The following is a 55,266-nucleotide window of genomic DNA, read 5'->3' on the forward strand; positions in this document are numbered from 1 at the left end:
GTTCCACAAGGACTTCGGCTTCGACGATGCGATCCGCGTGCTGCCGTACCTTGCGAAGCTGGGGGTGAGCCATGTGTACTGCTCGCCGATCCAGCGCGCGCGGCCGGGCAGCATGCATGGCTACGACGTGGTGGCGCATGCCGAGGTGAACCCCGAGCTTGGCGGCGAGGAGGGCTTTGCGCGCTTCGTCGCGGCGCTGAAGGCCAACGGCCTCGGCCAGTTGCTGGACATGGTGCCCAACCACATGGGCGTGTTCGGCGCCGACAACGCGTGGTGGATGGACGTGCTGGAGAACGGCCCGGCCTCGCTTTTTGCGCAGCACTTCGACATCGACTGGCATCCGCTCAATGTCGAGCTGACCGGCAAGGTGCTGCTGCCGGTGCTGGGCGTGCACTACGGCGAGGCGCTGGACAACGGCGAGCTGGTGCTGCGCTTCGAGGAGGCCGCGGGCAGCTTCGCTGTCACCTATTACGACCATCGGTTTCCGCTTGCGCCGGAGAGCTATCCGGTGGTGCTGGAGCGGGCGCTCTCGCGGCTGGGCGATGCGGCGGCTGCGGCGCGGCTCGCCAGCCTTTCGACGGCGTTCGGGCACCTGCCGCCGCGGGACACGAGCGATCCGAAGGCGCAGGCCGAACGCGTGCGCGACAAGGAACTGCTCAAGGCCCGGCTCGCGCGCCTCGCGGAGCGCCATCCGGCGGTTGCCGAGGCGCTCGTCGCTTCCGTGGCGGAGCTGAACCTCGCGTCGCCCGAAGCGCGCGATGCGCTGCACCGGCTCATCGAACTGCAGGCCTTCCGGCTCGCGCATTGGCGCGTGGCGGCGGACGAGATCAACTACCGGCGCTTCTTCGACATCAACGACCTCGCGGCGGTGCGGATGGAGCGCGACGAGGTGTTCGAGGCCACCCAGTCGTTCGCGCTGGACCTCGCGGCGTCGGGCATGGTGGACGGCTTGCGCATCGACCACCCCGACGGGCTCTACGACCCGGCGGACTACTTCCGCAAGCTCCAGGAAGGCTACGCCCGGCGCGCCGGACTGGTGCTGCCGACGCACGATGCAGAGGGCCGGCCCGCGCGGCCGCTGTACGTGGTCGCCGAAAAGATCGCGGGCGCGCACGAGGAAGTGCCCGAGAGCTGGCATGTGCACGGCACCACCGGTTACCGCTTCGCCAACGTGGCGAACGGCGTGCTGGTCGACACCGCCGCCGAGGCCGCTGTGCTGCATGCATGGCAGCGCTTCACTGGCGAGACGGAGGACTTCGCTTCGATGTCGCGCGCCGGCCGGCGCGAGGTGATGCGCAATGCGCTGTCGTCGGAACTGAACGTGCTTTCGACCGAGCTGCTGCGCATCGCGCGGGCCGACCGCAGCACGCGCGACTACACGCTCAATGCGCTGAGGCGCGCGCTGGCCGAGGTCGGCGCGTGCATGCCGGTGTACAGGACCTACATCGTCGAGCACCCGTCGGCGCAGGACGAGCGCTTCATCGACGAGGCCGTGAACGAGGCCGCGCGTCAGAGCGGCGATGCCGACCGCAGCATCTTCGACTTCGTGCGCAGCGCGCTGCGCGGCGAAGCCGTCGCCTCGGCGCCGGCCGCGCTCGGCGAGCGGGTGCGGCGCTTCGCGGTGCGCTTCCAGCAGTTCAGCGCGCCGGTGGCGGCGAAGGGCGTGGAAGACACGGCGTTCTACCGCTACTTTCCGCTCAGTTCGCTCAACGAGGTGGGCGGCGAGCCCGACCAGTTCGGCATCGACGTGGCGACCTTCCATGCGCTCAGCGCCGACCGAGCGAAGCGCTGGCCGCACACCATGCTCGCGACCTCGACGCACGACAACAAGCGCTCCGAAGACGTGCGCAACCGCATCGACGTGCTCTCGGAGATGCCCGACGAATGGATGCAGGCACTGAGCCGCTGGCACGGCCTGTGCCGCAGCGCGCGCAAGAAGCTGGAAAGCGGCGAGGCGCCGTCGCGCGCCGACGAATACCTGCTGTACCAGACGCTGCTGGGCGCCTTGCCGCTGGGCGGGCTCGACGCGGCCACCGCAACGGGCTTCGCCGACCGCATCTGGCAGTACATGCAGAAGGCCGCGCGCGAAGCCAAGCTGCGCACGCGCTGGTCGCACCCCGATGCCGACTACGAAGCTGCGCTCGAGGGCTTCGTGCGCGAGCTGCTGGCCGATGCGAAGGAGGGCGGTTGCCTCGCGGACATCCAGCGGCTTGCGGACCGGCTCGCCTGGTTCGGCGCATGGAACAGCCTCACGCTCACGCTGCTGAAATACGGCTCGCCCGGCGTGCCCGATCTCTACCAGGGCAGCGAGCTCATCGAACTGAGCCTGGTCGATCCCGACAACCGGCGGCCGGTGGACTACGCGCTGCGGCAGCAGCAGCTCGATGGGCTGCATGCGATGGCCGACCAGGACGGGCTCGCCGCGCGCGTCGGCGGCCTGGCCGCTGCGCCGCACGATGGGCGCGCGAAGCTCTGGTTCATCTGGCGATTGCTGTCGCTCAGGGGGCGACATCCGCTGCTGTTCCGCGAGGGCGGCTACGAGCCGCTGGTGGTCGAAGGGCCGATGGCACGGCATGTCGTGGCGTTCGCGCGCCGGCACGAGGGGCAGACGCTGGTGATTCTTGCGGGGCGATTGTTCGTCGGGCTATCGGCGGACGCCGCGGCAGCGCCGACGCTGCCGCCGGCCGCGGCTTGGAACGGCACGACGGTGCGGCTGCCCGAAGGGCTCGGCACGGCGGCGCTTGGCAACCTGCTGACCGGTGAATCCATTCCGGTCGATGCAGGTGCGCGCACGGTGCGGCTGGCCGATGCCTTCCGCCACATGCCGTGGGCGGCGCTGGTGATCGAACAAACCCGGTCCTGATCAGCCCAGCACGCGCGGCACCAATTGCACGGTGAGCGCGCCCAGCACGCCTTGCGCGGTGACGCAGTGCCACATCAGCGCCGTATTGTCGAGCGTCGCACGGGCGGCGGGCTGCAGCCTGCCGGTCCATGAGCGCACGAGCACATAGCCGCCCATGAGCAGCAGCACCGCGACATGGAAGGCCTGGTAGCCGAGCAGCATGCCGACACTCGCGCTCCAGGCCTGGTCGCGCGGATCGAGGCCGGCGCGCCAGTGGCCTGTGAGGTCGAAGCCGAGCGCGCAGGCGGCAGAGAGCATCGCAAGGCCCGCGAGCCATCGCACGGTGCGTTGCGCGTCCGGCTGGAGCGGCCTTCGGACGGCGACCGCCATGCCGGCCGAGCCCAGCAGCAGCAACACGCCGGACACCAGCGGCCATTGCAGCGGCGGCAATGCAGCACCCGGCGGCGGGCACACCTCGGCGGCCATCGACAGGTGCACGTGCGTGAACAGGAACGACACGAAGATCGTCATGTCCACCGCGATGAGCACGATCACCGCCCACCACGAATGCGAAGCCCTGCCCGCGGCGTTCACCGGCAGGCGCACGCCGTGGCCCACGTCGGCGGTGGCGGTCGGCGGCGGCTGGTCGGACGCCCACAGCCACCAGAGGATGGCGACGATCGCGAGCAGCCCGAACGCAAATGCGAGCACCGCCTGCGAGACGGTCAGCAGCAGGAAGAATCCGGCCGTGCCCACCGCCGCGACGAACGGCGGCCAGCCATCGGTCGGCAGCCGCAGCAGGTGCAGCGGCCGCGCATCGCGCATGCTGGTGACCAGCGTTTCGCGCCCGCCGAAGACGGTGCCGGGCAGCCAGTGCCGGCCGGCCTCGACCTCTTCGGGCAGCGCCGGCTGGCGCCACAGCGGATAGAGCGAATCGACCTCTGGAATGCTGCGCACGCCGTAGTCGCGCGGCGGCAGCCATTCGAGCGTGCCCGCGCCCCAGGGATTGCCGTGGTCCTTTTCGGGACGTCGCAGCGTGCGCGCCGCGTCGATGAAGAACAGCAGCACGCCCGCCGCGAGCACGAAGGCGCCCACGGTCGACGCCATGTTGAGCCCGTTCCAGCCCAGGTCGCCCGGGTAGGTGTAGACGCGGCGCGGCATGCCCATGAGGCCCGCGATGTGCATCGGGAAGAACGCGAGGTTGAAGCCGCCGAACATCAGCCCGAACACCCAGCGGCCCCAGCGCTCCGAGAGGCGATGTCCGTTGAACACCGGCGCCCAGTAGTAGAAGCCCGCGAACACCGGAAACACCATGCCGCCGATCAGCACGTAGTGCAGGTGGGCGACGATGAAGTAGCTGTCGTGCGCCTGCCAGTCGAAGGGCAGCACCGCCACCATCACGCCGGTGAGCCCGCCCAACACGAAGATGAAGTGAAAGCCCAGCAAGAAGAGGGTGGGCGCATCGAGCGTGACGCGGCCGCGCCAGAAAGTGGCGATCCAGGCGAACACCTGCAGCCCGCTCGGAATGGCAACCATGAAGCTCGCGGCCGACACCACCAGCATCGAGAGGTTGCCAAGACCAGTGGTGAACATGTGGTGCGCCCACAGCAGGAAGCTCACCACGCCCACGCCGATGAGCGCCATCACCACCGCGCGGTGACCCACCAGCGGCGTGCGCGCGAGCGTGGCCACCATCACCGAGACCATGCCGGCCGCGGGCAGGAAGATGATGTAGACCTCCGGATGCCCGAAGAACCAGAACAGGTGCTGCCACAGTACCGGGTCGCCACCGCGCGCCGCGATGAAGAAGGGCCAGTCGAAGGCGCGTTCGAGTTCCAGCAGCATGGTGGCCGCGATGACCGCGGGGAACGCGAACACGATCATCAGCGCGCTCACCAGCATCGCCCATGCGAACACCGGCATGCGCATGAGCGTCATGCCCGGCGCGCGCGTGAAGAGGATGCCGATGATCAGCTCGATGGCGCCCGCGATGGCCGATATCTCGATGAAGCCGATGCCCAGCAGCCACCAGTCGGCGCCCCGGCCGGGCGAGAACTCCTTGCTGGTGAGCGGCGGGTACATGAACCAGCCGCCGTCGGGCGATTCGCCGAAGAAGATCGTGCAGAAGAACGCCAGGCCGCCGATCGCGTAGGCCCAGAACGCATAGGCCGAGAGCCGCGGAAACGGCAAGTCGCGTGCGCCGAGCATGCCCGGCAGCAGGTAGACCGCGATGGCCTCCACGATCGGCACTGCGAAGAGAAACATCATCACGGTGCCGTGCATCGTGAAGAGCTGGTTGTAGGTCTGCGCGCCCACGAGGTCGTTGCCCGGCACCGCGAGCTGCGTGCGCATCACCAGCGCGAGGATGCCGGCCAGCACGAAGAAGAGCATCGCGGTCACGATGTAGAAAACGCCGATGTGCGTGTTGTTGACCGCCGAGAGCAGGCGCCACCCGCGCGGCGCGCGCCACGCGCGTTCGAGCGCCTCGCGTTCGCCTTCGGGACGTTCGTGGCGTTGTTCGGCGGGCTGCGTCATTTCAGTTGCCCGAGGAAAGCCGCGATGGATTGCAGCGTGGCCGCGTCGATGCGCTCACCCGATGAAGGCATGCGCGCGCCGGGCTTGAGCTGCTGTGTGTGAGCGACCCACGCGGCGAGGTTCTCGGCATCGTTGGGCACCGTGCCTGCGCCGAGATACAGCCGGCTGCCGACATGCGTGAGGTCGGGGCCGAGGCGGCTTTCCTCGCTCACGCCGCGCACCGTGTGGCAGGCATTGCAGCGGTTCGCGAGGAAGGCCTCGCGGCCGCGTTCGATGTCGGAAGAGGAAGAGGAAGAAGAGGAGGAGGGCGGCGCGGCCTGTTTCGCCTGTGCCGCGAGCCACGCATCGAACTCGGCGGGCGTTTGCGCCACCACATGCAGCGCCATGCGCGCATGCTGCTCGCCGCAGTATTCGGCGCACTGCCCGCGGTAAGTGCCGGGGCGGTCGGCCTGCAGCAGCAGCTGCTGCACGCGGCCGGGCAGCATGTCCATCTTGCCGCCGAGCGCCGGCACCCAGAAGCTGTGGATCACGTCGGCGCTGCCGAGGCCGAAGTACACCGGCCGGCCGACGGGAATGCGGATCTCGTTGGCGGTCGCGATCTCCGCGCCGGTCACCGGGTCGCGGTAGCGCACCTCCCACCACCACATGTGCGCGGTGATGCCGACGATGAGCGCGTCCTTCGGCGGCACGGCCCGCCAGGTCGGCCGGTGCCATTCGCTGTACGCGAAGAGCGCGACCAGCACGACGGTCGGAAACACCACGCCGCCGCCGATGACCCAGAGCCGCGCATGCAGCGTGCCGTCGTGCCGACGCGCCGCGAACACCAGCAGCGCCATGACGCCGAGAAAGATCACCGCCGCGCCGCCCACCAGCAGGCCGGTGACGCCGAGCAGCGTGTCGGCCACCGGCCCCGCGGCCTGCAATGCCGATTGCGATGGCGACGGTGCGGTGCTCATTCGAGCGCGAGCAGGTAGGCCGCCATGTCGCGCGCATCCTGCGGCGACACGCCCATGGCGGGCATTGCGGTGCCGGGCACCAGGGCGGCCGGCGCGACGATCCATTGCGCAAGCGTGTCGGGCCGGTTCGGCAGGTGGCCCGCGATGTAGCTGCGTCGACCGTAGGCGCTGAGCGGCGGGCCGACCGCGCCCTGCGCGATGGGAACGCCGAGAATCGCATGGCAACTGCCGCACTGGTACTGCGCGAGCAGGCGCTGGCCCGCCACGCGCTGCGCGGAGGGCGCGCCGCCGTAGGGCAGGTCGCGTTCGCCGAGTTCGCAGCCGCTGGCCAGGGCTGCGAGCAACAGGGCGGCGAGGGCGGCGGAAGTGGCGAAGGGCGCGGCCATCCGCGGATTCTGCGAGCGCGAACGGGGCTTCCGCCGACACGGCAAGCCCTGGTGCGCGTCGGACAATGCCGCCAAATGGGGACGCCCAAGACCATCCTCCTCACCCTCGCGACGCTCGGCCTGGCCGCGGCGGCCGGTGCGGCATGGATGGTGTGGGGCGGCGTCTACAACGTGGCCGCCACCGAGCAGCACACGCAGCCTGTCTACTCGCTGCTCGAGACGGCGATGCGGCAGTCGGTGCGCCTGCGGGCGCGCGGCATCGAGCCGCCGGATCTTGCCGACGCACAACGGGTAGCGCGCGGCGCGGGCTGCTTTCGCGACAAGTGCGTGCAGTGCCACGGTGCGCCGGGCGTGGCGCAGGGCGACATCGGCAAGAGCATGCAGCCGCTGCCGGGCCCGCTGGTCGATGCGCGGCAGCGCTGGAATGCGCGCGAGCTCTACTGGGTGACGAAGCACGGCATCAAGATGAGCGGCATGCCGGCATGGGAGTACCGGCTGTCCGATGAAGACCTGTGGGCCGTGGTCGCATTTCTGCAGCGGCTGCCCGACATGACGCCGCAGCAGTACGCAGAGGCGAGCGCGCCGATGCTGCCCACCGGCCAGGGCGCGCCGGCCGCGCCTTCATGCGGACCCGGCGTGCGCGCGGGCTCCGCGGAAAAGGGCGACGAGGTGCGGCGCGGCCAACGCGCGCTCTACCAGTACGCCTGCAATGCGTGCCACACCATTCCCGGCATCACGGGCTCGTTTCCGAACGTCGGCCCGCCGCTGGATGGCATCGCGAAGCGCTCGCTAATCGGCGGCAAGCTCGCCAACACGCCCGACAACATGGTGCGATGGCTGCGCCACACGCGCGAGGTCGATCCGCTCACCGCGATGCCCGAGATGGGCGTGACCGAGCAGGACGCGCGGGACATCGCGGCCTACCTGGCCAGGCTGGACTGACGGCAGGCGGCGGCGCTCGGCATCACCTTCCCGTTGCGCCAACACGCTGACGCGCTGTCTGCCTACAGCCGTGCGCGGGCGGAAGAGCGACTGTCCAGCGCATGACGCTGGCCGTGTTCATCGTGGAAGACGAACCGACGATCCAGGACAGCCTGAAGGTCGTGCTGGAGGGCTATCTGCGGGCGGAGATCGTAGGCACCGCGCCCTCTGAGGCGGAGGCTGTGGCGTGGCTGAAAGCGAACCGCGATGGCTGGCACCTGCTGGTGGTGGATCTGCTTCTGAAGCAGGGCAGCGGCCTCGGCGTGCTCGCGGCGCTGGCCGCCCTCGGGTCCAAATGCGGGCTGGTGGTGGCGCTGACGAATGCAGCATCTGCGGACAACCGCGCGCAATGCCTCACCCTGGGCGCCGACGCAGTCTTCGACAAGGCCGCGGAGATCAACGAGTTTTTGGCGTTCTGCGCGGACGGGCTCGGCGAGAAAACCTGAGCCTCTCTTCAGGGCTTGCCGAGCAGGCGCGCGAGCAGCCCTTCGAGCTGCTGCGCATCGACCGGCTTGGTCAGGTGCGCGTAGAAGCCTGCCGCAAGGCTCGCGTCCCGGTCCGAGCCCTGGCCGTAGCCGGTGACGGCAACCAGCGTGGGCGGATGAGGGACCTCGCGGCGCACCCGCAGAGCGACTTCGACGCCGCTGAATCCCGGCAGGCCGATGTCCAGCAGCACGAGGTCCGGCTGCTCGACCTTGATCGCCTCCAGCCCCGAAGGGCCGTCGGCGGCCGTGCGGGTCACGTAGCCCAGGCTCTCGACAAGGAGGCACATCGTCTCGGCCGCATCCTGGTTGTCGTCGACCACGAGGACCATCTTCCGGCTCTCGGTGCCGTCGATTTTTTTCTTCTCCAGCGGCGCGGTCGCGCGGGGCAGGCGAACGACGAATTCCGCACCGTCTCCCGGCGTGCCTTTGCTGAACGCGCTGACATCGCCGCCGTGCAGCGTCACCAGTTGCTGCACCAGCGTGAGGCCGAGCCCGAGCCCACCCTGCGGCCGGGAAATTTCCTGCTCGCCCTGCGCGAACAGCATGAAGACGCGCGGCAACGCGGCGGGCGGGATGCCGGGACCGTTGTCGCTCACGCTGACCTCCGCATTGGCACCCACCTCGCGCAGCCGCACCTCGATGCGGCCGCCGTCGGGCGTGAACTTGATGGCGTTGTTCAGCAGGTTGCAGACGACCTGGATCATGCGGGCGCGATCGCCGGTGATCCACGGGTCGGCGGAGGGCGAGTGAAAGACCAGGGCGTGCTGCTTCGCGTCGGCGGAGGGCCTGAGCATCTCGATCGACTCGTCGATCACGTCGCAAAGCCGCACGGGCTTCGATTCGAGATGGATCTTGCCGCTCGTGATGCGGCCGACGTCCAGCAGGTCGTCGACCAGCCGCGTGATCTGCTTGAGCTGGCGGCCGATGATGCTGCTCATGCGCGCCAGCGTTGCCGTGTCGGCGGCCGGACCCAGGCGATCCATGATCGCCACCGCGTTGGAGATCGGCGTGAGCGGATTGCGCAGCTCGTGGCCGAGCATCGCCAGGAAGGTCGTGATGCGGCGGCCTTCGTCCTCCAGGGTCGAGATGCGCCGGCGCTCCGTGAGGTCGCGCGTGACCTTGGCAAAACCACGGTGGCGGCCGGTCTCGTCGAACAGGGCGGTGATGATCACGCTGGCCCAGAACCGGCTGCCGTCCCTGCGCACGCGCCAGCCCTCGTCCTCGAAGCGGCCGATCTCGCGCGCGGTCTTCAGCTCTTCGTCTGGGAAGCCGGTGGCGGCCACTTCGGGCGGATAGAACACCGAGAAGTGCTTGCCGATGATCTCTTGCGCCTCGTAGCCCTTGGTGGCCTTCGCGCCGGTGTTCCAGCTCACGATGTAGCCGCTGGGGTCGAGCATGAAGATCGCGTAGTCCTTCACGCCATCGACGATCAGCCGGAAGCGCTCCTCGCTGGCACGAAGCAGCTCGTCCTGCTTCTGGCGAGCCGACAGGTCGCGGGTGATCTTGGAAAAGCCGCGCAGCTTGCCGTCCGGGCTCGTGAGGCGGGTGAGCACAAGACTCGACCAGAAACGCGTGCCGTCCTTGCGCAGGCGCCAGCCTTCTTCCTCGTACTGGCCCGTTCGGGTCGCGACTTCGAGTTCGTGCTGCGGCCAGTTTTTCTCCAGCAGCTCGGGCGGATAGAAGATGGAGAAGTGGCGCCCGATGACCTCGTGGGGTTCGTAGCCCTGGAGCTGCCTCGCGCCCGCGTTCCAGCTGAGCACGATGCCGGTGGGGTCGAGAAAGAAGATCGCGTAGTCGGTGATGGCATCGACCATCAGCCGGTAGTCGGCATCGGTGATCAACCCGAGGTTCAGGGGAATGTTGAGATCGGGAGCGGTTTCGTCATCCCTCTTGCCTCGCGCGCCATCGGCCATTTTTTCTCGGGGGGTCTCGTTGGAAAGCCAAAGCGGCACGAAGCCACCGTCGAACGAGACGTTATTGCGTTTTGTCGTGATCAGGTGTCGGACAAGGCCGCAGCACGCCACCGAGCAACTTTTCCCACCGATTCCCGTGGTTGGCAATCGGGTTTTGTAATCTAGTGTTTTTTTGTGCAACCGATGTTATATTTTTACCGAGGGATTATTAAAACTTAGGCATTCAATTTCGGCGGCCGCGAGGCTTCCCATGGATGTTTCACCAACGGGAGCGCCTGAATTGCAGTCCACGCCGCAAGAAAGCCCTAATTTGGTGCACGCGATGCCGGTGGCCGACTGGCTGCGCCGGGGATGCAGATGACCACGCCCGCGGCGTTCGCCGCACCCCCGCGGACGCGCCGTCCGCTGTTGAGCTACAGCGTCGATGGCCTGCTGGCCCGCGACGAACTGCTGTTCAAGTCCCTCGTGCGATTGCTGGACCACCGCACACACCAGCAATGGACCTGGCAGGTCGAAGATGCCGATCTGCGCGTGGTGGGCGACCGGGTCCCGGCGACGGCGCTGGACGACGCGGCCGACCGTCCGGTCCCGCGGCTGACGCTCGGAGAAACGCCGCCGCCGCATGGCCCTTTCCTGCGGTTGCCGCTGCACGCCGACGCGCTCGAGGTCATGCTCAACCGCCTTGGCGCGATGGTGGTCCATGCCCGTGAGCTCGGCCTGCCCGGGTCTGCTCTTGCTCATGCCGCCCGGGACCGCAACGAGCGGGGAGGGTGCGCGCACGGCGAGGAATACCGCCTGTTGCGCTGGCCCGCGGCCGCACTGCTCGACACCCCTATGCGCATGAAGCTCGCCGCGCTGCTCGCGAGCCGCCCGGCTTCGCTCCATGCGCTGCAGCAGCGCTCGAACGCCGGCGCACAGGAGTGCGCGGACTTCATCGCGGCGCTCGAGCATGCAGGGTTCGTCGCCGGTACTGGCCATGGCCATGGCAACGCGGGCACAGGCTTCGCGGCCAGCCATGCGCCCGAATCGCTCTGGCCCGATTCGCAGTCATTCCAGGTCTCAGGGGTTTCCTCCGGCGCGGACGCGCACCGCGCGCTCGCCCCGCCGCGCGCTGTCGTGGCGCCGGGCCTGCTCGCGCGCATCCGCAACCGCCTCGGGTTGCTGTCCTCCGGTTCGAAGGCCTGAAGCACGTGGAACACAAGATCCTTTTCACCGGCACCATGGGCGCCGGCAAAACCACAGCCATCGCCGCGGTGAGCGAGATTGCGCCGGTCCGCACCGAGGTGCGCAACAGCGATGCCTCGGTCGCCAAGGCCACCACCACGGTGGGCCTGGACTACGGCGAGCTCACGCTGGACAACGGCGAGAAGCTGCGCCTGTACGGCACGCCGGGGCAGATCCGCTTCGACTTCATGTGGCGAATCCTCGCGCGCGGCGCGCTCGGCCTGGTGATCCTGGTCGACAACAGCCGCCCCGATCCGCTGGCGGACCTGGAGGTCTATCTCGACGGCTTCGCCGAACTCATCGAGAAGACCGCCTGCGTGGTTGCGGTGGGTCGCATGGAGACCCATCCCGAGCCGGACCTCGATGCCTACGCCCGGCGCATGCAAGACAAGGGCGTGATGTGCCCGGTGCTTCCGGCCAACGTGACCGACCCGCAGCAGGTGGTGCAACTGCTCGAACTGCTGCTGATCCAGCTCGAAGCCTGAGCACGACACCGCCGCTGCTGCCGCTGTTCCTTCCTTCTCTTTTCCTTCCTCTGTTCCCCGCAACGCCGGACCCCAGCCACATGAACATCGCACCCCGCATCAAGGACGCCGCCGACACGGCCGTGGACACGCTCATGCGCGAGATCAAGGGCGTGAAGGCCGTCGTGATCGCGACCGAGGACGGCCTCGAACTGGCCGCGCGCGCGGAGAACACCGCGCAGGTCGCACGCATGTCGGCCATCGCGAGCTCGTTGGCCGCGCTGGGCGCGGTGGCCGGCGTGGAAAGCGGGCTGGGGCAGTGCGAGAACGTCGCGATAGAGACCGCGTCGGGCCACATCCTGATGCTGCAGGCCCGCCACGCCGAGGTCGACCTGATCGTGAGCGTGATCACAGGCAAGGACGCCGTGATCGGCCAGGTCCTGTATCTCTCCAAGCTGGCGACGCTCGCGCTGCAGCGCGCCTGAGCGCCGCGTCTTTTTTCCTTTTCACAAACGGCCGGCGCTCATCACTCGCCCGGGCGGCGGCCGATCCCGAGGGCGATGGACTACGAAAGACTTTGATGGCAAATATCAAGCAATCCATGGATGAACTGATGACGATCGACGGCGCACTGTGCGCCGCGCTGGTCGACTCCGGCAGCGGCATGGTCTTGGGGCAGGTGGGTTCGGGCGTCGACCTGGAAGTGGCCGCCGCGGGCAACACCGAGGTCGTGCGCGCCAAGCTCAAGACCATGAAAGCGCTCGGCCTGAACGACGTGATCGAAGACATCCTGATCACGCTCGGACGCCAGTACCACATCATCCGGCCGATGAACAAGCACGAAGGCCTGTTCGTCTATCTGGTGCTCGACAAGTCGAAGTCGAACCTCGCGCTCGCGCGTCGGAAGACACAGGAAGTGGAGCAAGGGCTGGCCGTCTGAGCTGATACAGCGACGGCGCGCTGCGGGCGAGCGGGCATCCATTCGGGCAGCCAGGCCGTGGGGGGATGCCGTGCCGCGGCGCGCCGATCGGGCAGGGCGTTCAGGCTCTCTGCGCGATTCGCAGGATGGCGTCGTAGATCTCGTTCTCCGCATCCACCGGATCGAATTCGCCCGCTGCGGCCGCAAACGACACGGCCTCGGCCGCACCCAGCATTGCGCGCATCGCTGCCGGCGCGATGGGGCGTTTCGCAAACGGCTGCAGCGCGTTGCGGCACTTCACCAGAAACTCGGCCTCGAGTTCCTTCTTCAAGGCATCGAGTTCGGGCGAGCCGGCCAGTGCAGCACTCACACCGGGCATCTCGCGGCCCATCTCCATGACGCAGTTGACGTAGGCAGTGGCGATCACCTTCGCCACGGCGGGCAGCGATTTTCCCGACGCCCGCAGGGCCTCGTCCATGAGCGCGTGCTGGCGGCTGTCGTATTCCCCGTAAAGCACGCCGAGCAGGCCGGTGCGCGTGCCGAAATGGTCGTACACGACGGGCTTCGTCACCCCCGCGCGCTCCGCCAGGTAACCCAGCGTGAGGGCATCGGTTCCCTCGCTGCGCACGATGGCCCAGGCGACGTCCAGCAGCTGGCGGCCGCGTTCGTCCTTGGGAAGGCGTTTCCTGGTTGCGACTTGCATGACCGGTTCCATCTGCTTGCTTGACATCGTTAATCTACCAAAGGTAACCTACAAACAGTAGTTTAAACCGAACCCCGAAAAGGAACCGCCATGCATGCCCTCATCGTTGTCAGCCATCCCGATTCCCGGTCCCTCACGCACGCTGTCGCGCGTTCGTTCGCCGAGGGCGTCGAGGAATCGGGCAAGCACACCACCGAAATCGCCGACATCGCTGCGGAAGGCTTCCAGGCGGCCTTCAACCAGGCCGACCGCGCCGCCTATTTTCTCCAAAAGCCCTTGCCGCCGGACATCCTGCGCGAGCAGGAGCGCATCGATAGGGCCGACACCCTCGTGCTGGTCTATCCCGTGTACTGGTGGTCGTTTCCCGGCCAACTCAAGGGCTGGATCGACCGCGTGTTCTCCAACGGATGGGCGTATGACGAGGCGCCGGACGGCACGCTCGGAAAGCGGCTCGGCCGCCTGTCCGTCCACCTCATCGGCATCGGCGGCGCAGACGGGGGCACCTATGTGCGGCACGGCTACGACAAGGCCATGCGCACACAGATCGACCACGGCATCTTCGATTTCTGCGGCGCGCGCGTCGTCACCTCGGAGTTCCTGCTAGATGTGAATGGGCAGGCCGCGGCGTCTCATATCGTCACTGCGCGGGCGCTGGGCGGCAATGCGTTTGCGAAGACGGCGCCGGGTGGCATCGATCTGTCCGAGGTTGCGGAAGAACTGCCAGGCTAAGGCGAGAGCGCCTCCGTGCGCTGTTCGAAAGTAGCGCGGGGGATGACGCTTCGTGGCGGGAATGCCGTGTGGAACTTACTGTCCACCGACCGGGAACCGCTTAGGGGTGGCGGCGCATCTCAATAATATTTAACATAAGACACATTGTGTTATCGTCAGCCGCGGTGAATCCATTCTGGGAGCCGCGCAAGAAAATGCGCTCAGGACCCCATCGGACTGACCGACGCCAACGAAGGATCGAAATCCGCTTCCACGCGCCCGATGTCCGGCACCCGCTGATACCGCAGCACGCGATATCCGGCTTCGATCAGCATCGCATCCCGGTCCGGATCGCGCCGGGCCTTGTCCTTTTGATTCTTGTCGCCGAGCTCGACCACGGCCACGACCTTGAACGAGCGGTCGCACACGACGAAGTCGGCGATCCTGCGGCTGAACGTGCTGCGCGCCGCGCGCGTGCGGGCCGTGAGCAAGGCGCCGAAACTGACCTGCGGCAGCACCACGAGGTCCGGCAGCGTTTGCACGAGGCGGTTGTACATCGCCTGCTCGCGTGCAGTGAGCGGTGCCCGGGCCTTGGGTTTGTCGACGAAGTTGCTGGTGTTTTGCTCGGACCTTTTCTTGGCCACCACCAGAAACACCAGCACGCCGACAACCAGCAAAACGACCATGAATAGGAACGTATTCATCTCTGCTTCTCCTTCTCTACAGAGTCTCGCACGAGTGCGCAGGCGCCCTTTTTTTGACCTTGTGCCGGGCCTGCAAGGCGATGAAATCAGCCCTCAACGCTTGGGCGAATTTCCAGATCCTCTGCCTTCGTAGTTCACTCCCTTGGTCTGCTTGATCTCGATCTTCTTCGCGTCAGGACAGGGCTCGTTCGAATACACGACCTTGCCGCCTTGCACGCATTTGTAGATCGAGTGCTGGGCCGCGGCATCGAACTTGTAGATCGAGTGCTGGGCCGCGGCATCGAACCCGGCGGTCGTCAGCAAACCCAGTGCGAACGCAAGGCCGTCCCATCTCACCATTTGCCGTCCTTGGGCGGCGGCTTCGGACCGGCCTTGGCGTTCATTGCGGCCGTGATGAGCTGCGCCGCTTCCGCACGGTTCGCCTTGTTCGCGAAGTCGACTGCCGTCATGCCCAACTGATTTTTCATCGTCGTGTCAGCGCCTTCGTCCAGCAGCAGCTTCACGGCTTCGCCCGAGCCGTACATGGCGGCCATCATCAGCGGCGTGGTGCCGTTGGGCGACTGCGCATCGATGAACGCGTAGTTGTCGAGCAGCACTTTCATGATCGTCAACTGGCCGCTGGTGGCCGCGTAATGCAGCGGCGTCCAGCCCGTCTTGTTGACCGCGGCATCGCGCTTGAGCAGCTGCTTGACCAGGTCCTGCTGGCCCTTGATCGCAGCCAGCATCAGCGGCGTTTCATCCTTGGCATTGGGCAGGTCGACATTGAGCTGGGGCGATTCGAGCAGCACCTGGATGACCTTGGGGGACGGTTCGCGCAAAGCGATCATCAAACCGGTCTGGCCGTGCTCGTTGAGCGTGTTGGGGTCGAATCCGCGCTGCAGCAGGGTGCGCACGCCGCTGGCGTTGTCGCCGCGCACGGCACGAAAAAAGTCCTCGAACGATCCCGCATGCGCTGCAAAAGATGCAGCAATGACAAGGAGATAAAGCGACTTCTTGAAGTAGTTTTTCATGATCTGACGTCCCTGAATAATGTGTCGAAGTTGTCGCTTGTCACCTTGGCGATGGCCTCTATGGGCAGGTTTCGCAGTTCGGCGATCTGTTGTGCCACGTAGGGCACGTACGACGGATTGTTGGTCTTGCCGCGGTACGGCACGGGCGCCAGATACGGGCTGTCGGTCTCGATGAGCATGCGGTCGAGCGGCACGAAGGCGGCCACATCGCGCAGGTCCTGAGCCTTCTTGAAGGTCAGGATGCCCGAGAAGGAAATGTAGAAGCCCAGGTCGAGCGCCGCGCGCGCCACTTCGGCGGTTTCGGTGAAGCAATGGAACACGCCGCCTGCCGCACCCGTACCGGTTGAGCCGTCTTCGCCCTCCTCCTTGAGGATCGCAATCGTGTCGGCCGAGGCTTCGCGGGTGTGGATGATGAGCGGCTTGCGGGTCTGCTGCGCCGCGCGGATGTGCACGCGGAAGCGGTCGCGCTGCCACTCCATGTCGGCGATGCTGCGGCCGCCCTTGCGTTCTTCCATCTGGTAGTAGTCGAGGCCGGTCTCGCCGATGGCCACCACGCGGGGCCGGGCCGAGAGGCGCACCAGGTCTTCGACGCTGGGCTCGGCGATGTCCTCGTTGTCGGGGTGCACGCCCACGCTGGCCCAGAAGTTGTCGTAGCTGGCGGCGAGCGCTTGAACCTCGTCGAACTCCTCGAGCTTGGTGCAGATGCAGAGGGCCCGGTCCACCTTGGCGGCGGCCATGGCGGCGCGGATCTGCGGCATCTGGTCCGCGAATTCAGGGAAGGTCAGGTGGCAATGGGAGTCTGTGAACATCGGAAATGACGGTGAAGTCGGCGCACCTGTCACCTGTGTGAGGTGGCGCCGTACACGGAGTTCCGCGTCACGAGGACGACGGAAAACTCAGATGGTTTGGGTGGGGCGGTCGGACGCCATCGAGCCGCCGAGAGCTGCCTCGATGCGCGCCTTCAATTGGCGCGATTTGTCATCCGAAGGAAAGCGGATGCCAACACCAGGCGCCCGATTGCCGGCGGCGCGTGCCGGCGTGATCCAGGCGACCTTGCCGGCCACCGGATAGCGCTGCGGGTCTTCGGGCAGCGTCAGCAGCACATAGACGTCGTCGCCCAGCCGGTATTCGCGCGTGGTCGGAATGAAGATGCCGCCCTCGGCAAAGAGCGGGATGTACGCCGCATAGAGCGCCCCCTTCTCCTTGATGGCGAGCTGGATGACGCTCGGCCTGGCGGGCGTGGAGGCTGCGGGCGCAGCAGAGGCGGGGGCGACAGGTTGGTTCATGGGCGGCGAGCGGCTGAGTTTAGGGTGCTTCGCGCTTCGCTCACAAGCGCTTCGAGCATGAGACCTGCATTGAACGGATGTTCGGCGGTCCTCGCGGCATTCGCGAGCGACTTCGACCAGCGCGCCAGCGCCAGCCGCGACGGTGCCACCGGCAGGTCGGCCGCCTCGAAGAAACGGGGTTCGGCGCCGTTGCCGACAGCCATCAGGTCGTGGCACAGCTTCTGCAGCGCGCCCACGGCCTGGGCCGGTGCGTGGTCCGACAACGCACCCACGTCGCCGCGCGAAATGGCCTTGGGAAACAGCGACCACGCCTTGGGCGATTGGCCGGAACGCGCGAGCCGCAAGGCGTCGCTGGGCCGTCCGCCGGCAGCGCGCAACAGGGCGGTTGCATCGGCGGCCGGCACATCCTGCGCGATGAGCCAGGCTTCGGCTTCGGCCGTTTCGGGCCAAGGCAGCGTGAAACCCAGGCAGCGGCTGCGAATGGTCGGCAGCAACTGCCACGCAGCCTCGCTGGCGAGCACGAAGCGCACATCGCCGACCGGCTCTTCGAGCGTCTTGAGCAGCGCGTTCGCGGTGATGGTGTTCATGCGCTCGGCCGGATACACCAGCACGACCTTGCCACGCCCGCGCGCGCTGGTGCGTTGGGCAAAGCCGACCGCGTCGCGCATCGCCTCCACGCGAATCTCGCGGCTTGCCTTGCGTTTCTTGTCGTCGATATCGGCCTGCGCCTTTTCGTCGAGCGGCCAACCCAGTTCCTGCATGGCGACTTCGGGCATCAGCACGCAAAGGTCGGCGTGGGTACGGACCTCGATGGCATGGCAGCTCGCGCAGTGGCCGCAGGCGGCACCGCCCTCTTCCACCGGCTGCTCGCACAGCCAGGCCGCGGCGAGCGCCAACGCGAGTTCGTATTGGCCGATGCCCGACGGCCCTTGCAGCAGCCAGGCATGGCCGCGCTGACGCAGCAGTTCGGCGAGCGGCTGGCGCAGCCAGGGCGTGAGAGCTGGCACGGTCATCGTGCGGTCCCTGTGTTCAGCACGCCGCGCGCCACGAGCGCCGTTTCGATCTGCTGCCAGACCTGGTCGCGCGCCTGGCTGGCGTCGATGCGAATGAAGCGTTGTGCGTCGGCGGCGGCTCGGTCCGCATAGCCCTGGGCGACGCGGCGGAAGAACTCGACCGGCTGCGCTTCGAACTTGTCCGGCACGCGCGCACCGGCCAGCCGCTCCGCCGCGGTCTCGGGCGCGAGGTCGAACCACAGCGTGATGTGCGGCTGCAGCAGCCCTTGCGCCCTGCCCCCTTGCGCCCACTGCTCCAGCGTCGACAGCACGGCTGCATCGAAGCCGCGCCCCGCGCCCTGGTAGGCGAAGGTGGCATCGGTGAAACGGTCGCACAGCACGAGGTCGCCGCGCGCGAGCGCCGGTTCGATGACCTGCACGATGTGGTCTCGCCGCGCCGCGAACACCAGCAGCGATTCGGTCAGCGGGTCCATCGGCTGTTCGAGGATCAGCCCGCGCAGCGTTTCCGCCAGCGGCGTGCCGCCGGGTTCGCGCGTGCGCACGACCGTGCGGCCCTGCGCCTTGAACAGCGCTTCCATCGCATCGAGATGGCTCGACTTGCCCGCGCCATCGATGCCTTCCAGCGTCAGAAAAAGCCCTTCGCTCATTGCGTCGCCTTCGGTTTGGGTTCGCTGCTGCTGCCACCGCCGCGCTGGTAGCGGTTCACCGCGCGGTTGTGGTCATCGAGCGAGCTGCTGAACTGGCTCGTGCCGTCGCCGCGCGAAACGAAATACAGCGACTTGCTCTGCGCCGGCTGCACCGCCGCCAGCAACGCGGCCTTGCCCGGCATCGCGATCGGCGTGGGCGGCAGGCCGCCGCGGGTGTAGGTGTTCCAGGGGCTGTCGGTCTGCAGGTCTTTCTTGCGCAGGTTGCCGTCGAAGGCGGCGCCGAGACCGTAGATCACCGTCGGATCGGTCTGCAGCGGCATGCCGATGCGCAGGCGATTGGTGAAGACGGCGGCGATTTCGGCGCGGTCGTTGGCCTTTCCTGTCTCCTTTTCGACAATGCTGGCCAAAATCAGCGCGTCATCGGCCGATTTGAGGGGCAAGTCGGCCGCCCGCGCCGCCCAGGCGGCTTCCAGCTTCTTGTCCATGGCACGCATCGCGCGCTGCAGCAGGGCGATGTCGGTCGAGCCCTTCGAGTAGGTGTAGGTGTCCGGGAAGAAGCGGCCTTCGGGGTGCACGCCGGGCTTGCCCAGCTTGGCCATGAGTGCGTCGTCGCTCAGGCCCACGCTCTCGGGCTTGAGCTGATCGGCCTTGCCGAGCGCGGCGCGCACCTGCCGCATGTTCCAGCCCTCGACCAGCACCAGGCTGCGCGTGGCTTCCTCGCCGCGCACCAGGATGTTGAGCAGCAGCTTCGGCGTGACACCGCGTTCCAGCTCGTAACTGCCGGCGCGCATCTGGCGGTCCTGGCCGGAAATCCGGAACCACCAATAGAGCAGTTGCGGCTGCACATCGACGCCGGCATTGGCCACCGCCTGGGCAATGCCGCGCGGCGTGGTGCCGGGCTCGATGGAAAGATCGGCGCTGGGCGCCGACATCCTGAGCGGCTGGTGCACCCACCAGAGTCCGCCGGCGCCGAGCGCGAGCGCGATCAGGGCGGCGAGCAGGAAGAGGGTAAGAAAGAAGCTGCGCACGAATCCGATGGGAAGCGGTGGGTCGATGGGAATGGGAAAAGGGAGGGAGTCCCTGACGCCCGGAAGGAACAGGCCCGGCCATGATAATTCAGCGATGACCACAGTCGTTCTCAACGGGGTAGCCACCCTCTCGCACCTCGGCGTGATCCGCGCCGAAGGCCCCGATGCCGCCAGCTTCCTGCACGGCCAGCTGACCCAGGATTTCTCCCTGCTCGGCGCCACCGAAGCCCGCCTGGCCGCGCTCTGCACCGCCAAGGGCCGCGTGATCGCAAGCTTCATCGGCATCCGGCCGCAGCCCGAGTCGATCCTTCTTGTGTGCAGCCGCGACATCCTCGCCGCGACGCTCAAGCGCCTCTCGATGTACGTGCTGCGCGCCAAGGCCAAGCTGACCGACGCCACCGACCAGTTCGCGCTGTACGGCCTGGCCGGCACCGCGCTAACCGCCAACGGCCTGGATACGGCCACGTCGCCCGGCAAGCGCACCGCCATCGGCGACGACATCAGCGTGGTGTCGCTCTACCCGGCCGACGGCGTGCCGCGCGCCATGTGGATCGCCCCCGCCGGCCATGCCGCGCCGGCCGGCCCGAAGCTCGATGCCGATCTCTGGCAATGGAGCGAAGTCCGCAGCGGCATCGTGACCGTCACCACGCCGATCATCGAAGCCTTCGTGCCGCAGATGATCAATTACGAATCCGTGGGCGGCGTGAACTTCAAGAAGGGCTGCTACCCCGGCCAGGAGATCGTGGCGCGCAGCCAGTTCCGCGGCACGCTCAAGCGCCGCACCTACCTCATGCAGGCCGACGCGCCCGTGGCGGTGGGCCAGGAAGTGTTCGCAGCCGCTGATGGCGAGCAGCCGGTGGGCACCGTGGCCCAGGCGGCACAGGCACCCGGCGGCGGCTGGTCGGCGCTGGTCTCGATGCAGATCTCGGCGCTCGAAGCCGGGGGCCTGCATGCCGGCGCGGCCACCGGCCCGGCCTTGACGGTCGAGCCGCTCCCCTACGCCTTGCTCGAAGACATCTGATCTTTCTTCCCCCAACGCCCGGACCAAGAGGGCGTTCGGCGCCATCGAAAAAGATGGCGCCATTTTTTTGCGCGACGCTTAACCCCGCCGTCGATGCTGCGCCGTAGAAGCCTGCATCGATCCACTCCTGGCAAGGAAGAGCACCATGAAGCGCAGACTTTTTTCCACCGTCCTGGCCCTGACCGCGTTGGCGGCCGCTGCCGAAAGCCCGGCCCGGCCGTTCGCGCCGCCCTCTTCTTCGAGCCGCATCGGCTCGATCATGCAGATCGCCATCGTCGACCGCACGACGGGCGCCGAACTCCCGATCTACCGCCACCGCGGCGAATACTGGGTGGCTGGCCGACCCGGTGCGCGCTACGCCATCCGGGCGCGCAACGCGATGGGCGAACGCATCATGGCCGTGATGTCGGTGGACGGCGTCAACGTCGTCAGCGGCGAAACCGCGGGCATCGGGCAGACGGGCTACGTGTTCGGCGCGCGCGAAAACAGCGACATCACCGGCTGGCGCAAGAGCGATTCGCAGATCGCCGCCTTCGAGTTCGCCTCGGCCGGCAACTCCTACGCGAGCCGCACGGGCCGGCTCGACGACGTCGGCGTGATCGGTGTCGCGCTGTTCCGCGAGAACGTGCCGGTGCCGCCGCCTCCACCGATCGCGCCCTACCCGAGCCGCGACGAGTACAGCTCGCGCGACCGCGAACTGCGGAGCGAATCGTCTGCGCTGGGCGATGCCAAGGCCAAATCGGCGCCCGCCGAGGCCGCGTCCTCTGGCGACGCACCCGCCGGCAGCATGGCGCGCCGGCAGGCCCCGGCGCCGAGCCTGGGCACGGCCCACGGCCGCCGCGAAACCTCGTACGTCGGCAAGACGAACTTCGAGCGCGCGCAGTCGACGCCCGACGAAGTGGTCCGCATCCGCTACGACAGCCGCGACAACCTCATTGCGGCGGGCGTGATTCCGGTCCCGCCCACGCCGCGCTGGCCGCGCCCCGCGGGCCCGTCGCCGTTCCCCGGTTCGGACCCCGGCTACGTGCCGGACCCGCCCAGCCGTTACTGATCAGCGCAGCGAGCGGCGCATCTCGACGTGCGGGATGCCGGCCTCTTCGAACGGCTCGCCGTGCACCGCATAGCCCAGCCGCGCATAGAACCGCTCGGCGCTGCGCTGCGCATTGAGCGCCACTTCGCGGTCGCCGCGCCCCCGCGCCGCTTCTTCCAGCACCTGCATCACGGCAGCGCCATGCCCGCCGCTTCGCAGCGTGCGATGCACCGCCATGCGGCCGATGTGGGAGACGCCGTCTTCCGCGTCGAGCAGCCGCCCGGTCGCGATGACCTGCCCGAGGCGATTGCGCGCCACCGCGTGCAGCACGACGGCATCGTGCGCGTCCCACTCCAGTTCCTTCGGAATGTTCTGCTCCTCGATGAACACCGCGCGCCGCAGGGCGCCCGCGCCTTCACCGAGCGCGTCCCATCCGCCCGTCTCGACAGTGCGCATCGGCTCGCCGGCTTCGAAGCCCAGCAGCACCTCGCGCAATGCCGCGGGCACCGGCTTCGAAGTCTGCGTGGCCGGGTCGGCGAACACATAGACCAGCTCGCAGCCGACCAGGTACTGGTCCTGCCGGAACAGCGCGCCCTCGAACACGATCGACGAGTTGCCGATGCGCGCGCACTTCATGCCCACGTCGATCACGTCGTCCATGCGCGCCGAGGCGCGGAAATCGATCGTCGCCTTGCGCACGTAGAGGTCGCCGCCCAGCGAGTGCATCGCCTCTTCGTACGGCAGCGCCATCGCGCGCCAGTAGTCGGCGATGGCAGTGTCGAAGTACATGAGGTAATGCGCGTTGAAGACGATCTTCTGCATGTCCACTTCGGCCCAGCGCACGCGCAGGCGGTGGAAAAAGCGGAAGTCCTCGCGTCGGTTCGCTGCGGTTCTTGTCTCTGTCGTCATGGTGCCAATGCTTCCTTGAGTGCCCGGGCCGCGTCGCTCTGCGCCTGCAGCGCCTCGGGCAATGCCCGGCCCATCTTGATGAATTCGTGGATCACGCCGCGGTAGATCTCCAGGTCGACCGCCACGCCCGCGGCGCGCAGCTTGTCGGCGTAGGCGATGCCTTCGTCCACCACCGGGTCGCATTCGGCAAGGCCGATCCATGCGGGCGCCACGCCCTCGACGTCGTCGGCCAGCAGCGGCGCAAAGCGCCAGTCGTCGCGGTCGGCCGGCGTGCGGACGTACTGCGCGAAGAAGAAATCGATCATCGCCTTCGTCAGCAGCGGGCCGTGCTCGAAGCGCTGGTGCGAGGCCGTGTCCTGGTGGGCAGTCATGCCGGGGTAGATCAGCATCTGCAGCGCGAGCGGCAGGCCCGCATCGCGCGCCATGATCGCGCACACCGCGGCCAGCGTGCCGCCGGCGCTGTCGCCGCCGACCGCGAGGCGCCTGCCGTCGAGCCCGAGGCTCGCGCCCTGCGTGGCGACGAACTGGAACGCGTCCCACGCGTCGTCGGATGCGGTCGGAAACTTGTGCGCGGGCGCGAGCCGGTAGTCGACCGACACCACCGCGCAGCCGCTCTTGCTGCTCAGCACGCGGCACAGCGTGTCGTGCGTGCGGATGTTGCCGACCGTGAAGCCGCCGCCGTGGAAGTACACCAGCACCGGCAGCACGTCCGATGAGGGCGCGTAGAGCCGCGCGGGTATCGCAAAGCCGTCACGCGCGGCGATGTTGAAGTCTTCGATGCGCGCCAGCTCGGGCTTGGGCACTTCGAGAACGCCCGCGCCCTTTTCATAAGAAGCCTTGGCCTCGTCAGGCGAGAGCTGGTCGAGCGTCGGATGGCCGGCGCGCGCCATGCGCTCGACCACGCTGGCCATCTTCGCGGTCAGCGGGTGCGGGGGGAGGTTCATCGAAGGGTTGGTCGTCATGTGCCGAGGGTGACAGCGGCAAGGGTTTTGTTCATGTGCAAGGCTGTCCCCTGTTGTTAGATTCGGATGGTCGGCAATCGTACTTCCCCGACGCTTTTCCCTGCGTCCGGGCACCCACCCACCACGTCCACACGTCCCACGATCCATGGCACTCATCCAGTACCTCACCCAGATCCAGTTCGAATTCGGCGCGATCAAGCTCCTGTCCAGCGAATGCGCGCGCATCGGCATCCATCGCCCGCTGATCGTGACCGACGCCGGCGTGCGTGCGGCCGGCGTGCTGCAGAAGGCGCTCGACGCCATTGCCGACCTGGAGGTCTCGGTGTTCGACCAGACCCCTTCCAACCCCACCGAGGCCGCGGTGCGCGCCGCCGTCGAGCTCTACCGCAGCGGCCGCTGCGACGGCCTCATCGCCGTGGGCGGCGGCTCGGCCATCGACTGCGCCAAGGGCGTGGCGATTGCCGCCACGCACGAAGGCCCGCTCAAGACCTACGCCACCATCGAAGGCGGCTCGCCCAAGATCACCGACCGCGCGGTGCCGCTCATTGCGGTGCCCACCACCAGCGGCACCGGCAGCGAAGTGGCGCGCGGCGCGATCGTCATCGTGGACGACCACCGCAAGCTCGGCTTCCACAGCTGGTTCCTGATGCCCAAGGCCGCGATCTGCGATCCCGAACTCACGCTCGGCCTGCCGCCCAAGCTCACGGCCGCCACCGGCATGGACGCGATTGCGCACTGCATGGAAACCTTTATGTCGGCCGCGTTCAATCCGCCGGCCGACGGCATCGGCCTGGACGGCCTGGAGCGCGCCTGGCTGCACATCGAGCGCGCGACCAAGGACGGCAGCGACCGCGAGGCGCGCCTGAATCTCATGAGCGCCTCGATGCAGGGCGCGATGGCGTTCCAGAAGGGCCTGGGCTGCGTGCATTCGCTCAGCCACAGCCTGGGCGGCGTCGACCCGCGCCTGCACCACGGCACGCTCAACGCCCTCTTCCTGCCCGCGGTGATCCACTTCAACGCGGGCGCCGAGTCGGTTCAGAAGGAGCAGCGGCTGCAGCGCATGGCGCAGGCGATGCACCTGGATTCGCCCGGCGATCTGGGCGAAGCGATCCGCGACATGAACGCGCGCCTCGGATTGCCGAAGGGGCTCGCGGAAGTCGGCGTCACGCCCGCGCTGTTCGAGCAGATCATCGACGGCGCCATGGCCGACCACTGCCACAAGACCAATCCGCGGCTCGCTTCGCGCGACGACTACAAGGCGATGCTCGAAGCGTCGATGTAAGCGGCCCGCGCCGGGTGCCCGAGGCGGCCAACGCCGCCGGGCGTGTCGGTTGCGCGATCTGGATCAATGCGATGCGGCCAGGCATCCCCATGCGTTCAATGCCTGATCCGCGGGAATTCCGCCCGAGGCATTTCTCGCAAGCGACGGCGCGCCGGCCGGGGCGTTGTCGTCGTGCACCCATTTGTCGAGATCGGAAACCGCATTCCAATTCAATTGCAGGGGGTTCAATCCCAATCTATTGAGCAATGAATTGGTGTTGTAGAAACCGTGGCTGTAGTTCTCGATGAAATAGGCGCGCACGGAATTATTTACTTCGTCCGCGGTTGCCTTTTGGGTCAATTTGCTGACAAATCCACCAGCCTGGGTACAAGGGACAAGAAAATCGGATGTCCCTTGGTAAATGATGATCTTCTTTCCCTTCTTGCCGGCCTTTTTCTGATTCGAGGCTGCATTGAAAAAATTGGCAAGATCACCCGGCTTGACATTCCATACAGGCGCCAATTCATCCAATAGACTGCTATAGCTGTCATAATTTGCGCCAGATTCAATAGCGACATTCGCCAGATGCCGGGATGTCGCACCCAGCCCATCGCTCAAGGTTTGCTCGGATACATCGCCGCCGAACAAGCTGGTCAGCATGGCCGCACCGCTGTTCCAGTTGACCACCCAATCATTGACGACCGCAGGCACCTCCAGCGTCTTGAGCAGATTGGTTTCGTCAACGGGAGGCGCGCCCGCCACAACGCCGTCGTACGCATCCGGCCAATTGGCAATAGCTTTCAACGCCTGCCTGCCGCCGGTGGAAATACCTACAAAATAGGTATCACTGGGCGCAATTCCTGTCAGTTTTTTAACCAGATATACCCCGACATCAAGCGATTTCTTGATGGAGTCCTGCCCGAAATTCTTTACCGCTTCCTGCTTGGGAACATCGCTGAGTTGCCTGCCCGGCCGCACGAATTGCGGATCGAATGCCTTGGACGATTCACCGGCGCCCGCATCACTCAGAACGACCGCGTAATTCGCCAGCGCCGATCCCTGAATTGAAGGTGAGAATTGCTGGTTGCTTTGCCGGCCCGCCGCCACGACGTCGGAACTCCAGGAAAATCCGCCGCCGCCCAGTTGGACGAATTTCCCATTCCATTGCGATGGAATATAAATCTGGTAATTGATATCGGGAACCCGATAATCGGGTGCCTTGACTGCCGGATCAATTCCTCCGGGGGATGTGGGCTGGATGGTTCCCTTTATCAGGCAGTAGGAAGGAAGCGCGAGCCAGATCTGTTGCACCGATGTGATCTTGAATCCGCCGGTCTTTGGCGAAGGAAATTTGGAATTGCGGAAATCATTCAATACGACATCGCCGTATGTCGATCCATTCAGCTGGTTGGAACATGTCCGGATAAGGGTGCTGGAAATATCGCTGTCCGCATGAGCGAATGAAAAGATTCCCCCGCAAGCCATTGCCGCAAAAAACGACTTGCGCAACCAAGGCGAATGACGCCGCCCCAAAGACCCACTATTTTCTGTTTTGGTCAAAATTTGTCTCCAATTGATTGAATTGAATATTCACGGGCGTCCATTTCCCAATGGCGCCATACCTTCTGTGAGGCCGTGAAATTCTCAATCGCCTGGCGATGGGCCGCGCTATCCCTGCGGCGCCATTCGAATGACCTTCAGTGCACGCGCAAGTGCGTTATTCCGCCTTCACCCCCGCCGTCCGGATGACCTTCCCCCACTTCGCCGTCTCCGCCGTGATGAACGCATCGAACTCCTCCGGCGTGCTGCCCGCCGGAATCGTGCCCATCGCGTCGAGCTTGGCGCGCGTCTCGTCGCTCTTGATGATCCGCGCGACTTCCTCCGACATCCGCTTGACGACGTCGCGCGGCGTGCCCGCCGGCGCCAGCATCCCGGCCCAGGTGCTGCCGGTGAAGCCGGCGAAACCCTGCTCGATGAAGGTCGGCACGTCGGGCGCGGCCGCGAGGCGCTTGTCGCCGGCCACGCCGATCAGACGCACCTTGCCGGCCTTGGCCTGGTTGATGAGGCCGGTGGGCGCATCGAAGAAAAGCTGGATCTGCCCGCCCATCAGGTCGGTCAGCGCCGGCACCGCGCCGCGGTACGGGATGTGGATCATGTAGGTCTGCGTGAGCGACTTCCACAGCTCGGTCGTCAGGTGCGCGGCCGAGCCGTTGCCCGAGGAGCCGAAACTCACCTTGCCCGGGTTGGCGCGCGCGTAGTCGATGAGCTCGCGCGCGGTCTTGAACGGCGCGTTGATGTTCACCGCGGCCAGCAGCGGCGAGACGCCCATCAGCGACACGCCCGTCAGGTCCTTCTGCGGGTCGTAGGGCAGCTTGGGGTACAGCGTGGTGTTGGCCGCATACGCCGCGATGACGACGCCGAAGGTGCTGCCGTCGGCCGGCGCCTTGGCGATGGCGTCCACGCCGATGAGGCTGTTGGCGCCGGGCTTGTTGTCGATGAGCACCGGCTGGCCCAGGCGAGCCTGCAATCCGATCTGCACGAGCCGCGCCATCTGGTCGGTGAAGCCGCCGGGCGTGTAGGGCACGACGATGCGGATCGGCTTGCTGGGCCACGCGGTCTGCGCGAAGGCGGGAACGGCGAGGCTGGATGCGGCGGCGGCGAGCGTGAATCGGCGGCGGGTCAGCGTAAGGGCTTGTGGCGGGGTGCGATGCATGTGGCTTTGTCTCTTGGTGGCTTCTGAAGAATGGTTCGAACCATTCTCGAAGCGCCACAGGCGATGGCCGTCAGGGTTTGTCCCGGCGGCGGGCCTCTCGGCCCTCCTCTCAGTGCGCGAGCGGCAGATGCATGTCGAACCGCGCACCGCCACCGGCTTCGTTCGACGCCTCGATGCGCCCGCCGTGCGCATGCACCACCGCCTGCGACAGCGCGAGGCCCAGCCCCAGGCCCGGCGTGGCTTCCGAGCGCGCGCCGGCGCCGCGGTAGAAGCGCTCGAACAGGTGAGGCAGATCGTCGCTGCGGATGCCGGGGCCGTGGTCCGACACGCTGATCACCGCCTCGCCGGCCTCGCCCGCCTCTGCATCGGCGCGCAGGCGCACGCGCACCTCGGTGCCGGCCGGCGAGAACTTCAGCGCGTTGTCCAGCAGGTTGGCCAGCGCCAGGCTGGCCGCACCGCGCGCCACCCGCGCGGCCACGGGCGGCGCGGGTTCCAGCAGCAGCGTCAGTTGCCGTTCGCGTGCCAATGGCTCGAGTCGCCGCACGGCTTCTTCGGCCAGCGCGTTCAGCGACACGGTCTCGGCCGCGTCGCGCTCCTGCCCCGCGTCCAGCCGCGCCAGCACGAGCAGTTCCTCGACCAGCAGCGTGAGCGACTCCACCTCTTCGAGCGACGAGTGCAGCGTTTCCACATAGGCAGCCGGTTCGCGCGGGCGCCGCAGCGCGAGTTCGAGTTCGGTGCGCAGACGCGACAGCGGCGAGCGCAGCTCGTGCGAGGCATCGGCGGTGAAGCGGCGCTGCGCCTCCATGCCGTGCTCGATCCGTCCCAGCATGGCATTGAGCGTGTCGACCAGCCGCCCGATTTCGTCGCGCGATCCCGGATGCGGCAAGCGCTCGCCGAGGTTCGCGTCGCCGATGCGGTGCGCCTGCCGCACCACATCGTCAATGGCGCCGAACGCGCGCCGGGTGATCAAGGCGCCGGCCGCGCCGAGCGCCAGCAGCAGCGATCCGCCGAGGATGAGAAAGAGCACGCTGGCCATGGCCACGGTGCGGTTCACATCGTCCAGCGAACCGGCCACCTGCACCGCCAGCAGCGAGGGCCGCCCCGAGCCTTTCGCTCCCTTGGGCGCCGGCACCGGCACCGAGACCATGCGGGTCGGCTCCTCGCCGAAGCCGTCGAGCGTTTCGAACACGGTCTCACCGGCAGCGAGCCGGTCGCGCAGCACGGGCGGCAAGGGCAACTGCGCTTCGCCGAGGTTGGCGCTGCGCGCGACCACGCCGCCGCGCGCATCGACGATCTGCACCAGCCGGTCGAGCCGCACGAACGACGGCGCACCCGGGCCGGGCGGCGCCTCGTGCACCGTCACCGGGCTGCCGTCGCTCGCGGCCAGCAGCATGCCCATTTCCGTTTCGGCCAGCGCCAGCAGCGCCGCATCGAGTTCGCGGTGCACATTGCGTGAGAACACGAGGTAGGCGCAGAACGCGGCCATCGCCATCACCACCACGATGACGCCCACATGCGCCAGCGCCAGGCGCTTGCGCAGGCTAAGCATGGCCGTCGTCCGGCGGCGCGAGCCGGAAGCCGCGTCCGCGCACCGTGTGGATCAGCGGCGCGGCGGGCGGCGCATCGACCTTGCGGCGCAGGTTGCCGATGTGCACGTCGATCAGGTTGTCGATGGCGATCAGGTCGTCCTTCCACACCTGCTCGGCCAGGCGCGAGCGGCTCACCACCTCGCCGGCATGGCGCATCAGGATCTGCAGGATCGCGAACTCCTTGTGGGTGAGGTCGAGCGCCTGGCCGCCGCGCATCACGCGCTGGCTTTGCGGATCGAGGCTCAGGTCGGCCAGCGCGAGCACCACCGGCCGCATGATTTCGGAGCGCCGCAGCAGCGCGCGCACGCGCGCCAGCAGCTCGTCGAAGGCAAAGGGCTTGGTGAGGTAGTCGTCGGCGCCGTTGTTGAGGCCAGCCACGCGGTCGCCGAGCGCATCGCGGGCGGTGAGCATCAGCACCGGGGTCTTGCAGCCGCGCTGGCGCAGGTCGCGGCAGAGCGTGAGGCCGTCCTTGCCGGGGAGCATCCAGTCCAGCACGATCAGGTCGTAGGCGATGACGAAGGCCTCTTCGTCGCCCTCCTCCGCCGTGTGCACCACATCGACGACGAAGCCTTCTTCCTGCAGGCCGCGGGCCAGGAGGCGCGCGGCCTTGCGGTCGTCTTCGATCAACAGGATTCTCATGGGGCTGGATCATGCCTCGCGGCGGCGCGGCCGATCCTGAAGACATCTTCAGGATTTCTTGGGAGCTTCTTCAGGCACGCCTCGCTATCTTTCGCCGCTGGGGCGACAGGGCGGATCAAGCACACGGGAACACGTTCCGTGCGCGGCGCGGCCGGCCCGCAAACGGACGCCTCGCATCGTGACGAAGAAACATCCACAGCCCCTTCTCCCGCGCGGGTGGCTGGCCCTCGGCCTCCTGGCCGGCGCGGCCCTGCTGCTCGTCTTGACCGTCTACCGCGCCCACGCCAGCGCGCCGCCGGCCGCGGCGCCCGGGCCGCTGCTGGTGCGCGAGGGCAACCGGTTGATCGTTCCCGCGGGCTCGGCGCTGCGCGACCGGCTGCGCGTCGAGACCGTCGGCGACGAAGCCTCCGCGCATGAAGTCGCCCTGCCGGCCACGGTGGAAGCCGACCCGGCCCGCACCGCCAACATCGTGCCGCCGCTCACCGGCAAGCTGGTCGAGCTGAAGGTGCGGCTGGGCGACACGGTGCGGCGCGGCCAACTGCTGGCCACCATCGCGTCGCCCGATCTCGCCCAGGCCGTGGCCGATGCGCAGAAGGCGCGCGATGCGCTCGACCTGGCGCAGCGCGCGCTGGTGCGGGCGCGCGGCGTGAACGAAGCGGGTTCCAACGCGGCCAAGGATGTCGAAGCCGCCCGGAGCAGCGTGGCGCAGCAGGCCGCCGAACTGCAGCGCAGCGAAATGCGGCTGCGCACGCTGGGCGCCGATGGCAGCGGCGCCTCGTCAGGCCGCGGGTCGCAGGTTCTCAACATCACCGCGCCCATGGCCGGCACGGTCACCGCGCTGAACGCCGCAGCGGGCGCCAACCTGAACGACGCCAATGCGGTGCTGATGACGGTGTCGAACCTCGATGCGGTCTGGGTCACGGTCAACGTGCCGGAAAACCTCTTGAGCGCGGTGGCGCCGGGGCAGAACGCGGTGGTCTCGCTCGCGGCCTATCCGGGGCGCAGCTTCAGCGGCAAGGTCGCCTTCGTGAGCGCGGTGCTCGATGCGGATTCGCGCCGCGCCCGCGCCCGCATCGTGTTCGCCAACCCCGAGGGCCTCTTCAAGCCCAACATGTATGCGACGGCGGTGCTCGGCGTTCCGCAGGCGCGGCAGCCGCAGGTGCCGGCCTCGGCGCTCCTCATGAACAACGACAGCGTGAGCGTGTTCGTCGAGGCGGCGCCCTGGACCTTCGTGCGGCGCGCGGTCGAGCCGGGCCGCGAAGACGGCGACAGCGTGCGCATCCGCAATGGCCTTGCGGCCGGCGAGCGCGTGGTGGTGCGTGGCGGTGTGCTGCTGAATGATTAACCTCGTCATCACCCAATTCTTTCGCCGCAGGCACCTGGCCTGGGCGATGTCGGTGGCGCTGCTGCTGTTCGGCGCCTGGTCGTGGACGCAGATGACGGTCGAGGCCTACCCGGATCTCGGCGACGTCACGGTGCAGGTCACGACGCAGGTGAACGGCCTGGCCGCCGAAGAAATCGAGCAGCAGATCACCACGCCGCTGGAGCGCGCGCTGAGCAACACGCCGGGCCTGGCCTCGATCCGCTCGAGCAGCACCTTCGGGCTGTCGCTCATCAACCTGAGCTTCAAGGACGGCACCGACGACTACTTCGCGCGGCAGCGCGTGAGCGAGCGCATGGGGCAGGTCAGCCTGCCCTCTGGCGCGCAGCCCGGGCTGGGCCCGGTGGCGGGGCCGGCGGGCGAAATCTATCGCTACACGCTCGAATCGGACACGAAGAACCTGATGGAGCTCTCCGAGATCCAGCGCTGGACGGTCATTCCCGCGCTGCGCCAGGTGGCGGGCGTGGTGGACATCAACAACTTCGGCGGCTTCACCAAGGAATTCCAGCTCGAACTCGATCCGTCCAAGCTGCAGACATACGGCCTGGTGCTGAACGACGTGGTCACGGCCATCAACAACAACAGCGCCAATGCCGGCGGCGGGCGCATCGCGCGCGGCGACCAGAGCTACGTGGTGCGCGGCATCGGGCAGATTCACACGCTGGACGATCTGGGCGGGGTGGTGGTGGCGCAGAACAACGGCTCGCCGGTGCTGGTGCGCGACCTGGGGCAACTGCAGTTCGGCCACCAGGAGCGCGGCGGCATCCTCGGCAAAGACACGAACCCCGACACCATCGAGGGCATCGTGCTGATGCTCAAGTACGAGAACCCCTCGCGCGTGCTCGAAGGCGTGCACAAGAAGATCGACGAACTGCAGGCCGAGCTCGCGCCGATGGGCGTGAAGATCGTGCCCTACATCGACCGCGACGACCTGGTGAAACTCACCGTCGACAAGGTCACGCACACGGTGCTCGAAGGCATGGCGCTGGTGTGCTTCGTGCTCATTCTTTTCCTGGGCAGCCCGCGCAGCGCGGTGGTCGCGGCGGTGGCGATTCCGATGTCGCTCGTCACGGTGTTCATCGTGATGCACTTCACCCGCATGCCGGCCAACCTGTTCTCGCTGGGGGCGATCGACTTCGGGATCATCGTGGACGGCGCCATCGTGGTGATGGAAGCGATCCTGCGACGGCGCGAAGAAGAACCGCACGCTACGCTCACCGAAAGCAACATTCTGGAGACGGTGAGCCATGTATCGGGGCCGATCTTCTTTGCCACGCTGATCATCATCACGGCTTACTTTCCGCTGTTCGCCTTCGAGCGCGCGGAGGGCAAGCTGTTCAAGCCGATGGCGTTCACCGTGGGCTATGCGCTGGTGGGTGCCCTGCTCTGCGCGCTGACGCTCATTCCGAGCCTGGCCTACGTGGCGCTGCGCAAGCCGAGCAAGCCCTTCGTCAACAAGCCGCTGGTGTGGCTCACGGCCGCCTATCGGCGCGTGCTCTCCAGGCTTTTGGATGCACCGGCCATCGCCTACGGCCTGAGCGCGCTGGCGCTCGCCGCGGTGGTGGTGCTGGGTGCCACGGCCGGGCGCGAGTTCCTGCCCGACATCGACGAAGGCGCGCTGTGGCTGCAGGTGCAGTTGCCCTCGGGCCTGTCGCTGGACAAGGCCAGCGAGATGGCGACCGAGCTGCGCCATGTGTTGCTCGAATACCCCGAGGTCTCGTACGTGGTGACCCAGCTCGGGCGCAACGACGACGGCACCGACCCCTGGACGCCCTCGCACATGGAGGTGCCGGTGGGCCTGAAGCCGTATGCCGAATGGCCCGCGGGCGTGAACAAGGCGGCCTTCGTGCGCACGCTGACCGAGCGCTTCGCGAAGATGCCGGGCTTCGACGTGGGCATCAGCCAGCCCATCATCGACGGCGTGAACGATTCGGTGGGCGGCGCCCACAGCCCACTGGTGCTGCGCATCTACGGCGACGACCTGAAGGAAAGCCGGCGCATCGGCAACCAGATCGTCGAGCTGCTGGGCACGGTGCGCGGCACGGCCTCTGCCTCGCTGTTCCAGGAGCCGCCGATTCCGCAGGTGGTGATCCAGCTCGACCGCGCGGCGGCGGCGCGCTTCGGCGTCAACGCGAGCGACGTGGCCAACCTGATCCAGACCGGCATCGGCGGCGCGCCGGTGATCACGGTGTACGCGGGCAACCGCACCTACAACGTGGCGGTGAAGATGCCAAAGAGCGCCAAGGGCGGCACCGAGGCCATCGGCGCGCTGCTGCTCAACAGCACGAGCGGCGCCAAGGTGCCGCTGTCGCAGGTGGCCGACATCCGGCTGCAGACCGGCGAGAGCACCATCTCGCACGAGATGAACGAGCGCCAGATCACCGTGCGCGTGGACAACCGCGACCGCGACTTGGCTTCCTACCTGGTCGAGGCGAGGGAACGCATCGCCAAGGAGGTGAAGTTCGACCCCGCCAAATTCAGGCTGCAATGGGCCGGCCAGTTCGAGAACCAGCAGCGCGCGCAGGCCCGGCTGGGCGTGTCGCTGGCGATCGTGGTGGCGATCATGGCGGTGCTGCTGTTCTTCCAGTTCGGCAAGATCCGGCAGGTGGTGCTGATCCTGGGCGTGGTGCCGATGGCCACGCTGGGCGGGCTGATCGCGGTGCATGTGGCGGGCGAAACGCTCAACGTGGCCACGGCGGTCGGCTTCATCGCGCTCTTCGGGGTGTCGATACAGAACGGGATCATCATGGTCGCGAACTTCCGCCGCGTGCGCGGCGAAGGGCTGGCGCTGCAGGCCTCGGTGCTCGAAGGCGCCGCCGAGCGCCTGCGGCCGGTGCTGATGACGGCCACCGTGGCCTCCGTCGGCATGCTGCCCGCGGCCCTGGCGACGGGCGTGGGCACCGACGTGCAGCGCGGCCTGGCGACGGTGGTGGTCGGCGGGCTGGTGGTGTCCACGCTGCTGACGCTGTTCATCCTGCCCACCCTTTATTTCGCGCTGGAGCGCTTCTTCGAGCGCAAGGGCTGGGGCCTCCGCTCGCGGCGCGACCGCTGAAAGCCGGAACATCATGAAGACGACAAGATTGACGGTTCACTGCACCGCAGTGTTCGCTGCGTGCATCGCGCTGCTGGGCGGCTGCGCGGTCGGCCCCGACTACGTGCGGCCGCCGCTGAACCTGCCGGCGCAATACACGCCGGCCCCGGCCACCTCCACAGCCGGCGAAGGCGTGCCGCTGCAGCGCCTTTCGCCCGACCTCGACGTGCCCGCCCAGTGGTGGCAGGCCTTTCGCTCCGAGCCGCTGAACGCGCTGGTCACCCAGAGCCTGGCCGGCAACCCCGGCATCCAGGCGGCCGACGCATCGCTGCGTGCCGCCCGCGAGAACGAAGCGGCGGACCGGGCCGCGTTCTGGCCCGCCGTCGCGCTCGGCTACGCGCCCACGCGGCAGCGCGTGGCCGGTGCCGTCGCGAGCCCGGTGTCGTCGAACGCGAGCCTCTACACCCTGCACACGGCGCAGGTCACCGTGTCCTATACGCCCGATGTGTTCGGCGCCACGCGCCGGCAGGTCGAGGGTTCGCAGGCACAGACCGAAGTCCAGCGTTTCCAGTGGCTGGCCGCGCGGCTGTCGCTGAGCAGCAATGTGGTGGCGGCCGCGATCACCGAGGCTTCGCTGCGCGCGCAGCTGGACGCCACGCGGGCCATCGTCGACGGGCAGAAGGACGTGCTCGCGGCCTATCGCAAGCAGCAGGCGCTCGGCCAGGTGGCGCCGGCCGATGTCGATGCGCAGGAAGCCGCGCTCGCCGCCACCGAGGCCACGCTGCCGTCGTTCGACAAGCAACTCGCGCAGCAACGCAACCTGCTGGCCACGCTGGCGGGCCGCTACCCGGCCGAAGGCGTGGCGGCGCACTTCGATCTCGATGCGCTGCAACTGCCTTCGGAATTGCCGCTGACCCTGCCCTCCCGCCTGGTCGAACACCGCCCCGACGTGCGCGCAGCCGAGGCGCAATTGCAAGCCGCGAGCGCCGCCATCGGCGTGGCGGTGGCCGCGCGGCTGCCCAATGTGACGCTCGGGGTGAACAGCTACGGTTCGTCGGCCGCCACGCTGTCGGAGCTCTTCAAGTCGTCGTCGCTGTTCTGGACCGTGGCTGCGAGCGTGACCCAGCCGATCTTCGACGGCGGCGCGCTCAAGCACCGTGAGGCAGCGGCCAGAGCGTCGTTCGACCAGGCGGCGGCGCAGTACCGCGCCACCGTGCTCGCCGCGTTCCAGGACGTCGCCAACACGCTCGAAGCCATCGATGCCGACACCCGCGGCCTGCAGGCTGCGCTGAAGGCCGACCGCACCGCGGCGCAAAGCCTGGAACGCACGCGGCGGCAGGTGGCACTCGGCGATGCGAGCACGCTGTCGCTGCGCGTCGCCCAGCAGGCCCGCCAGCAGGCGCTGCTCGCGCTGGTGCAGGCGCGCGCCCTGCGGTTGACCGATGCCGCGGCGCTGTTCCAGGCGCTGGGCGGTGGCTGGTGGAATCCGCCAACGGACGGTATCGCGGCAGCGTCTTCGAACTCCCTTCCCCACATGTCCCTCATTTCCCACACGACCGTTGCCAACGCCGCGGGACCGACATCGCCATGAACATCCTTCGTCACGACATGGGACCGCGCTTCAGCGAGATGGTGGTCGTCGACCTGGGCACGGCGCGCCTGCTCTACCTCTCGGGCCAGGTCGCGGAGAACCCCTCGCTCGACATCACGGGCCAGATGCGCGAGGTGCTCCGCCACATCGACAGGCTGCTCGCCATGCAAGGCGCGAGCAAGAAGGACCTGGTCAGCGCCACGATCTACCTGCGCACCGTGGGCGACTATGCCGCGATGAATTCGGTGTGGGACGAATGGGTGCCCGCCGGCCATACGCCGGCGCGGGCCACGGTGGGCGCGAAGCTGATCGACTCGGAATACCGGGTCGAGATCCAGGTCACGGCCGCGATCGGAACCACGCCATGAGCCCTGCCTGGCGCGCCAGCGTGCTGTGGGCTTTCGTGCTCGGAGGCTGCACGGCGTTCGATGCCCATTCGCTCGACCGGGCCGCGGGCTGGCATGCGGCGCAGGTCGTCGCCGTGGGCCGCGCGGGCGACCTGTCGGGCACCGCCGACCGTGACTGCGGTGCGGCGGGCGACGCCTCGGCGCGCTATGCGGTCGTGCGCTATCACAACGGCGGCGTGCATTCGCGCTCGCTGGGCACCGACCGGCTGCCGGTGGACACCGCGCTCAAGGTGGGTGACGCGGTGTACGTGAACACCCTCGACTGCGCCGCGCCGCTGATGACGCCGGCTCAGAGAGGCAGCAGTTCGGGTGCGCCGTCGCGCTGAAGCCAGCCCTCGAATTCCTCTGACAGCCGCTGGGCTTCACGCGTCGCCTTGCCCCAGGCCGTGATACGCGCCTGTGCATCGTTCTGGAAATGAATGAAGTCCTTGCGGTCCGGCAGCTTGCCGTTGGGCAGCGACTTAACCCATTCGGGATCGGGCGCCAGCACCACCATGCGGTCGAGAAAACCCGTGGACTTGTGGCGCCAGCGCAGGCCCTTGTCGAGCCAGCCCGGCACCACAGCGCGCTGGAAGTGCGGATACAACACGATGCCTTCGTCGGCAGGCTGGTAGTCCAGGTGCAGGTGGTAGTCGGTGATGCCGCCGTCCCAGTACGCACCGCGCGGCGCGCCGGGGATGTCGTGCACCGCGGCGAGCAGGAACGGGATCGAGCACGAGGCTTGCAGCACCATGTTGAAGTTGGCTTCGCTCAGCGCGTGCTGGCGGGTGCGGAAGTCCTGCGTGCCGAAAGGCAGCGCCGCGCCGGGCGTGGAAAACACGCAGCGCTCCAGCCACGCGCCCAGGCTCTTGCGATAGACGCTGTTGGAGGCAAAGGCGCCCAGGTAGCCGAACGGCGTGCGCGCCCTGCCCTCGCGCCCGAGGATGTGGCGGCCGCGCGAGGTCACCACATGCAGGCGGTAACGCGGGTGGTTCAGCACCTCGCCGATGCGCCCGCCGTAGAAATCGACCAGGCTTTCAGCAAAGCGCTCGCTGAGCTGGCGCGGGCTCAGCCGCTTCTGGCCCGGCGGCACTTCGAACTGCTGGCGCACGTAGTCGTGCTCGAAACGCTGGAAAGCGGCCTCGGGGTCGGAAAGGCACGCCGTCGCGAGCCGCCACGCGCCGATCGACGCGCCCACCAAGTGCACTTGCTGGCTCGACTGCGTGAGCCAGCGGCCGAAGATGAAGCGATCGAGCGGCCCGAGGATCAGGCCCTTGGGCCCGCCCGCCGCACCGGGGACGGTGCGCACGTCCTCGGGGCGCAGGCCGTGCTGCTCGATGTGCTTGCGGGCCGCGGGGCCGGCGTAGATGCGCAGGGCTTTCATGCCGGATGCGTCAGCAAGAACCGTGCGGCACGGTTACTTGCGCAACCCCTGCAGCTTCGCAAACGCACTGGCCATCTGCCCCGCCGGCTGCGGCGAGCTATCGCGCCTTCCTTGTTGCTGCTGGCCTCGCCCCGCCCCTTCGAAGCGGTTGTCGCGCGGCCCGTCGCGGCGCGCGGGCGATGCATCGAGCTTCATCGACAGGCCGATGCGCTTGCGCGCCACGTCCACTTCCATCACCTTGACCTTGACGATGTCGCCGGTCTTCACGACCTCGCGCGCATCGTTGACGAACTTGTGGCTCAACTGGCTCACGTGCACCAGGCCGTCCTGATGCACGCCGAGGTCGACAAAAGCGCCGAACTGCGCCACGTTGCTCACGGTGCCCTCGAGGATCATTCCCTCGACCAGGTCCTTGATGTCGTCCACGCCGTCGTTGAAGCGCGCCACCTTGAAGTCGGGGCGCGGGTCGCGGCCGGGTTTCTCGAGTTCGCCCAGGATGTCCTTGACGGTGATGACGCCGAACTTCTCATTGGCGAAGAGCTCGGGCTTCAGGGTCTTGAGCATCTCGGCACGGCCCATCAGCTCGGCGATCGGCTTGCCGGTCTTCACGATGATCTGCTCGACCAGCGGATAGGTTTCCGGGTGCACGCCGGTGATGTCCAGCGGGTCGGCACCGCCGCGGATGCGGAGGAACCCGGCGCTCTGCTCGAAGGCCTTGGGGCCGAAGCCGGTGACGTCGAGCAATTGCTTGCGGGTGGAAAACGCGCCGTTCGATTCGCGCCATCGCACCACGGCCTTGGCCACGCTGCCCGAGAGGCCGGACACGCGGCTCAGGAGCGGCACGCTCGCCGTGTTGAGGTCCACGCCCACCGAGTTCACGCAGTCCTCGACCACGGCCTGCAGGGTGCGGGCGAGTTCGCTCTGGTTCACGTCGTGCTGGTACTGGCCGACGCCGATGCTCTTGGGGTCGATTTTCACGAGCTCGGCCAGCGGGTCCTGCAGGCGCCGCGCGATGGAGGCGGCGCCGCGCAGGCTCACGTCCACGTCGGGCATTTCCTGCGAGGCGAATTCGCTGGCGGAATACACCGAAGCGCCGGCCTCGCTGACCACGACCTTGTCGACCGTCATCTCGGGTGCGCCGGCCTGCGCGGCCATCTTGGCCAGCAGCTTGATGAGGTCGGCGGCCAGCTTGTCGGTCTCGCGGCTGGCGGTGCCGTTGCCGATGGCGATGAGGTTCACGCCGTGCTTGGCGCAGAGCTTGCCCAAGGTGTGGAGCGATCCTTCCCAGTCCTTGCGCGGCTCGTGCGGGAACACGGTGGCGGTCTCGACCAGCTTGCCGGTGGCATCGACCACGGCGACCTTCACGCCGGTGCGGATGCCCGGGTCCAGGCCCATCACGACGCGCGGGCCGGCCGGTGCGGCGAGCAGCAGGTCGCGCAGGTTGTCGGCGAACACCTTGATCGCGACCTTCTCTGCCTCTTCGCGGAGGCGCGTGAACAGGTCGCGCTCGGTGGACAGCGCCAGCTTCACGCGCCAGGTCCAGGCCACGCACTTGCGCAGCAGGTCGTCGGCCGGGCGGCCCGCGTGGCTCCAGCCCAGGTGCAGCGCGATCTTGCCTTCGGCGATGCTGGGCTTGCCCGGCTCGGGCTCGACGGGCAGCACCAGCTTGGCGTCGAGGATGTCGAGCGCTCGGCCGCGGAACACGGCCAATGCGCGGTGCGACGGCACGCGGCCGATGGGTTCGTCGTATTCGAAGTAGTCGCGGAACTTGGCGATGTCGGCGTTGTTTTCGTCCTTGCCGGCCATGAGGCTGGACTTGAGCAAGCCTTCGGCCCAGAGCCATTCGCGCAGGCGCTGCACCAGAACGGCGTCTTCGGCCCAGCGCTCGGAAAGGATGTCGCGCACGCCGTCGAGAACGAGCGGCACGGTGGAGAAATCGGGGCCCGGCTTGCCGTCGTCCAGCGTGGTGGCCGGTTGCAGGAAGGCCTTGGCTTCGACGGCCGGGTCGAGCGTGGGGTCGGCCAATAGCTTGTCGGCGAGCGGCTCGATGCCGAATTCGCGGGCGATCTGGCCCTTGGTGCGGCGCTTCTGCTTGAAGGGCAGGTAGAGGTCTTCCAGCTCCTGCTTGGTGGGCGCGAATTCGATCGCGGCGCGCAGCTGGGGAGTGAGCTTGCCCTGCTCGTCGATGGCCTTGAGCACCGCCACGCGGCGGTCCTCGAGCTCGCGCAGGTAGGAAAGACGGGCTTCGAGTTCGCGCAGCTGGATGTCGTCGAGGCCGCCGGTCACTTCCTTGCGGTAACGGGCGATGAAAGGAACCGTGGCGCCTTCGTCGAGCAGTTCGACGGCGGCCTTCACCTGGTGCTCGCCGACCTTGATTTCAGTGGCGAGCTGGCGAATGATTTTCTGCATGTCTTGAGCGCATCCCGGGCAAAGCGCGGAAGTTTGCCATAGGCGCGGACGGGCTCCGGCGGCAGCGGCCCCGCGCGTTGTTACAGGCTGCTCGCAGTGTCCGGCCCGGCGCCGGCCGGCCCGGCTTCGGCGTCCGACACCACGAGGCGCACCCGCAACCCGTGCGGCTCGGTGTCCATGACAGCCAGCTCGCCGCCGAGCGCATCGGCCCGGGCGCGCATGCTGCGAAGCCCCTTGCCCAGTTGCTCCAGCGGCATCGGCGCCGATGCCTGGAGGCCGCGGCCGTTGTCCAGCACTTCGAGCACGAGGCCGCGCGTGCGGCCCAGCGGGCCGAAGCGCACCTCGACGATGCTCGCGTGGGAGTGGCGCAGCACATTCGACAGGGCCTCTTGCGCGATCCGGCAGATCTGCATCGCGGATTCGGCGGACAGCGTGCGGGCGAGCGGCACGTCCTGCACGTGCCACACGAGGCCGATGCCCAGCCGGTCGAATGCCGGCTGCAACCGGTAGCGCAGGTGGGCCAGCCGCTCGACGATGCTGGCCGAGGCTTCGTCGTCCAGGGAATCGACGGTCATCTGCAATTCCAGCAGGCAAGCCTGCAGCGCCCTCGACAGCTCGCTGGGCTCGGCCGCGCGCGGGTCCTGGCTGGCCAGGAGCGCCATCAGCCGCGAGCCGACGCCGTCGTGCAGGTCACTGGCGATGCGGCGCCGCTCGGCCAGCACCGCCTGCACCTGCCGAAAGCGCGCGACGCGGCGGCGCGAGAGATACCAGATGCCGAGGATCATCCCGAGCACGGCCACGTTGACGCCCTGCAGCGCCCAGAACGCGAGCGGGATGTCGTTGATCTCCACCGACATCGCCGAGGTGGCCCGCAGCACCTGCCCGGTTACCGGCGTGAGGTGCAGCGCACCGGCCAGCGCGGTCCACAGCAGCATCCGGCGGCGCGAAGCGCGGGGCCAGAGCCAGGCCAGGAGCGCGGACCATGCGGCGATCGAGAGCCACACGAACTGGTCTTCGAGGTAATGCGGTAGCTGGGGCACCGAGGACCACATGACCGTATCGACCCGTTGCATACCGTTGTGGGTTGCAACGGTTTCAGAGTAGTCCCCTGTGCGAGGCGAAGCTCACCGCCTGGGCGCGGGTGTGCGCGTGCAGCTTGCGGTAGATGTTCTTCACGTGGGCATTGACCGTTTGCGCGCTGATGGTGAGCTGCAATGCGATCTCTTCGGTCACATACCCCGTGGCTACAAGTCGCAACACTTCACGCTCCCGTGCGGACAGCGCGGCCTTGGTCTCGGGCGGGCGCACCGGGCTCTGGTTGCTGCGCTGGTGATCCAGGTGCACGAGCAAGCGGCGTGCGAGCCGGGGCGTGATGGCGGCCCCTCCGTTCACCACCTGCAGCACGGCCTGCGCATAGCTCTGGAACCATGCGTTCTTCACCAGGAAACCGGAGGCGCCAAGCTCGAAGGCGTGCAGCACCTGGGGTTCGTCCTCGATCGCCGAGATGACGATGATTTCGGCGGCACTGCGGTGTTTCTTGGCTTCTTCGATCAGCTCGAAGCCGCTGCCGTCGCCCAAGCGGATGTCGACCATGAGCACGTCGAATTCGTGTTGCATCAGGAGGCGCCGCCCTTCGCGCAGGCTACCGGCCTGGCCTTCGAGCTGGATGCGCAGGTCGCCGAGCAGTTCCTGCGCGATGACGCGTCTGACAAAGGGGTCGTCGTCGACCAGCACGACGCGCACCGGCTTGGTCTGTTGGCCCGTCAGATAGTCGGGCCAGGGAAGCGAGTCGGCAGAGGGGGCAAGCAGCCCGCCGAACTGGCCAGGATTCGAGAAATTCCTGGCGCTCGCGTTGACCTCTGTCAACGAAATGTCAAGCTCATTTTCCATTTCTATCCCCTAGTGACAAAAACTACCGCTTGTTCGTGAGCAAAAGTTAATTCATTTCTACTCAAATTTCGTCCGGGAGCTTTTTTGATTACTTTGGTTTCGTCTTGTTGCACTCAGGGACTAATGTGTACTAAAGACGTAGGCGCGACAAGGGCCGCCATGCGGAAAGGGACCCCTTGGCACGGCCCCCGCACCCTCCCCTCCCATTGCTTTCGCCATAGCCTTGCACTACCCACCACAGGGCATTTTTAGATTCCTTTTCGACGCTGAAACTGCATCCCGGTCGCAACGGAAACATTCAATCCGCGCTCGCTGACCGTTGGCTGATGGCCGGATACGCCGGCGATCGGGTTCGTTTCAACACTATCGAGGAAGCATCATCATGAAGAAGACTCTCATCACGGCAGCCGTGGTCCTGCTTGCAGGCGTGGCCTCGGCAACCAGCACCACGGCGCTGGCCGTCACCAACACGAGCACCGGTTCTTCCAGCTCGGCAGGGTCGGTGGCAGCGAGCTCCGGCACCGGCAGCGCACTGAGCTACAACTCGGCCACTTCCAGCTCGGCGGCCACGGCCAATGCAGCAGGCGGCGCGGTCAGCATTCCGGGTCTGCGCGTCGGTGGTGCAACAGCCAGCGGCTCGGCGACCACGCAAGGCCGCGTGACCAGTGTTGCCGCAACGACCGGCAACGGCGCAGCCATCGGCGGTGCCAATGCCTCGGCCAATGCAGGTTCGTCCGCCGGTGCCGGCTACTCCGCAGGCGGCCCGAACCAAGTGAGCGGCACGGCAGGCGGCGCAGCAACCTCCACCACCAACAACACGGCAGCCACCGCAGCCGGTCCTGGCGGCGGTCTGGCAGTGGTGACGCGCACCTCGGGCACGACCTCGGGCTACAGCGCCTCCTCGGGCGCGATCAACGGCTTCGTCAACGGCACGACCACCTCGGCGACGGCGGGCTCGGCCGGCGGCTCCTTCGGCGTGACCAACTTCGCGATCGGCAATGCCGGCGGCCTCAGCAACGGTGGCGGCACCGGCGGCACCGCGGGCGCCGGCGCAACCGCATCGGCTCCCTGAACGGGGCATGCCACGGTTGTTGGACCAGAAACGGGGAGGGGCATGCCCCCTCCCCTGGCTTTCAAAGGAGTGAGAACATGAAAAAACTGATTGTCCTGACCTTGATGGGCTTGTCCGCGGGCGGCGCTTTGGCGCAGACGGCGGGCGGTGCCAACAACCAGTCATCGAGTTCGGCTACCACATCGGCGCAGGGCAACACCCAGGCCGTGAACTTCAACAGCAACACGCCGGCGGACACCACCACCCGCTCGACGTTGAACAGCAACCAGAACATCAACAACACCGGTGCCACCACGAATACCGTGGATTACCGGGGTAGTTACACGGTCAAGAACGTGCCGTCGGTCAACGGGCCCAACCTGACGACCAGCAACGACACCTGCATGGGCAGCACGAGCGCCAGCGCGAACGGCCCGGGCGTCGGCATCAGTTTCGGCACCACCTGGACGGACGAGCACTGCAAGCGCCTGAAGATGAGCCGCGAGCTCTGGAACAAGGGCATGAAGGCGGCATCGCTCGCGATGGACTGCATGGACTCCGCCGCCATGGCCGCGCTGGAGATGACCGGCACGAAGTGCCCGCAGTCCATGACCGCCGAGGAGCGGGTGAGCGCGTTCGGGCCGTACGCCTCGCCGGCGAACGCCGCCGCGCAGGTGGTCGGCCAGCCGGTCGCGGCGATGACGCCACCCATGGCGCCCATGCAGCCCATCGCGGTGTCGGTGCAGCCGATGCAGCCGCCGCAGGCGGTGGTCGTTGCGCCGCAGGTCGCTTCGGTGCCCCCTCCCACGTCGGCATCCACGTCGACGTCGGCGCCGACCCCGCTGCCATTGCCGCAGGCTCCCCTCGTCGAAGCGGCGCCCGTGCCGCAAGCGGCTGCTCCGGCTCAACCAGTGCAGCCCGCGCAGGAAGAGCCGCAGCAGGCCGCGGTGACCATGCCGGTCGAGCCCGCCGGCGTTGTGGCCGTCGAGCCCATCGGCGAGATCGCGTCGGCACCGCAAGCGGCCGTCGGTTCGCAATGACCGCCGGGAGCCCATGATGACCAGGACCGTCTTCCTCTGGATCGCGGCTTGCTGCGTGGCTTCGGCCTCCGCGGGCCCTGTCGTTCCCAACCTGCGCATCGAACGGGTGACCTTCGGCAGCGGCCTGCAGAACGCCAGCGGCACCGACAACGCCGAGCCAGTCGGCGACCTCGGCGTGTGGCATGTGCCGCAGTACCTGCCCGGCTATCCGACGTCGGCGACCATCTGGCCGCGCGTGGTCGTGATCCAGTGCGCCAACGAGCTGTGCTCGGGCTACGAGGTCACGCCCGAGCTGGGGCGCGGCGAATACCTGTTCTTCCGGCCAGCGCGGAAGTAACAAGTCTTGAACAGTTGCAAGCGCGGCCGGGTCGTCCCGGCCGCGCTTTGCCGCGCGCCTCATTTTTACCCGGGTTATATTGCGTTTTATATTTCACCCGGGTAATATCAACGGCATGAACATGCCACAAGAGACGCGGCGCGCCCTCGTCAGGAAATACAAGGAAACGGTGCTCCCCGCGGGCGTCTTCGTCATCCGCAACACGCTGAACGGCCGCGTCTATGTGTCCGGCAGCCTCGATGTCGAAGGCGCGATGAACCGCGCCCGCTTCGAGCTGGGCCTTCGTTCGCACCGCGACAAGGCGCTGGTGCGCGACTGGATCGCCCACGGCGCCGAGCACTTCAGCTTCGAGGTGATCGACCGCGTGAAGGAACGCGACGACGACCCGGCCTTCGACCGCGCCGCCGAACTCGAGAAGCTGCTCGAACTCTGGCGCGAAGAACTCCAGTGCACCGGCGACAAGGGCTACAACACGCCATGACCGCCGATGCGCTGGAGTTCTGCCTCACGATCAGCCGCGCGCATGCCAGCCTGAACCTCAAACTCCAGGACAGCCTGGGCGCCTTCCACGGGCTGGACTACGAAGACTTCAGGCTGCTCCATCTGTTGCTGCGCGCCGAAGACGGCCGCATGGCGATGCCCACGCTTTCGCGCGCCTTGGGGTTGCCGATGTCGGCGCTGCTTCGCAAAATGGTCCTGCTCGAAAAAACAGGACTGGCCGAACGCACGGCCGGCGCGAACGGAGACAGCCGCCACAACCATCGCGTTGCGGCCCTCCGACCGGGCGGCAGGAAACTGATGCAGGCTGCAGTCACGACCGTGGAGGCGATCTGCGCCGATGCGGTGAAATCGCTCGACATCGAAAGCCTGCCGCAGATCCATGCCGCGCTCCTTGCGCTTTGCCTCGACGACACCCCGAACGCCTGAGAAGGTGTGAACGAGTAGATTACGGACCTCGTTCGAACGGACCGGAAGAAAAAGCAACCCATTCGACATGCCATCCGATACGCAACCCATTCACCTGATCGTTTTCGCTGGCTTCAAGCGCATCGCCGAAGGAAGCACGGCCGAAGTGCTCGCCCAACTGCGCGAACGCAAGGACGACACGCCCTACCTCATCTTCGACGCGCAGACCGGCGAGTCGCTCGACTTCGATGTGCACAACCAGGCCGGCGTCGTGCCGCACGCGACCACTGCCGAAGCCCATGACGACGCGCCGCGCGGCGTCGGCCGTCCGAAGCTGGGCGTGGTCGCACGCGAAGTCACGCTGCTGCCGCGCCACTGGGACTGGCTCAACCGCCAGCCCGGCGGCGCCTCGGTGGCGCTGCGGCGGCTGGTGCAGGAGGCGAGCCGAGTCAACGCCGACCGCGACGCCGTGCGCGCCTCGCGCGAAGCCACCTACCGCTTCATGACCGCGATCGCCGGCGCCCTGCCCGGCTTCGAGGAAGCCACGCGCGCGCTGTTCGCCGGCGAGCGCAACCGCTTCGAAGGCCTCATCGACGCCTGGCCCGCGGACCTGCGCACCCATCTCCAAAAACTGTCAGCCGCCGGCTGGAGCACCCCTGCATGAGCGCCCCCCCCGCGACTTCGACGACCTCGACAACGCCCCCCGCGAATCCGACATCCCCCGCAACCGGCCCGAGCGGCCTCAAGGGCGTGCCCGTGGCGCCCGTCGGCGCGGCGCGTCCGCTGTGGAAGGTGTTTCTCTTCTTTCTCGCGCCGATGTTGCTCAGCAACATCCTGCAGTCGCTCTCGGGCACGCTCAACAACGTCTACGTGGGGCAGATGCTCGGCGTGGGCGCGCTGGCGGCGGTGTCCAGTTTCTTTCCGGTGATGTTCTTCTTCATCGCCTTCATCATCGGCCTGGGCGCGGGCGCCTCGGTGCTCATCGGCCAGGCCTGGGGCGCGCGCGACGCGACCAAGGCCAAGGCGGTGGCCGGCACCACGCTCACTGTCGGCGTGCTGATGGGACTGGTGATCGCGGTGTTCGGCGGCGCCTTCACCACGCCGATGCTGGCCGCACTGGGCACGCCGCCCGACGTGCTGGCCGACTCGACACGCTACGCCCGCATCATGCTGATCGCGATGCCCGGCGTGTTCGTGTTCCTGCTCGCGACCGCGATGCTGCGCGGCGTGGGCGACACCGTCACGCCGCTGCTCACGCTGGTGATCTCGACCTTGATCGGCCTCGTGGTCACGCCTGCGCTCATCCGCGGCTGGGGTGGCCTGCCGCAGATGGGCGTGGCCAGCGGCGCTTGGGCTTCGGTGCTGTCGTTCGTGGTGGCGACCACCTGGCTGGGCTTTCGGCTGCGCCAGAAAAAGAGCCCGCTCGCGCCCGATGCGGAGTTCTTCCGGTACCTGCGCATCCAGCCGCAATTGCTGAAGGCCGTGCTGCGCATCGGCGTGCCCACGGGCGTTCAGATGATCGTGGTGGCGCTGGCCGAAGTGGTGCTGCTGTCGATGGTCAACAGCTACGGCTCGAATGCCACGGCCGCTTACGGCGCGGTGAACCAGGTGGTGGCGTATGTGCAGTTCCCGGCCATTTCGATCGCCATTGCCGCGTCGATCCTCGGTGCGCAGGCCATCGGCGCGGGCCGTGCCGACCGGCTCGGCGCGATCACGAAGACGGCGCTCCTGATGAACCTCGTGCTGACCGGCGGCCTGGTGCTGCTGGGCTACCTGTTCTCGCGGCCGCTCATGGGCTTTTTCATCACCAGCGAGCCGGTGATCGAGATCGCGCAGACGCTCTTGCACATCATGCTGTGGAGCCTGGTGATCTTCGGCATGGCCGCGGCCACGTCGGGCGTGATGCGGGCCAGCGGCTCGGTGCTGGTGCCGACGCTGATCTCCATCGTCTGCATCCTGGGCGTCGAGGTGCCGGTGGCCTGGTTCATGAGCCACCGCATCGGGCTGGACGGCATCTGGATCGCCTACCCCGTGACCTTCGGCGCGATGCTGCTGCTGCAGACCGCGTACTACCAACTGGTGTGGCGCAAGAAGGCGATCCGCACGCTGGTGTGAGCTGAGCGAAGGTCGGACTCAACGGCCCTCGTAGGCCTTCTGCACCGTCGCGAGATCGAGCTTGGTCATCTCCATCATCGCCCGCATCGCGCGGCCGGCCTTCTCGGGGTCCTTGTCCTGGAACATGCGTGTCATGGCTTGCGGCGCCACCTGCCACGAGACGCCGTAGCGGTCGGTGAGCCAGCCGCACTTCACGGGCTTGCCGCCGCCTTCGAGCAGCTTGTCCCAGTAGTGGTCGACCTCGGCCTGCGTCTCGCAGGGCACGTAGAGCGACAAGGCCGGGGTGAACTTGTAGTCGGGGCCGCCGTTGAGAATCATGAATTCCTGGCCGAAGAGCTCGAAGGTGGCGGTCAGCAGGCTGCCGTCCTTGGGGCCGGGGCCGTTGGCGGGCCAGTGCAGCCGGTCGGTCACGCGGGAGTTCGGGAAGATGCCGGTGTAGAAATTGATCACCTCTTCGCCGTTGCCGTCGAACCAGAGGCAGGGAACGATCTTTTGCATGGGTCTCCTTTGCTTGGATGATGAACCTGAGAGTTCAGTATCAAAGCCGGGGCGGACCGTTGTCAACCCGCGCGGTCCCTGTCAGAAAGACGTTTCCATGCGCCCTCAGCCGCTGCCGCGCAGCGCGCTGAGGACTTGTACGGACCTACCAGCGGTACGTCGCCGTCGCCACCATCGAGCGCGGCGCGCCGTAGTAGCACTTGCCGTACTGGTCGCAATTGGCGATGAAGTCCTTGTTGGCGATATTGCGCAGATTCAGCGCCAGGCTCCAGCGCTCGAGGTCGTAGCCGATCATGGCGTCGAACACCGTGGCGGCGGGCACCTTGGTCGGCGCGATCTTTTCTCCGTCGCCGTGGCTGGTGCCCGTGTAGCGGGCGCCCAGGCCGACCTTCACGCCGTTGACGAACCGGTAGTTCGCCCAGACCGACATCCGGTGCCGCGGCACCGCATTCGCCTGCTTGCCGATCTCGCCCGGGTTGGCGCTGGCCGTGACCATGGCGCGCGGCGTGTAGTCGTACGACGCGGTGACGTTCAGCCGCGGCGCGAGCTCCGCCATGGCTTCGAGCTCCAGGCCGCGCACCGAGATCTCGCCTGTCTGCTTGGGCGCAGCGCCTCCCGTGCCGTAGGTGATGTAGTTCTGGCGCCGCAGGTCGAAGATGGCCGCGCTGTAGCTCTGCTTGCCTTCCGGCGGCTGGTAGCGAATGCCGGCCTCGTATTGGCGGCCCGTTTCAGGCTTGAACGGATCGCGCGTGACCGGATCGAAGAGCCCGGTCGGCGCGAAGGACTCCGAGTAGCTCAGGTAGGGCGCCCAACCGTTCGGCATCACGTAGACCAGGCCCGCGCGGCTGGTGAACTTGTGCTGCGAGATCTGCGTGCTCTTGCCTTGCAGCCGGTCGAAGGTGTCGTTGCTGGCGCTGTCGTAGCGGCCGCCCAGCGTCAGCGACCAACGGTCGCCCCACTTGATCTGGTCCTGGATGTAGAGCCCGGTCTGGGCGAGCCGCATGTCGGCATTCATCCACGGCGCCCCTTCCACGATCGGTCCGGCGTACACCGGCGCGTAGATGTTGATCGACGGTGCCGTGCCGGTGGAAAAGCTGTACTGGTCGATGCGATTGCGCTGGTAGTCCAGGCCGATCAAGAGCTTGTGCTGCCAGTCGCCCGCGCGCAGATCGACCTGCATCTGGTTGTCGATGCTGAAGGACGAGACCTGCTCCCGGCTGCCGGTGGGATAGCGGCCCAGCAGCATGAAGTTGGCCGGGTTCAGCGGGTTCTTCGCGTCCACCGTGGTGAGGCGACGGTTGGGCCAGACGCCGGCGTAGTCGACCTTCAGTTCACCGTAGCGGGCGTTCTGGCGCAGCGTGACGGTGTTGTTGAGACGGTGCTCGAACTCGTAGCCCACCATCCACTGGTCGCTGTGGAAGCGGTCGTAGTTGGGGTCCCCGGTCAGAAGCGAGGCCGGAATGCGCGTGCCGATCGCGGTCTGGAACACCGATCCGACCTGCGGCTGGATGCGGTTGTAGACGCCGGCACGCGTGCGATCGACCTGCGCGAGCAGCGTCAGCTTGGTGTCTCCCGAGATGCGCCAGGTCAATGAGGGTGCCAGGTAGAAGCGACGATCGGGCATGTTCTCTGCGGGCAGTTCGGCATCGCGCACGAGGCCGACCACGCGATAGAGCACGTTGCCATCGGCGTCCAGTGGCCCCGAGAAATCTCCCGCGACCTGCTTGCGGTTGTGATCGCCCAGTTGCACCTGCAGCTCCCGCAGCGGCTCCGCCGTGGGCCGCTTGCTGACCACGTTGACCACGCCGCCCGGGCTGGCCTGCCCATACAGCACCGAGGCCGGGCCGCGCAGCAGTTCGATGCGTTCGGCGCCGTAGTTCTCGGTCCGCCAGACGCCCCAGTTGCCGTTGTTGCGCAGCGGCAGGCCATCGAGGTAGAAGCCCGGCGCATAGGCATCGAAGCCGCGCAGCGTGAGCCAGTCGTAGCGCGAGTCGGCGCCGAAGGTGGTGATGGCCACGCCCGGCGTGTAGCTCAATGCGTCCTTCAGCGTCGTCGCGCCCATCGCTTCCATGCGGTCGGCCGTGATGACCGTGAGCGACTGGGGCGTCTCGATGATCGGCGTGTCGGTCTTGGTGGCCGTAGCGCTGCGCTTGGCCACGTAGCCCTGCACGCGGCCCGTGGCGCTTTCCTCTCCATCGGCCACCACCGTGACCGCCGGAAGCGTCGAAGTGCCCGAAGCCGCAGGTGCCGCCGGCGCGGTCTTGACCACAGCCGCATTGCCTTCCATCGCGGCGACCAGCCCGCTGCCGGCAAGCAGACGGTCGAGCGCCGCGCGGGGCGTCAGGCTGCCGGAGATGGCGGGCGCGGTCTTGCCGGCCACTAGGCTTTGCTGCACCACCAGCTGGATGCGCGTCTGCCGGGCCCAGTCGTTCAGGGCCTCGGCCAGCGGCTGGGCGGCAATGCGGATCTGCTGCGGTGCGCCCTGGCCTCCCTGACCCCCTTGGGTCTGCGCGCGCAGCGGCGCACTCGCCAGGGCGAGCGCAACGGCCAGCGCCAGCGGTGCCGGCGTCATCTTCATCAAGCGGTTCATCAACGTCTTCCAGGTAGGTGAATACAAATGGTTCCTATCTGGCTGACGCACGAACCGCCGGAAATACCGTATCCCCGGCGAAATATTTTTTGCCTGAAGGTTTCCGGGCCCACCGGTCAAGGCGCGGCGACGATCTCGGCGACCGGTCCGTCGCCCCAGAGCCGCACGGGCAAGGCGCTCGGCAGCGCGCGCCGCAGCGTGCGCGCGTCCCGCGGGTCGAAGGTGCCGCTCAGGCGCAGCGCGGCCACGGCAGGGTCGCGCACCACGAGACCGGTGCTGCCGTAGCGCTCGAGTTCGGCCAGCGCGCGCGCAAGGGGCGTGTCGACGAAGCTCAGCCGGTGCTCGCGCCAGGGCGCGATGCCGTCACCCGGAACGGCCGACACGGAGGCCAGCGCGCCCTGTGTATCGCTTTGCACCTGCTGGCCGGCGGTGAGGAAGACGGCGCCCTGCGGATCGGCCTCCGGCGCTGGTTCCACCCAGTTGCCCTCGGGGGCCCGGTCCATCCGCGCGACCCGCACCCTGCCCTGCTCCACCGACACCCGCGCACCCTCTGCGCCCACCATGGTCGGCGTGTAGCGCACCGCGAACCGCGTGCCGACCACCCGGACCTGCAGCGGCCCCGCCAGCACATCGAAGGGACGCTGCGCATCCGATTGCACCGTGAAGACGGCCTGCCCGTCGATCAGCCGGACCTCGCGCCGCTGGCGAAAGTAGCGCACCTCCAGCCGCGTGGCGGTGTCCAGCCGCAGCACGCTGCCATCGGGCAGCGGCACCTCGAGTTGCTGCCCGCGCTGGGTGGCGAAAGCCTGCGCGAACACGGGCTGGGCCTGCTGATGGCTCCATCCCAGATAGCTGCCGCCGGCGACCACGCCCGCCGCGGCCAGCGCCAACGCGGGCTTCAGGAAGCCGCGCCGCGTGGGGACCGGCGCAGTGGCGGCCCCGTTTCCAGCGAAGCCCTCGCGCCAGCCCGCGACGGTTTCCGGCGCAATCGCATCGAAGGCCTGCCAACGCGATTCCCACTGGCGGTAGGCATCGGCGTGCTTCGGGTCCGCGTCGATCCAGTCCTGGAAAAGACGCTCGTCGCGCGAATTCCAGTTCGCGCTCCGGCGGTGGACGAACCAGTCGATCACCTCCTCGCGCAGGCGCAATGCTTCTTCGGACGGTGGCAGCGATGGGGTCATGGCTCGGGGAGCTCTCCTGGTGAAGTAGACGCGCGAGCGGTGCAAAACCCTGTAGTGGGCATCGTGGGTGCACCGCGTCGCTCGCGCGTTCGCTCCTCTTGTGTTGGTGGTTTGCGGTTCATCGCGGGGCCCCGTTCACTTCGTCCAGGCATGTCCAGCAGGCCTGCATCGCGATGCGCAACTGCATCTCGACCGTGCGCACGGAAATGCCCATGCGCTCGGCGACCTCGGCATACGACAGCCCGTCGAACTTGTAGAGCACGAAGGCTTCGCGGCAGCGCGGCGGCAGCCTGTCGATGGTGGCGACCATGGCCGCCAGCCCTTGGCCGGAAGACAGGATGGTGTCGGGCTCGAAGGTCGAAGGGCCGATGCAATCGTCGAGCTCAACCGCGCCCTCTTCCGAAGAACCGGGCCCGTCGAAATCGGCACGCACGCCGGTGCGGCGGTGGTGGTCGGTGACGAGGTTGCGGGCCGTGCGGTAGAGCAGCGCACGCGGGTCGCGCACCACGCTGCCGGTGCGCTGCGCCTCGTACACGCGCACGTAGCTTTCCTGCGCCAGGTCGGCCGCGGTGGCGCGGTCGGACACCTTTCGGGAAAGAAAGCTCAGCAGTTCGCGGTAATAGCGTTCGAACACAGGCGCAGCACGACCGAAAACGGTCGGTCGAAGTCCAGGGGCAGGTTGGCTTCGACATGGCGTGGCTTACCTGAGGCGATTCAGAAAACGGGAGGCGCCGATTATCACGCCTCGCCGTGGCAGTCCAGGTAGGAGTGCACGCCGGCGGCGTCAGCAGTGCAGTTTTCAAGGCAGCTCACCTGCTCCAAGGGTAGGCATTCCGCTTGCCGGACGGGGCGGGCGCTGGCTACCCCTCCTCCTGCGCTCATGTGGCCCACGAGACCAGCAGGTCGTGCAGCCGCACTGCCTCGGGCTTTTCGAGTGGTTGGGTGATGAACGGAACGATCAGCCGAAGGCTTTCCGCCAGCGCCAGGCCTCGGCCGCGTTGACGGCGCCCTTCGGCACCCGCCCCTGGAACAGCTCGCCCAACTGGCCCACCGTTTCCATCGCTTGATGCTCGACAGCCGGCGGCGTGAGTCCGCCGATGTGCGGCGTGGCAATCACCCGCGGATGCGCGGCCACGCGCGGCGACGGCATCTGGTCGGGCGCGCGGCCCACGTCGAGCGCGCAGCCGGCGATGGTGCCAGCGTCCAGCGCGGCGAGGAGCGCGTCCTCGTCCACGAGGTCGCCGCGCGAGGCATTGATGAAAAAAGCTTGCGGCCGCATCGCGGCGAAGGCGGCAGCGTTCATCAGGTTCTCGGTGGCCTCGGTGGCGGGCGCGAGACAGACCACGAAGTCGGACCGCGCGAGAAGCGCATCGAGCGCGACCTGTTCGAGCCCGGGGCGTTCGATCGACGCATACGGGTCGTGCACAACGATGTGCATGCCCAGCGCCAGCCCTACGTCGCAGAGATAGCGGCTGATCTGCCCGTACCCGATCACGCCCAGCGTGCTGCCGCGAAGCTCGCGCCCCATCGCCGGCACGACCGGCTGGCCCGCGTGATACAGCGCCGTCGAGGCGCTGATGTGGCGCCCCAGGTCGATCATCACGCCCACGACCCACTCCGACACCGACGCGATGAACCCCGCGCTTGCCTGCGTCACAAGCACGCCGTGCCGGCTGGCCGAGGCCACGTCGATGTTGCGGATGTCGATGGCGCAGCGCACGAACGCTTTCAGGTCGGGCAGCGCGGCGAACAGCTCCTCGTCGCCCACCGTCTGGCGGTACGAAATGATGGCGTCGCAGCCTTGCGCAAGCCCGGCGAGTTCGCCAGAGGAGAGTTCGTGGTCCGTCGGGTTGAAGCGCACCTGCGCAATGGCCTGCAATGCGGCGATGGCACGGTCGCCGAAATAGGGGGCGAGCTTGCTCTGCGGATGGCTGACGAAAACCCTGGTCATGAAAAAAGAACCTTGCTAGGCACGCGGCGGCACCACCGAGTCGCGCGCCACCAGCGTGGGCGCAAAGACGAACTCCTGCGTCGGAAGCGACGCATCGGCCAGCCGGCTCATCACCCGCTCGACCATCACCTGCGCCATCTCGGGCACCGGCACGCGCACCGAGGTCATCGCGGGGTACATGAGCGTGGAGAGAAACACGTTGTCGATCCCCATGACCGACACGTCCTCCGGCACCGAGAGGCCCTCATCGCGAAACCCAGCCATCAGACCGAAGGCCAGCAGATCGTTCACGCCGATCACGCCGGTGGGGCGATCGGGCGATTTCGCGAGCAGGCGGGCCTGCATGCGGCCCAGCTCGCTCATCATCGAATCGCCGTATTCGTCGACCGGGAGGCTCTCGACAACCCGCGCGCTGCCTTCCAGGCCTGCGCTCTTCGCCGCGGCGAGAAACCCCCTGATCTTCTCGTTCCGGCTCATCGTGCGGCCGGACGGCGTGACGAAAGCCAGCCGCCGATGGCCCTGTTCGATCAGGTGCGAGGTGGCGATGCGCAGCGACTCGAAGTTGTCGACCGTCACGTGATCGATGACGGAGGGCACCCCCGGCGTGGCGCGGCGGTCGTAGCTCACCGCCACCAGCCCACGCTCGGCGGCGGCTTCCACGTGCTGCTCGTCGACCATCGACGAGATGATGATCACGCCGCGCACGCCGTGCGCCATCAGGTCCTCGAAGAAATGCTTTTCCTTCTCGGCATCGCGGTAGGTGTTGCCGATCATGATGCGGAAGCCGTAGCGCCCCTGTGCCATCGCCTCGATCTCGCGCGCGATGAAGCCGTACATCGGGTTGGCCATCGACGGCACCAGAACGCCGAGCAAGGGCGTGTGGCCCGTCTTGAGCTGCCGCGCCGAGGTGTTGGGCCGGTACTTGAGATCGCGGATCGCTGCCTCGACGCGGGCCAGCGTCTCGGCGGCCATGCGTTCGCTGCGTCCGTTCAGCACGTTCGACACGGTGCTGGTCGACACGCCCGCCCTCCGGGCCACATCGGTGATTCTGCTCACGGAATCCTTCCAGTTTTCATCGTCGCAAGCCCATGCGCGTCGGCCGCCAGGTGGAGAACGCCGGCACGGGCACCAGAACCACGAGGGTAACGAACAAAATGGCCGGGTGCCTCGACATCGGCCGGACGCTGCCTTTCGCCCCCCGGGTGCCGGATGGCTGCGAAGGCAGAATGGAAAAAACCATCGGACGGATGCCCCATGACCCCATCGACACCCGAAGCCGCGCGCACCTACGCCATCGCCATGCATGGCGACCAGAAATACGGCGCGCATCCCTACGTTCACCACCTGGACGCGGTGGTCGCCCTGCTCCAGCCCTATGGCGAGAAGGCGCGGGTCGTCGGCTACCTGCACGACGTGGTGGAGGACACCGACGCCACGGTGTCGGATGTGCAATCGCGCTTCGGCGACCTGGTGGCCCGGTGCGTGTCGCTATTGACCGATGCGCCCGGCGCCAACCGCAAGGAGCGCAAGGCCAAGACCTATGCGGCGATGGCAGAGGTGACGGGCGATGAAGAACTCGCGCTGGTGGTCAAGGCGG

General features: G+C 67.6%; 53 protein-coding genes (2 of these 53 only partly in view). 24 read left to right on the forward strand and 29 right to left on the reverse strand.

The window, feature by feature from the left end; translation table 11 throughout:
- On the forward strand, positions 1-2,863 hold the 3' portion of the coding sequence (locus tag QFZ83_RS13145; protein ID WP_307506996.1) for a malto-oligosyltrehalose synthase. It extends 2,282 nt beyond the left edge of the window; only the last 2,863 of its 5,145 coding nucleotides appear in the window; the start codon falls outside the window, past its left edge; it ends in the stop codon at positions 2,861-2,863.
- Here the strand turns inward: QFZ83_RS13145 and ctaD are convergent, their stop codons facing one another.
- The 3 genes from ctaD to QFZ83_RS13160 are packed head-to-tail and all read right to left on the reverse strand — an operon-like array spanning position 2,864 to position 6,719.
- Positions 2,864-5,377, reverse strand: coding sequence for a cytochrome c oxidase subunit I (gene ctaD, locus QFZ83_RS13150; protein WP_307506999.1), 2,514 nt, complete (start codon positions 5,375-5,377; stop codon positions 2,864-2,866).
- The gene (gene coxB / locus QFZ83_RS13155) at positions 5,374-6,333 is read right to left on the reverse strand and encodes a cytochrome c oxidase subunit II (protein WP_307507002.1); all 960 of its coding nucleotides are present in this window, start codon (positions 6,331-6,333) and stop codon (positions 5,374-5,376) included. The genes ctaD and coxB overlap by 4 nt, the downstream gene beginning before the upstream one ends.
- Positions 6,330-6,719, reverse strand: a complete 390-nt coding sequence (locus QFZ83_RS13160) for a cytochrome c family protein (RefSeq protein ID WP_307507005.1) — start codon at positions 6,717-6,719, stop codon at positions 6,330-6,332. Before QFZ83_RS13160 ends, coxB begins: the two co-directional genes overlap by 4 nt.
- Positions 6,720-6,794: 75 nt before the next feature.
- Here QFZ83_RS13160 and QFZ83_RS13165 point away from each other — a divergent pair, with 75 nt between their 5' ends.
- Both QFZ83_RS13165 and QFZ83_RS13170 read left to right on the forward strand, forming a co-directional pair.
- Positions 6,795-7,661 carry a c-type cytochrome gene (locus QFZ83_RS13165; RefSeq protein WP_307507008.1) on the forward strand — a complete coding sequence of 289 codons (867 nt, stop codon included), beginning with the start codon at positions 6,795-6,797 and terminating at the stop codon, positions 7,659-7,661.
- 101 nt (positions 7,662-7,762) lie between these two features.
- Positions 7,763-8,146: a response regulator gene (locus QFZ83_RS13170; protein WP_307507011.1), complete on the forward strand. Its 384-nt coding sequence runs from the start codon at positions 7,763-7,765 to the stop codon at positions 8,144-8,146.
- An 8-nt stretch (positions 8,147-8,154) separates the two neighbouring features.
- Here QFZ83_RS13170 and QFZ83_RS13175 read toward each other — a convergent pair whose 3' ends face one another.
- Positions 8,155-10,098 (reverse strand): PAS domain S-box protein, encoded by a 1,944-nt coding sequence (locus tag QFZ83_RS13175; RefSeq protein ID WP_307507013.1) that lies wholly within the window; start codon positions 10,096-10,098, stop codon positions 8,155-8,157.
- A 351-nt stretch (positions 10,099-10,449) separates the two neighbouring features.
- Here QFZ83_RS13175 and QFZ83_RS13180 point away from each other — a divergent pair, with 351 nt between their 5' ends.
- The 4 genes from QFZ83_RS13180 (at position 10,450) to QFZ83_RS13195 (ending at position 12,726) form a co-directional block, all read left to right on the forward strand.
- Entirely contained in the window at positions 10,450-11,283 is an 834-nt protein-coding gene (locus QFZ83_RS13180) for a hypothetical protein (RefSeq protein ID WP_307507015.1), read from the forward strand.
- Between the two features lie 5 nt (positions 11,284-11,288).
- Entirely contained in the window at positions 11,289-11,807 is a 519-nt protein-coding gene (locus QFZ83_RS13185; protein ID WP_013541432.1) for an ATP/GTP-binding protein, read from the forward strand.
- Between the two features lie 80 nt (positions 11,808-11,887).
- Positions 11,888-12,271: a roadblock/LC7 domain-containing protein gene (locus QFZ83_RS13190; protein ID WP_013541433.1), complete on the forward strand. Its 384-nt coding sequence runs from the start codon at positions 11,888-11,890 to the stop codon at positions 12,269-12,271.
- A gap of 95 nt (positions 12,272-12,366) precedes the next feature.
- The gene (locus QFZ83_RS13195; RefSeq protein ID WP_013541434.1) at positions 12,367-12,726 is read left to right on the forward strand and encodes a hypothetical protein; all 360 of its coding nucleotides are present in this window, start codon (positions 12,367-12,369) and stop codon (positions 12,724-12,726) included.
- 100 nt (positions 12,727-12,826) lie between these two features.
- Here the strand turns inward: QFZ83_RS13195 and QFZ83_RS13200 are convergent, their stop codons facing one another.
- Positions 12,827-13,408, reverse strand: coding sequence for a TetR/AcrR family transcriptional regulator (locus QFZ83_RS13200; protein ID WP_307507020.1), 582 nt, complete (start codon positions 13,406-13,408; stop codon positions 12,827-12,829).
- A gap of 90 nt (positions 13,409-13,498) precedes the next feature.
- Between QFZ83_RS13200 and QFZ83_RS13205 the strand changes: the two genes are divergently transcribed.
- The gene (locus tag QFZ83_RS13205; protein ID WP_307507022.1) at positions 13,499-14,137 is read left to right on the forward strand and encodes an NAD(P)H-dependent oxidoreductase; all 639 of its coding nucleotides are present in this window, start codon (positions 13,499-13,501) and stop codon (positions 14,135-14,137) included.
- Positions 14,138-14,337: 200 nt separating this feature from the next.
- Here QFZ83_RS13205 and QFZ83_RS13210 read toward each other — a convergent pair whose 3' ends face one another.
- The 8 genes from QFZ83_RS13210 to mltG form a co-directional block, all read right to left on the reverse strand.
- Positions 14,338-14,802, reverse strand: a complete 465-nt coding sequence (locus tag QFZ83_RS13210; protein WP_307507025.1) for a DUF2726 domain-containing protein — start codon at positions 14,800-14,802, stop codon at positions 14,338-14,340.
- Positions 14,803-14,913: 111 nt separating this feature from the next.
- Positions 14,914-15,159, reverse strand: coding sequence for a DUF4124 domain-containing protein (locus QFZ83_RS13215; protein ID WP_307507028.1), 246 nt, complete (start codon positions 15,157-15,159; stop codon positions 14,914-14,916).
- Positions 15,153-15,830, reverse strand: coding sequence for an ankyrin repeat domain-containing protein (locus QFZ83_RS13220; RefSeq protein ID WP_307507031.1), 678 nt, complete (start codon positions 15,828-15,830; stop codon positions 15,153-15,155). Before QFZ83_RS13220 ends, QFZ83_RS13215 begins: the two co-directional genes overlap by 7 nt.
- Positions 15,827-16,639, reverse strand: coding sequence for a TatD family hydrolase (locus QFZ83_RS13225; protein ID WP_307507034.1), 813 nt, complete (start codon positions 16,637-16,639; stop codon positions 15,827-15,829). Before QFZ83_RS13225 ends, QFZ83_RS13220 begins: the two co-directional genes overlap by 4 nt.
- 87 nt (positions 16,640-16,726) lie before the next feature.
- A complete protein-coding gene (locus QFZ83_RS13230) occupies positions 16,727-17,116 on the reverse strand; it encodes a PilZ domain-containing protein (RefSeq protein WP_307507037.1) in 390 nt (129 codons plus the stop codon).
- Positions 17,113-18,129, reverse strand: coding sequence for a DNA polymerase III subunit delta' (locus QFZ83_RS13235; protein ID WP_307507040.1), 1,017 nt, complete (start codon positions 18,127-18,129; stop codon positions 17,113-17,115). The genes QFZ83_RS13230 and QFZ83_RS13235 overlap by 4 nt, the downstream gene beginning before the upstream one ends.
- A complete protein-coding gene (gene tmk / locus QFZ83_RS13240) occupies positions 18,126-18,776 on the reverse strand; it encodes a dTMP kinase (RefSeq protein ID WP_306879444.1) in 651 nt (216 codons plus the stop codon). Before tmk ends, QFZ83_RS13235 begins: the two co-directional genes overlap by 4 nt.
- Entirely contained in the window at positions 18,773-19,804 is a 1,032-nt protein-coding gene (gene mltG / locus QFZ83_RS13245; RefSeq protein WP_307507043.1) for an endolytic transglycosylase MltG, read from the reverse strand. The genes tmk and mltG overlap by 4 nt, the downstream gene beginning before the upstream one ends.
- A 94-nt stretch (positions 19,805-19,898) precedes the next feature.
- Here mltG and QFZ83_RS13250 point away from each other — a divergent pair, with 94 nt between their 5' ends.
- Both QFZ83_RS13250 and QFZ83_RS13255 read left to right on the forward strand, forming a co-directional pair.
- Positions 19,899-20,825 (forward strand): folate-binding protein YgfZ, encoded by a 927-nt coding sequence (locus QFZ83_RS13250; RefSeq protein ID WP_307507045.1) that lies wholly within the window; start codon positions 19,899-19,901, stop codon positions 20,823-20,825.
- Positions 20,826-20,970: 145 nt separating this feature from the next.
- Positions 20,971-21,876, forward strand: a complete 906-nt coding sequence (locus QFZ83_RS13255; RefSeq protein ID WP_307507048.1) for a hypothetical protein — start codon at positions 20,971-20,973, stop codon at positions 21,874-21,876.
- Here the strand turns inward: QFZ83_RS13255 and QFZ83_RS13260 are convergent, their stop codons facing one another.
- Entirely contained in the window at positions 21,877-22,764 is an 888-nt protein-coding gene (locus QFZ83_RS13260) for a YbgC/FadM family acyl-CoA thioesterase (RefSeq protein WP_307507051.1), read from the reverse strand.
- Positions 22,761-23,708 (reverse strand): alpha/beta hydrolase, encoded by a 948-nt coding sequence (locus QFZ83_RS13265; RefSeq protein WP_307507054.1) that lies wholly within the window; start codon positions 23,706-23,708, stop codon positions 22,761-22,763. The genes QFZ83_RS13260 and QFZ83_RS13265 overlap by 4 nt, the downstream gene beginning before the upstream one ends.
- A 163-nt stretch (positions 23,709-23,871) precedes the next feature.
- Here QFZ83_RS13265 and QFZ83_RS13270 point away from each other — a divergent pair, with 163 nt between their 5' ends.
- Positions 23,872-25,008, forward strand: a complete 1,137-nt coding sequence (locus tag QFZ83_RS13270; protein ID WP_307507057.1) for an iron-containing alcohol dehydrogenase — start codon at positions 23,872-23,874, stop codon at positions 25,006-25,008.
- A 63-nt stretch (positions 25,009-25,071) separates the two neighbouring features.
- Here the strand turns inward: QFZ83_RS13270 and QFZ83_RS13275 are convergent, their stop codons facing one another.
- From QFZ83_RS13275 to QFZ83_RS13290, 4 genes are all read right to left on the reverse strand, one after another.
- Entirely contained in the window at positions 25,072-26,547 is a 1,476-nt protein-coding gene (locus tag QFZ83_RS13275) for a tannase/feruloyl esterase family alpha/beta hydrolase (RefSeq protein WP_307507060.1), read from the reverse strand.
- 157 nt (positions 26,548-26,704) lie between these two features.
- Positions 26,705-27,700, reverse strand: a complete 996-nt coding sequence (locus QFZ83_RS13280; RefSeq protein ID WP_307507063.1) for a tripartite tricarboxylate transporter substrate binding protein — start codon at positions 27,698-27,700, stop codon at positions 26,705-26,707.
- Positions 27,701-27,809: 109 nt separating this feature from the next.
- Positions 27,810-29,249 carry a cell wall metabolism sensor histidine kinase WalK gene (locus QFZ83_RS13285; RefSeq protein WP_307507066.1) on the reverse strand — a complete coding sequence of 480 codons (1,440 nt, stop codon included), beginning with the start codon at positions 29,247-29,249 and terminating at the stop codon, positions 27,810-27,812.
- Positions 29,242-29,928, reverse strand: coding sequence for a response regulator transcription factor (locus QFZ83_RS13290; protein WP_307507069.1), 687 nt, complete (start codon positions 29,926-29,928; stop codon positions 29,242-29,244). Before QFZ83_RS13290 ends, QFZ83_RS13285 begins: the two co-directional genes overlap by 8 nt.
- A 178-nt stretch (positions 29,929-30,106) precedes the next feature.
- On the opposite strand from QFZ83_RS13290, the gene QFZ83_RS13295 reads away from it, so the two are divergent.
- From QFZ83_RS13295 to QFZ83_RS13315, 5 genes are read left to right on the forward strand one after another with little or no spacing between them, the layout of a single operon-like run.
- Positions 30,107-31,273: an efflux RND transporter periplasmic adaptor subunit gene (locus tag QFZ83_RS13295; RefSeq protein ID WP_307507072.1), complete on the forward strand. Its 1,167-nt coding sequence runs from the start codon at positions 30,107-30,109 to the stop codon at positions 31,271-31,273.
- Positions 31,266-34,361 carry an efflux RND transporter permease subunit gene (locus QFZ83_RS13300; protein ID WP_307507075.1) on the forward strand — a complete coding sequence of 1,032 codons (3,096 nt, stop codon included), beginning with the start codon at positions 31,266-31,268 and terminating at the stop codon, positions 34,359-34,361. The genes QFZ83_RS13295 and QFZ83_RS13300 overlap by 8 nt, the downstream gene beginning before the upstream one ends.
- A 13-nt stretch (positions 34,362-34,374) precedes the next feature.
- On the forward strand, positions 34,375-35,931 hold the full coding sequence (locus tag QFZ83_RS13305) for an efflux transporter outer membrane subunit (RefSeq protein WP_307507078.1): 1,557 nt from the start codon (positions 34,375-34,377) through the stop codon (positions 35,929-35,931).
- Positions 35,928-36,299, forward strand: a complete 372-nt coding sequence (locus QFZ83_RS13310; RefSeq protein ID WP_307507080.1) for a RidA family protein — start codon at positions 35,928-35,930, stop codon at positions 36,297-36,299. Before QFZ83_RS13305 ends, QFZ83_RS13310 begins: the two co-directional genes overlap by 4 nt.
- Positions 36,296-36,664 (forward strand): hypothetical protein, encoded by a 369-nt coding sequence (locus QFZ83_RS13315; protein ID WP_307507082.1) that lies wholly within the window; start codon positions 36,296-36,298, stop codon positions 36,662-36,664. The genes QFZ83_RS13310 and QFZ83_RS13315 overlap by 4 nt, the downstream gene beginning before the upstream one ends.
- Here the strand turns inward: QFZ83_RS13315 and QFZ83_RS13320 are convergent.
- The 4 genes from QFZ83_RS13320 to QFZ83_RS13335 form a co-directional block, all read right to left on the reverse strand.
- Positions 36,628-37,701 (reverse strand): phospholipase, encoded by a 1,074-nt coding sequence (locus QFZ83_RS13320; protein WP_307507085.1) that lies wholly within the window; start codon positions 37,699-37,701, stop codon positions 36,628-36,630. The two genes, QFZ83_RS13315 and QFZ83_RS13320, sit on opposite strands and share 37 nt — an antisense overlap.
- Before the next feature lie 33 nt (positions 37,702-37,734).
- Entirely contained in the window at positions 37,735-40,110 is a 2,376-nt protein-coding gene (locus QFZ83_RS13325) for a Tex family protein (protein WP_307507087.1), read from the reverse strand.
- An 80-nt stretch (positions 40,111-40,190) separates the two neighbouring features.
- Positions 40,191-41,183 (reverse strand): sensor histidine kinase, encoded by a 993-nt coding sequence (locus QFZ83_RS13330; protein ID WP_306879464.1) that lies wholly within the window; start codon positions 41,181-41,183, stop codon positions 40,191-40,193.
- Between the two features lie 22 nt (positions 41,184-41,205).
- The gene (locus QFZ83_RS13335) at positions 41,206-42,000 is read right to left on the reverse strand and encodes a response regulator transcription factor (RefSeq protein ID WP_013541531.1); all 795 of its coding nucleotides are present in this window, start codon (positions 41,998-42,000) and stop codon (positions 41,206-41,208) included.
- Between the two features lie 382 nt (positions 42,001-42,382).
- On the opposite strand from QFZ83_RS13335, the gene QFZ83_RS13340 reads away from it, so the two are divergent.
- The 7 genes from QFZ83_RS13340 (at position 42,383) to QFZ83_RS13370 (ending at position 47,449) form a co-directional block, all read left to right on the forward strand.
- Complete coding sequence (locus QFZ83_RS13340; protein ID WP_306879466.1) at positions 42,383-43,072, forward strand: hypothetical protein; 690 nt, start codon at positions 42,383-42,385, stop codon at positions 43,070-43,072.
- A 77-nt stretch (positions 43,073-43,149) separates the two neighbouring features.
- Entirely contained in the window at positions 43,150-44,091 is a 942-nt protein-coding gene (locus QFZ83_RS13345; protein WP_307507090.1) for a hypothetical protein, read from the forward strand.
- 16 nt (positions 44,092-44,107) lie between these two features.
- Positions 44,108-44,428, forward strand: coding sequence for a hypothetical protein (locus QFZ83_RS13350; protein ID WP_013541534.1), 321 nt, complete (start codon positions 44,108-44,110; stop codon positions 44,426-44,428).
- Between the two features lie 115 nt (positions 44,429-44,543).
- Positions 44,544-44,909, forward strand: a complete 366-nt coding sequence (locus QFZ83_RS13355) for a GIY-YIG nuclease family protein (RefSeq protein WP_307507093.1) — start codon at positions 44,544-44,546, stop codon at positions 44,907-44,909.
- Positions 44,906-45,355, forward strand: a complete 450-nt coding sequence (locus QFZ83_RS13360; protein ID WP_307507097.1) for an AsnC family transcriptional regulator — start codon at positions 44,906-44,908, stop codon at positions 45,353-45,355. Before QFZ83_RS13355 ends, QFZ83_RS13360 begins: the two co-directional genes overlap by 4 nt.
- 67 nt (positions 45,356-45,422) lie before the next feature.
- Positions 45,423-45,998: a DUF2239 family protein gene (locus QFZ83_RS13365; protein ID WP_307507100.1), complete on the forward strand. Its 576-nt coding sequence runs from the start codon at positions 45,423-45,425 to the stop codon at positions 45,996-45,998.
- Between the two features lie 152 nt (positions 45,999-46,150).
- Positions 46,151-47,449: an MATE family efflux transporter gene (locus QFZ83_RS13370; protein ID WP_306879695.1), complete on the forward strand. Its 1,299-nt coding sequence runs from the start codon at positions 46,151-46,153 to the stop codon at positions 47,447-47,449.
- An 18-nt stretch (positions 47,450-47,467) separates the two neighbouring features.
- Here the strand turns inward: QFZ83_RS13370 and QFZ83_RS13375 are convergent, their stop codons facing one another.
- The 6 genes from QFZ83_RS13375 to QFZ83_RS13400 form a co-directional block, all read right to left on the reverse strand.
- A complete protein-coding gene (locus tag QFZ83_RS13375; RefSeq protein ID WP_306879472.1) occupies positions 47,468-47,947 on the reverse strand; it encodes a VOC family protein in 480 nt (159 codons plus the stop codon).
- Positions 47,948-48,092: 145 nt separating this feature from the next.
- Positions 48,093-50,537, reverse strand: a complete 2,445-nt coding sequence (locus QFZ83_RS13380; protein WP_307507105.1) for a TonB-dependent siderophore receptor — start codon at positions 50,535-50,537, stop codon at positions 48,093-48,095.
- Between the two features lie 116 nt (positions 50,538-50,653).
- Positions 50,654-51,718 carry a FecR domain-containing protein gene (locus QFZ83_RS13385; protein WP_307507108.1) on the reverse strand — a complete coding sequence of 355 codons (1,065 nt, stop codon included), beginning with the start codon at positions 51,716-51,718 and terminating at the stop codon, positions 50,654-50,656.
- Positions 51,719-51,836: 118 nt separating this feature from the next.
- Positions 51,837-52,352: an RNA polymerase sigma factor gene (locus QFZ83_RS13390; protein ID WP_013541542.1), complete on the reverse strand. Its 516-nt coding sequence runs from the start codon at positions 52,350-52,352 to the stop codon at positions 51,837-51,839.
- Positions 52,353-52,676: 324 nt separating this feature from the next.
- Positions 52,677-53,669, reverse strand: coding sequence for a D-isomer specific 2-hydroxyacid dehydrogenase family protein (locus tag QFZ83_RS13395; protein WP_307507111.1), 993 nt, complete (start codon positions 53,667-53,669; stop codon positions 52,677-52,679).
- A 15-nt stretch (positions 53,670-53,684) separates the two neighbouring features.
- Positions 53,685-54,725 (reverse strand): LacI family DNA-binding transcriptional regulator, encoded by a 1,041-nt coding sequence (locus QFZ83_RS13400; protein ID WP_307507113.1) that lies wholly within the window; start codon positions 54,723-54,725, stop codon positions 53,685-53,687.
- 198 nt (positions 54,726-54,923) lie between these two features.
- Between QFZ83_RS13400 and QFZ83_RS13405 the strand changes: the two genes are divergently transcribed.
- Positions 54,924-55,266, forward strand: partial view of an HD domain-containing protein gene (locus QFZ83_RS13405; protein WP_307507116.1) — the 5' portion only. 170 nt of this gene lie beyond the right edge of the window; the window shows 343 of its 513 coding nt (coding positions 1-343); it begins with the start codon at positions 54,924-54,926; its stop codon lies beyond the right edge, outside the window.

The organism is Variovorax sp. W1I1 (genome assembly GCF_030815625.1).
Classification (GTDB): domain Bacteria; phylum Pseudomonadota; class Gammaproteobacteria; order Burkholderiales; family Burkholderiaceae_C; genus Variovorax; species Variovorax paradoxus_C.

What these genes read in the sequence shown, in the direction of transcription:
- ctaD (WP_307506999.1), bottom strand. Translation starts at nt 5,377, where the DNA reads ATGACGCAGCCCGCCGAACAACGCCACGAACGTCCCGAAGGCGAACGC.
- coxB (WP_307507002.1), bottom strand. Translation starts at nt 6,333, where the DNA reads ATGAGCACCGCACCGTCGCCATCGCAATCGGCATTGCAGGCCGCGGGG.
- QFZ83_RS13160 (WP_307507005.1), bottom strand. Translation starts at nt 6,719, where the DNA reads ATGGCCGCGCCCTTCGCCACTTCCGCCGCCCTCGCCGCCCTGTTGCTC.
- QFZ83_RS13165 (WP_307507008.1), top strand. Translation starts at nt 6,795, where the DNA reads ATGGGGACGCCCAAGACCATCCTCCTCACCCTCGCGACGCTCGGCCTG.
- QFZ83_RS13170 (WP_307507011.1), top strand. Translation starts at nt 7,763, where the DNA reads ATGACGCTGGCCGTGTTCATCGTGGAAGACGAACCGACGATCCAGGAC.
- QFZ83_RS13175 (WP_307507013.1), bottom strand. Translation starts at nt 10,098, where the DNA reads ATGGCCGATGGCGCGCGAGGCAAGAGGGATGACGAAACCGCTCCCGAT.
- QFZ83_RS13180 (WP_307507015.1), top strand. Translation starts at nt 10,450, where the DNA reads ATGCAGATGACCACGCCCGCGGCGTTCGCCGCACCCCCGCGGACGCGC.
- QFZ83_RS13190 (WP_013541433.1), top strand. Translation starts at nt 11,888, where the DNA reads ATGAACATCGCACCCCGCATCAAGGACGCCGCCGACACGGCCGTGGAC.
- QFZ83_RS13195 (WP_013541434.1), top strand. Translation starts at nt 12,367, where the DNA reads ATGGCAAATATCAAGCAATCCATGGATGAACTGATGACGATCGACGGC.
- QFZ83_RS13200 (WP_307507020.1), bottom strand. Translation starts at nt 13,408, where the DNA reads ATGCAAGTCGCAACCAGGAAACGCCTTCCCAAGGACGAACGCGGCCGC.
- QFZ83_RS13205 (WP_307507022.1), top strand. Translation starts at nt 13,499, where the DNA reads ATGCATGCCCTCATCGTTGTCAGCCATCCCGATTCCCGGTCCCTCACG.
- QFZ83_RS13210 (WP_307507025.1), bottom strand. Translation starts at nt 14,802, where the DNA reads ATGGTCGTTTTGCTGGTTGTCGGCGTGCTGGTGTTTCTGGTGGTGGCC.
- QFZ83_RS13215 (WP_307507028.1), bottom strand. Translation starts at nt 15,159, where the DNA reads ATGGTGAGATGGGACGGCCTTGCGTTCGCACTGGGTTTGCTGACGACC.
- QFZ83_RS13220 (WP_307507031.1), bottom strand. Translation starts at nt 15,830, where the DNA reads ATGAAAAACTACTTCAAGAAGTCGCTTTATCTCCTTGTCATTGCTGCA.
- QFZ83_RS13225 (WP_307507034.1), bottom strand. Translation starts at nt 16,639, where the DNA reads ATGTTCACAGACTCCCATTGCCACCTGACCTTCCCTGAATTCGCGGAC.
- QFZ83_RS13230 (WP_307507037.1), bottom strand. Translation starts at nt 17,116, where the DNA reads ATGAACCAACCTGTCGCCCCCGCCTCTGCTGCGCCCGCAGCCTCCACG.
- QFZ83_RS13235 (WP_307507040.1), bottom strand. Translation starts at nt 18,129, where the DNA reads ATGACCGTGCCAGCTCTCACGCCCTGGCTGCGCCAGCCGCTCGCCGAA.
- tmk (WP_306879444.1), bottom strand. Translation starts at nt 18,776, where the DNA reads ATGAGCGAAGGGCTTTTTCTGACGCTGGAAGGCATCGATGGCGCGGGC.
- QFZ83_RS13250 (WP_307507045.1), top strand. Translation starts at nt 19,899, where the DNA reads ATGACCACAGTCGTTCTCAACGGGGTAGCCACCCTCTCGCACCTCGGC.
- QFZ83_RS13255 (WP_307507048.1), top strand. Translation starts at nt 20,971, where the DNA reads ATGAAGCGCAGACTTTTTTCCACCGTCCTGGCCCTGACCGCGTTGGCG.
- QFZ83_RS13260 (WP_307507051.1), bottom strand. Translation starts at nt 22,764, where the DNA reads ATGACGACAGAGACAAGAACCGCAGCGAACCGACGCGAGGACTTCCGC.
- QFZ83_RS13265 (WP_307507054.1), bottom strand. Translation starts at nt 23,708, where the DNA reads ATGAACCTCCCCCCGCACCCGCTGACCGCGAAGATGGCCAGCGTGGTC.
- QFZ83_RS13270 (WP_307507057.1), top strand. Translation starts at nt 23,872, where the DNA reads ATGGCACTCATCCAGTACCTCACCCAGATCCAGTTCGAATTCGGCGCG.
- QFZ83_RS13280 (WP_307507063.1), bottom strand. Translation starts at nt 27,700, where the DNA reads ATGCATCGCACCCCGCCACAAGCCCTTACGCTGACCCGCCGCCGATTC.
- QFZ83_RS13285 (WP_307507066.1), bottom strand. Translation starts at nt 29,249, where the DNA reads ATGCTTAGCCTGCGCAAGCGCCTGGCGCTGGCGCATGTGGGCGTCATC.
- QFZ83_RS13290 (WP_307507069.1), bottom strand. Translation starts at nt 29,928, where the DNA reads ATGAGAATCCTGTTGATCGAAGACGACCGCAAGGCCGCGCGCCTCCTG.
- QFZ83_RS13300 (WP_307507075.1), top strand. Translation starts at nt 31,266, where the DNA reads ATGATTAACCTCGTCATCACCCAATTCTTTCGCCGCAGGCACCTGGCC.
- QFZ83_RS13305 (WP_307507078.1), top strand. Translation starts at nt 34,375, where the DNA reads ATGAAGACGACAAGATTGACGGTTCACTGCACCGCAGTGTTCGCTGCG.
- QFZ83_RS13310 (WP_307507080.1), top strand. Translation starts at nt 35,928, where the DNA reads ATGAACATCCTTCGTCACGACATGGGACCGCGCTTCAGCGAGATGGTG.
- QFZ83_RS13315 (WP_307507082.1), top strand. Translation starts at nt 36,296, where the DNA reads ATGAGCCCTGCCTGGCGCGCCAGCGTGCTGTGGGCTTTCGTGCTCGGA.
- QFZ83_RS13320 (WP_307507085.1), bottom strand. Translation starts at nt 37,701, where the DNA reads ATGAAAGCCCTGCGCATCTACGCCGGCCCCGCGGCCCGCAAGCACATC.
- QFZ83_RS13325 (WP_307507087.1), bottom strand. Translation starts at nt 40,110, where the DNA reads ATGCAGAAAATCATTCGCCAGCTCGCCACTGAAATCAAGGTCGGCGAG.
- QFZ83_RS13330 (WP_306879464.1), bottom strand. Translation starts at nt 41,183, where the DNA reads ATGCAACGGGTCGATACGGTCATGTGGTCCTCGGTGCCCCAGCTACCG.
- QFZ83_RS13335 (WP_013541531.1), bottom strand. Translation starts at nt 42,000, where the DNA reads ATGGAAAATGAGCTTGACATTTCGTTGACAGAGGTCAACGCGAGCGCC.
- QFZ83_RS13340 (WP_306879466.1), top strand. Translation starts at nt 42,383, where the DNA reads ATGAAGAAGACTCTCATCACGGCAGCCGTGGTCCTGCTTGCAGGCGTG.
- QFZ83_RS13345 (WP_307507090.1), top strand. Translation starts at nt 43,150, where the DNA reads ATGAAAAAACTGATTGTCCTGACCTTGATGGGCTTGTCCGCGGGCGGC.
- QFZ83_RS13350 (WP_013541534.1), top strand. Translation starts at nt 44,108, where the DNA reads ATGACCAGGACCGTCTTCCTCTGGATCGCGGCTTGCTGCGTGGCTTCG.
- QFZ83_RS13355 (WP_307507093.1), top strand. Translation starts at nt 44,544, where the DNA reads ATGAACATGCCACAAGAGACGCGGCGCGCCCTCGTCAGGAAATACAAG.
- QFZ83_RS13360 (WP_307507097.1), top strand. Translation starts at nt 44,906, where the DNA reads ATGACCGCCGATGCGCTGGAGTTCTGCCTCACGATCAGCCGCGCGCAT.
- QFZ83_RS13365 (WP_307507100.1), top strand. Translation starts at nt 45,423, where the DNA reads ATGCCATCCGATACGCAACCCATTCACCTGATCGTTTTCGCTGGCTTC.
- QFZ83_RS13370 (WP_306879695.1), top strand. Translation starts at nt 46,151, where the DNA reads ATGTTGCTCAGCAACATCCTGCAGTCGCTCTCGGGCACGCTCAACAAC.
- QFZ83_RS13375 (WP_306879472.1), bottom strand. Translation starts at nt 47,947, where the DNA reads ATGCAAAAGATCGTTCCCTGCCTCTGGTTCGACGGCAACGGCGAAGAG.
- QFZ83_RS13380 (WP_307507105.1), bottom strand. Translation starts at nt 50,537, where the DNA reads ATGAACCGCTTGATGAAGATGACGCCGGCACCGCTGGCGCTGGCCGTT.
- QFZ83_RS13385 (WP_307507108.1), bottom strand. Translation starts at nt 51,718, where the DNA reads ATGACCCCATCGCTGCCACCGTCCGAAGAAGCATTGCGCCTGCGCGAG.
- QFZ83_RS13395 (WP_307507111.1), bottom strand. Translation starts at nt 53,669, where the DNA reads ATGACCAGGGTTTTCGTCAGCCATCCGCAGAGCAAGCTCGCCCCCTAT.